55 protein-coding genes, 1 tRNA gene and 1 other RNA gene (1 of these 57 only partly in view) are annotated in these 56,427 nt (G+C 62.1%); 28 read left to right on the top strand and 29 right to left on the bottom strand.

The genetic code is table 11. The features are described 5' to 3' along the window. Nucleotides 1-249: the 5' portion of a ubiquinone anaerobic biosynthesis protein UbiU gene (gene ubiU, locus PG883_RS07270; RefSeq protein ID WP_010675064.1), read on the bottom strand. Its footprint begins 747 nt before the window's first position; only the first 249 of its 996 coding nucleotides appear in the window; the start codon lies at nt 247-249; its stop codon lies off the left edge, out of view. A gap of 188 nt (nt 250-437) precedes the next feature. Here ubiU and ubiT point away from each other — a divergent pair, with 188 nt between their 5' ends. The 22 genes from ubiT to PG883_RS07160 all read left to right on the top strand — a co-directional run bounded on the left by ubiT (nt 438) and on the right by PG883_RS07160 (nt 21,218). After that, on the top strand, nt 438-950 hold the full coding sequence (gene ubiT / locus PG883_RS07265; protein WP_029314693.1) for a ubiquinone anaerobic biosynthesis accessory factor UbiT: 513 nt from the start codon (nt 438-440) through the stop codon (nt 948-950). Between the two features lie 190 nt (nt 951-1,140). Continuing rightward, complete coding sequence (gene trmJ / locus PG883_RS07260) at nt 1,141-1,875, top strand: tRNA (cytosine(32)/uridine(32)-2'-O)-methyltransferase TrmJ (protein WP_103857942.1); 735 nt, start codon at nt 1,141-1,143, stop codon at nt 1,873-1,875. A gap of 94 nt (nt 1,876-1,969) precedes the next feature. Next, entirely contained in the window at nt 1,970-2,473 is a 504-nt protein-coding gene (iscR, locus tag PG883_RS07255; protein WP_025327241.1) for a Fe-S cluster assembly transcriptional regulator IscR, read from the top strand. Between the two features lie 52 nt (nt 2,474-2,525). After that, the gene (locus PG883_RS07250; RefSeq protein ID WP_010675060.1) at nt 2,526-3,740 is read left to right on the top strand and encodes an IscS subfamily cysteine desulfurase; all 1,215 of its coding nucleotides are present in this window, start codon (nt 2,526-2,528) and stop codon (nt 3,738-3,740) included. Nucleotides 3,741-3,794: 54 nt separating this feature from the next. Further along, nucleotides 3,795-4,178, top strand: coding sequence for a Fe-S cluster assembly scaffold IscU (gene iscU, locus PG883_RS07245; RefSeq protein WP_010675059.1), 384 nt, complete (start codon nt 3,795-3,797; stop codon nt 4,176-4,178). 15 nt (nt 4,179-4,193) lie between these two features. Then, nucleotides 4,194-4,517 (top strand): iron-sulfur cluster assembly protein IscA, encoded by a 324-nt coding sequence (gene iscA / locus PG883_RS07240; RefSeq protein WP_010675058.1) that lies wholly within the window; start codon nt 4,194-4,196, stop codon nt 4,515-4,517. 190 nt (nt 4,518-4,707) lie between these two features. Continuing rightward, complete coding sequence (gene hscB / locus PG883_RS07235; protein WP_010675057.1) at nt 4,708-5,226, top strand: co-chaperone HscB; 519 nt, start codon at nt 4,708-4,710, stop codon at nt 5,224-5,226. A gap of 28 nt (nt 5,227-5,254) precedes the next feature. Beyond that, nucleotides 5,255-7,102 carry a Fe-S protein assembly chaperone HscA gene (hscA, locus tag PG883_RS07230; protein WP_010675056.1) on the top strand — a complete coding sequence of 616 codons (1,848 nt, stop codon included), beginning with the start codon at nt 5,255-5,257 and terminating at the stop codon, nt 7,100-7,102. A 1-nt stretch (nt 7,103) separates the two neighbouring features. Next, a complete protein-coding gene (gene fdx, locus PG883_RS07225; protein ID WP_005299781.1) occupies nt 7,104-7,442 on the top strand; it encodes an ISC system 2Fe-2S type ferredoxin in 339 nt (112 codons plus the stop codon). Between the two features lie 157 nt (nt 7,443-7,599). Next, nucleotides 7,600-8,901 (top strand): aminopeptidase PepB, encoded by a 1,302-nt coding sequence (pepB, locus tag PG883_RS07220; RefSeq protein ID WP_010675055.1) that lies wholly within the window; start codon nt 7,600-7,602, stop codon nt 8,899-8,901. After that, nucleotides 8,898-10,181 carry an aminopeptidase PepB gene (gene pepB / locus PG883_RS07215; protein WP_010675054.1) on the top strand — a complete coding sequence of 428 codons (1,284 nt, stop codon included), beginning with the start codon at nt 8,898-8,900 and terminating at the stop codon, nt 10,179-10,181. Before pepB (PG883_RS07220) ends, pepB (PG883_RS07215) begins: the two co-directional genes overlap by 4 nt. 277 nt (nt 10,182-10,458) lie before the next feature. Beyond that, entirely contained in the window at nt 10,459-10,887 is a 429-nt protein-coding gene (gene ndk / locus PG883_RS07210) for a nucleoside-diphosphate kinase (protein WP_010675053.1), read from the top strand. Nucleotides 10,888-11,054: 167 nt separating this feature from the next. Further along, nucleotides 11,055-12,158, top strand: a complete 1,104-nt coding sequence (locus PG883_RS07205) for a bifunctional tRNA (adenosine(37)-C2)-methyltransferase TrmG/ribosomal RNA large subunit methyltransferase RlmN (RefSeq protein ID WP_010675052.1) — start codon at nt 11,055-11,057, stop codon at nt 12,156-12,158. A gap of 11 nt (nt 12,159-12,169) precedes the next feature. After that, nucleotides 12,170-12,961, top strand: coding sequence for a PilW family type IVa pilus biogenesis/stability lipoprotein TapF (gene tapF / locus PG883_RS07200; protein WP_080560523.1), 792 nt, complete (start codon nt 12,170-12,172; stop codon nt 12,959-12,961). After that, nucleotides 12,951-13,871, top strand: coding sequence for a RodZ domain-containing protein (locus PG883_RS07195; protein WP_010675050.1), 921 nt, complete (start codon nt 12,951-12,953; stop codon nt 13,869-13,871). The genes tapF and PG883_RS07195 overlap by 11 nt, the downstream gene beginning before the upstream one ends. A 10-nt stretch (nt 13,872-13,881) precedes the next feature. After that, nucleotides 13,882-15,012: a flavodoxin-dependent (E)-4-hydroxy-3-methylbut-2-enyl-diphosphate synthase gene (ispG, locus tag PG883_RS07190; RefSeq protein ID WP_010675049.1), complete on the top strand. Its 1,131-nt coding sequence runs from the start codon at nt 13,882-13,884 to the stop codon at nt 15,010-15,012. Between the two features lie 138 nt (nt 15,013-15,150). After that, nucleotides 15,151-16,428: a histidine--tRNA ligase gene (gene hisS / locus PG883_RS07185; protein ID WP_010675048.1), complete on the top strand. Its 1,278-nt coding sequence runs from the start codon at nt 15,151-15,153 to the stop codon at nt 16,426-16,428. Nucleotides 16,429-16,431: 3 nt separating this feature from the next. Continuing rightward, complete coding sequence (locus PG883_RS07180; protein WP_010675047.1) at nt 16,432-17,082, top strand: YfgM family protein; 651 nt, start codon at nt 16,432-16,434, stop codon at nt 17,080-17,082. Then, nucleotides 17,075-18,259: an outer membrane protein assembly factor BamB gene (bamB, locus tag PG883_RS07175; RefSeq protein WP_029314685.1), complete on the top strand. Its 1,185-nt coding sequence runs from the start codon at nt 17,075-17,077 to the stop codon at nt 18,257-18,259. Before PG883_RS07180 ends, bamB begins: the two co-directional genes overlap by 8 nt. A gap of 74 nt (nt 18,260-18,333) precedes the next feature. Beyond that, on the top strand, nt 18,334-19,830 hold the full coding sequence (der, locus tag PG883_RS07170) for a ribosome biogenesis GTPase Der (protein WP_010675045.1): 1,497 nt from the start codon (nt 18,334-18,336) through the stop codon (nt 19,828-19,830). A 123-nt stretch (nt 19,831-19,953) separates the two neighbouring features. After that, nucleotides 19,954-20,184, top strand: coding sequence for a zinc ribbon domain-containing protein (locus PG883_RS07165; protein ID WP_010675044.1), 231 nt, complete (start codon nt 19,954-19,956; stop codon nt 20,182-20,184). A 71-nt stretch (nt 20,185-20,255) separates the two neighbouring features. Further along, nucleotides 20,256-21,218 (top strand): IS1595 family transposase, encoded by a 963-nt coding sequence (locus PG883_RS07160; RefSeq protein WP_010675043.1) that lies wholly within the window; start codon nt 20,256-20,258, stop codon nt 21,216-21,218. A gap of 328 nt (nt 21,219-21,546) precedes the next feature. Here the strand turns inward: PG883_RS07160 and mltF are convergent, their stop codons facing one another. Further along, nucleotides 21,547-23,040 carry a membrane-bound lytic murein transglycosylase MltF gene (gene mltF / locus PG883_RS07155; RefSeq protein WP_029314683.1) on the bottom strand — a complete coding sequence of 498 codons (1,494 nt, stop codon included), beginning with the start codon at nt 23,038-23,040 and terminating at the stop codon, nt 21,547-21,549. 149 nt (nt 23,041-23,189) lie between these two features. Here mltF and purL point away from each other — a divergent pair, with 149 nt between their 5' ends. After that, on the top strand, nt 23,190-27,083 hold the full coding sequence (gene purL / locus PG883_RS07150; protein WP_010675040.1) for a phosphoribosylformylglycinamidine synthase: 3,894 nt from the start codon (nt 23,190-23,192) through the stop codon (nt 27,081-27,083). A gap of 269 nt (nt 27,084-27,352) precedes the next feature. Here purL and nuoN read toward each other — a convergent pair whose 3' ends face one another. The 21 genes from nuoN to mepA form a co-directional block, all read right to left on the bottom strand. Further along, nucleotides 27,353-28,816, bottom strand: coding sequence for an NADH-quinone oxidoreductase subunit NuoN (gene nuoN / locus PG883_RS07145; RefSeq protein ID WP_010675039.1), 1,464 nt, complete (start codon nt 28,814-28,816; stop codon nt 27,353-27,355). A gap of 43 nt (nt 28,817-28,859) precedes the next feature. Continuing rightward, nucleotides 28,860-30,377: an NADH-quinone oxidoreductase subunit M gene (gene nuoM, locus PG883_RS07140; protein ID WP_010675038.1), complete on the bottom strand. Its 1,518-nt coding sequence runs from the start codon at nt 30,375-30,377 to the stop codon at nt 28,860-28,862. Between the two features lie 69 nt (nt 30,378-30,446). Next, complete coding sequence (nuoL, locus tag PG883_RS07135; protein ID WP_010675037.1) at nt 30,447-32,294, bottom strand: NADH-quinone oxidoreductase subunit L; 1,848 nt, start codon at nt 32,292-32,294, stop codon at nt 30,447-30,449. Continuing rightward, nucleotides 32,291-32,599, bottom strand: coding sequence for an NADH-quinone oxidoreductase subunit NuoK (gene nuoK / locus PG883_RS07130; protein WP_010675036.1), 309 nt, complete (start codon nt 32,597-32,599; stop codon nt 32,291-32,293). Before nuoK ends, nuoL begins: the two co-directional genes overlap by 4 nt. A 79-nt stretch (nt 32,600-32,678) precedes the next feature. Continuing rightward, complete coding sequence (gene nuoJ, locus PG883_RS07125) at nt 32,679-33,218, bottom strand: NADH-quinone oxidoreductase subunit J (protein ID WP_010675035.1); 540 nt, start codon at nt 33,216-33,218, stop codon at nt 32,679-32,681. Nucleotides 33,219-33,227: 9 nt separating this feature from the next. Further along, on the bottom strand, nt 33,228-33,770 hold the full coding sequence (nuoI, locus tag PG883_RS07120; protein ID WP_010675034.1) for an NADH-quinone oxidoreductase subunit NuoI: 543 nt from the start codon (nt 33,768-33,770) through the stop codon (nt 33,228-33,230). Between the two features lie 90 nt (nt 33,771-33,860). Further along, nucleotides 33,861-34,826 carry an NADH-quinone oxidoreductase subunit NuoH gene (gene nuoH, locus PG883_RS07115; RefSeq protein WP_010675033.1) on the bottom strand — a complete coding sequence of 322 codons (966 nt, stop codon included), beginning with the start codon at nt 34,824-34,826 and terminating at the stop codon, nt 33,861-33,863. Further along, the gene (gene nuoG / locus PG883_RS07110; protein WP_010675032.1) at nt 34,823-37,552 is read right to left on the bottom strand and encodes an NADH-quinone oxidoreductase subunit NuoG; all 2,730 of its coding nucleotides are present in this window, start codon (nt 37,550-37,552) and stop codon (nt 34,823-34,825) included. The genes nuoH and nuoG overlap by 4 nt, the downstream gene beginning before the upstream one ends. Nucleotides 37,553-37,609: 57 nt before the next feature. Then, on the bottom strand, nt 37,610-38,995 hold the full coding sequence (nuoF, locus tag PG883_RS07105; RefSeq protein ID WP_010675031.1) for an NADH-quinone oxidoreductase subunit NuoF: 1,386 nt from the start codon (nt 38,993-38,995) through the stop codon (nt 37,610-37,612). Further along, nucleotides 38,992-39,531 carry an NADH-quinone oxidoreductase subunit NuoE gene (nuoE, locus tag PG883_RS07100; RefSeq protein WP_010675030.1) on the bottom strand — a complete coding sequence of 180 codons (540 nt, stop codon included), beginning with the start codon at nt 39,529-39,531 and terminating at the stop codon, nt 38,992-38,994. The genes nuoF and nuoE overlap by 4 nt, the downstream gene beginning before the upstream one ends. Before the next feature lie 72 nt (nt 39,532-39,603). Beyond that, nucleotides 39,604-41,409, bottom strand: coding sequence for an NADH-quinone oxidoreductase subunit C/D (gene nuoC / locus PG883_RS07095; protein ID WP_041201635.1), 1,806 nt, complete (start codon nt 41,407-41,409; stop codon nt 39,604-39,606). Nucleotides 41,410-41,411: 2 nt separating this feature from the next. Further along, nucleotides 41,412-42,086 (bottom strand): NuoB/complex I 20 kDa subunit family protein, encoded by a 675-nt coding sequence (locus tag PG883_RS07090; protein WP_010675028.1) that lies wholly within the window; start codon nt 42,084-42,086, stop codon nt 41,412-41,414. Nucleotides 42,087-42,115: 29 nt separating this feature from the next. Further along, nucleotides 42,116-42,520: an NADH-quinone oxidoreductase subunit A gene (locus PG883_RS07085; protein ID WP_010675027.1), complete on the bottom strand. Its 405-nt coding sequence runs from the start codon at nt 42,518-42,520 to the stop codon at nt 42,116-42,118. A gap of 256 nt (nt 42,521-42,776) precedes the next feature. Next, nucleotides 42,777-43,652, bottom strand: a complete 876-nt coding sequence (locus tag PG883_RS07080) for a flagellar motor protein MotB (protein ID WP_010675026.1) — start codon at nt 43,650-43,652, stop codon at nt 42,777-42,779. Continuing rightward, a complete protein-coding gene (locus tag PG883_RS07075; RefSeq protein WP_029314677.1) occupies nt 43,630-44,388 on the bottom strand; it encodes a flagellar motor protein in 759 nt (252 codons plus the stop codon). The genes PG883_RS07080 and PG883_RS07075 overlap by 23 nt, the downstream gene beginning before the upstream one ends. A gap of 655 nt (nt 44,389-45,043) precedes the next feature. After that, nucleotides 45,044-45,172: non-coding RNA, RtT sRNA (locus PG883_RS07070), on the bottom strand. A gap of 55 nt (nt 45,173-45,227) precedes the next feature. Then, nucleotides 45,228-45,315: transfer RNA gene (locus tag PG883_RS07065), tRNA-Ser, on the bottom strand. A gap of 266 nt (nt 45,316-45,581) precedes the next feature. Beyond that, nucleotides 45,582-46,199 carry a TPM domain-containing protein gene (locus PG883_RS07060; protein WP_010675024.1) on the bottom strand — a complete coding sequence of 206 codons (618 nt, stop codon included), beginning with the start codon at nt 46,197-46,199 and terminating at the stop codon, nt 45,582-45,584. Nucleotides 46,200-46,221: 22 nt separating this feature from the next. Then, nucleotides 46,222-46,956: a TPM domain-containing protein gene (locus PG883_RS07055; RefSeq protein WP_043154789.1), complete on the bottom strand. Its 735-nt coding sequence runs from the start codon at nt 46,954-46,956 to the stop codon at nt 46,222-46,224. Continuing rightward, nucleotides 46,953-47,558 (bottom strand): LemA family protein, encoded by a 606-nt coding sequence (locus tag PG883_RS07050; protein WP_010675022.1) that lies wholly within the window; start codon nt 47,556-47,558, stop codon nt 46,953-46,955. Before PG883_RS07050 ends, PG883_RS07055 begins: the two co-directional genes overlap by 4 nt. Nucleotides 47,559-47,600: 42 nt before the next feature. Further along, nucleotides 47,601-48,344, bottom strand: a complete 744-nt coding sequence (mepA, locus tag PG883_RS07045) for a penicillin-insensitive murein endopeptidase (RefSeq protein WP_010675021.1) — start codon at nt 48,342-48,344, stop codon at nt 47,601-47,603. A gap of 174 nt (nt 48,345-48,518) precedes the next feature. On the opposite strand from mepA, the gene PG883_RS07040 reads away from it, so the two are divergent. Together PG883_RS07040 and PG883_RS07035 are read left to right on the top strand one after the other, a co-directional pair. After that, nucleotides 48,519-49,061, top strand: coding sequence for a hypothetical protein (locus PG883_RS07040; RefSeq protein WP_010675020.1), 543 nt, complete (start codon nt 48,519-48,521; stop codon nt 49,059-49,061). 212 nt (nt 49,062-49,273) lie between these two features. After that, a complete protein-coding gene (locus PG883_RS07035) occupies nt 49,274-49,552 on the top strand; it encodes an RNA recognition motif domain-containing protein (RefSeq protein ID WP_029314670.1) in 279 nt (92 codons plus the stop codon). Between the two features lie 69 nt (nt 49,553-49,621). Here PG883_RS07035 and PG883_RS07030 read toward each other — a convergent pair whose 3' ends face one another. Further along, entirely contained in the window at nt 49,622-50,521 is a 900-nt protein-coding gene (locus PG883_RS07030) for an aldo/keto reductase (protein ID WP_010675018.1), read from the bottom strand. A 166-nt stretch (nt 50,522-50,687) separates the two neighbouring features. Between PG883_RS07030 and PG883_RS07025 the strand changes: the two genes are divergently transcribed. From PG883_RS07025 to ltaE, 3 genes are all read left to right on the top strand, one after another. Further along, nucleotides 50,688-51,095, top strand: coding sequence for a helix-turn-helix domain-containing protein (locus PG883_RS07025; protein WP_010675017.1), 408 nt, complete (start codon nt 50,688-50,690; stop codon nt 51,093-51,095). Between the two features lie 75 nt (nt 51,096-51,170). Then, on the top strand, nt 51,171-51,878 hold the full coding sequence (locus tag PG883_RS07020) for a short-chain dehydrogenase (protein ID WP_247631728.1): 708 nt from the start codon (nt 51,171-51,173) through the stop codon (nt 51,876-51,878). An 86-nt stretch (nt 51,879-51,964) separates the two neighbouring features. Further along, nucleotides 51,965-52,981 carry a low-specificity L-threonine aldolase gene (gene ltaE / locus PG883_RS07015; RefSeq protein WP_042016636.1) on the top strand — a complete coding sequence of 339 codons (1,017 nt, stop codon included), beginning with the start codon at nt 51,965-51,967 and terminating at the stop codon, nt 52,979-52,981. Between the two features lie 63 nt (nt 52,982-53,044). On the opposite strand, the gene PG883_RS07010 is transcribed toward ltaE, so the two are convergent. The 5 genes from PG883_RS07010 to PG883_RS06990 form a co-directional block, all read right to left on the bottom strand. Beyond that, entirely contained in the window at nt 53,045-53,476 is a 432-nt protein-coding gene (locus PG883_RS07010) for a PAS domain-containing protein (RefSeq protein WP_039038700.1), read from the bottom strand. A gap of 32 nt (nt 53,477-53,508) precedes the next feature. Then, on the bottom strand, nt 53,509-54,531 hold the full coding sequence (locus PG883_RS07005) for a response regulator (protein ID WP_041211557.1): 1,023 nt from the start codon (nt 54,529-54,531) through the stop codon (nt 53,509-53,511). A gap of 46 nt (nt 54,532-54,577) precedes the next feature. Continuing rightward, nucleotides 54,578-55,522, bottom strand: coding sequence for a LysR family transcriptional regulator (locus PG883_RS07000; RefSeq protein ID WP_103243009.1), 945 nt, complete (start codon nt 55,520-55,522; stop codon nt 54,578-54,580). 82 nt (nt 55,523-55,604) lie between these two features. Continuing rightward, the gene (locus PG883_RS06995) at nt 55,605-56,153 is read right to left on the bottom strand and encodes a DUF2982 domain-containing protein (protein WP_247631732.1); all 549 of its coding nucleotides are present in this window, start codon (nt 56,151-56,153) and stop codon (nt 55,605-55,607) included. 176 nt (nt 56,154-56,329) lie between these two features. Beyond that, on the bottom strand, nt 56,330-56,427 hold a 98-nt coding region (locus PG883_RS06990; RefSeq protein ID WP_160171047.1), incomplete at its 5' end, for a transposase.

Below are 56,427 nucleotides of genomic sequence, written 5' to 3'. Positions count from 1 at the left end.
TTTGTCCACGGCCTGCTTCCAACGGGCATCGGAGCCCGGGTGGGCAAAGGTATTGATGGCGATGTGCAGCTTGCGGCCATGCTGGTGGACATAGTCAACCGCTCTTTCCAGCTTGCTGTCGGTGAAGTTGAGCCCGGCGAAATGGCGGGCGTTGGTGTCATCCTTGAAGCCGATGTAGACCGCATCGGCCCCGTTATCCACGGCTGTCTTCAGTGCCGGCAGGCTGCCTGCCGGGCAGAGTAATTCCATCGGGTACGCTCCGAGAGGGCAAAAATGCAAAGTGGCCCGATTGTATTCATGCTTGCCCTCCCGCTTTTTGACCTGAGGCAGCTTTAGGTGGCTTTACCCTTCTTGAGGTAAGTGGACACAAGTTTGATTTTCAACAGGATCTTGCCGAAGGGGCTGTGCTTGAATGCGCAAAAAACTGGGAGTTTATCGTGTTTCAACATCTGCAACGTCGCCTGGTCGAACAGGCACCCCGTCTCTTGCGCCACCCCCTCAAGCTGGTGCCCTTCCCGCTGCAACAAAACCTGATGGAGGCCCTGCTGGGCAGGGTGTTCCGGGAGGCCATCGAAGAGGGGGAATTTGCGTTTCTTGCGGGCAAGTGGCTGAAAGTGGAAGTCAGCGATCTGGGGCTATGCTGGTTTATCAGCGAGCGGGAGGGAAAACTGGTGGTGGCAAGGAAGTGTGAGCACGCCGATGTCTGTTTCAGCGGCAATAGCCAGGATCTTGTTCTGATCGCCGGGCGCCGTGAAGACCCGGATTCCCTCTTCTTCCAGCGCCGGCTGAAGATAGAGGGGGATACCGAGTTGGGCCTGGAGGTGAAAAATCTGATGGACAGCCTGGATCTGGACGGGCTGGGATTGATGAAATACCCCTTGATGGATCTGGCGACCTTTATCGAGCGGGCCCGCGAGACGCACGTGCCCACTGCCGCGACAATGAGCTGAGCCGTTTTCTTGCCCGAGTGCTGCGGAACAGGTGAACTTGAGCCGCAGTACCCCACTGTCAGCGTGACCACGCAGGGTGGGGATGTATCATCTGTCTGTTTGTGCAGAAATGCCTGGTCGGAAGCGGTGCCAAAATAGCGATTGGTTATGTTACAATTGCGCGCCATTTTTGACTGAAGATTGACTGGGCATGTTGGATCAGATTCGTATCGTGTTGGTAAACACCTCTCACACCGGCAACATGGGATCCGCGGCGCGGGCCATGAAGACCATGGGGCTGACTCAACTGGTGCTGGTCGATCCCCAGGCCCAGCCGGATGAGGAGGCCGTCGCCCTGGCAGCGGGGGCCAGCGATATCCTGGCTCGCGCCCGTATTGTGCCGACCCTGGATGAAGCCATTGCCAACTGTGGTCTGGTCATCGGCACCAGTGCCCGTTCCCGCACCTTGAGCTGGCCCATGCTGGATCCCCGTGAAGCGGGCGAGAAGCTGGTTGCCGAGGGCATGGAGCACCCGGTCGCGCTGGTGTTTGGCCGTGAACGTACCGGCCTCACCAATGACGAACTGCAAAAATGCCACTTCCATGTGGCCATTCCCGCCAATCCAGAATACAGCTCCCTCAATCTGGCCATGGCAGTGCAGACCCTTTGTTACGAGGTGCGGATGCGCTGGCTGGAAGTACAGAACCAGGAGCATTCGGCCCCGGAGGATGAGCGGGTCGAGTACCCCAGCGCCCAGCAACTGGAAGGGTTTTATCAGCATCTGGAGCAGACGTTGCAAAAGACGGGGTTCATTGCCGATGACCATCCAGGCCATGTGATGAGCAAACTGCGTCGTCTATTCAATCGGGCCAGACCCGAAGCAGTGGAGTTGAACATCCTGCGGGGCATTCTCACCTCTGTCCAGAAGTCCAGGGCACAGGATTAATCCCGACTGATTTACTCAAGCATATACTTGACTGATTTAGTCGGGTATGTGACCATATGCCACATATTGATTGGTTCGCAAGACGGTAAGGCATATGAGACTGACCTCAAAAGGACGTTACGCGGTGACAGCCATGCTCGACGTGGCGTTGCATGCAGAGCAGGGGCCCGTGCCCCTGGCTGATATTTCAGAGCGCCAGGGCATCTCCTTGTCCTATCTGGAACAACTGTTTGCCCGTCTGCGCAAGCATGGTCTGGTGAGCAGCGTACGTGGTCCCGGTGGCGGCTATCGCCTCGGTCTGGCCCCTGGCGAGATCTCGGTCGGTCAGGTGATCACTGCGGTCGATGAATCGGTCGATGCGACCAAGTGCCTCGGCAAAGGGGGCTGCCACGGTGGTACCCAGTGCCTGACCCACTCCTTGTGGCGGGATCTGAGCGAACGCATCTCCAGTTTCCTGGGGGATATCACCCTGGCCGAGCTGGTTGGTCAGGCCGATGTGCGCCGTATCGCCGGCAAGCAAGATGAACAAATGAAGACCGTGTTGTCCCTGGTTGATCGGGCCGAACGCGGTGATGTGAGCTTGAAAGTCCAACTATAAACGTGCTTTCCACGACGAGTCGCTGTGTGACCCCGTCGTAACGGAGAAAAAGATGAAACTGCCTATTTACCTTGATTATTCGGCAACCTGTCCGGTGGACCCGCGTGTCGCAGAAAAAATGATGCAGTGCCTCACCATGGACGGCCTGTTCGGCAACCCAGCCTCCCGTTCCCACCGTTTCGGCTGGCAGGCCGAAGAGGCGGTGGATCTGGCCCGTAATCAAGTGGCAGAGCTGATCGGCGCGGATCCGCGCGAGATCGTCTTTACCTCCGGTGCGACCGAGTCCAACAACCTGGCCATCAAGGGCATTGCCCATTTCTACGCCGGCAAGGGCAAGCACATCGTCACCTCCAAGACCGAGCACAAAGCTGTGCTGGATACCTGCCGCCAACTGGAGCGTGAAGGCTATGAGGTGACCTACCTTGAGCCCATGCCCAACGGCCTGTTCACCCTTGAGCAGATCGAAGGCGCCCTGCGTGATGACACCATCCTGGTCAGCATCATGCACGCCAACAACGAGATCGGGGTGGTGCAAGACATCGCTGCCATCGGCGAGTTGTGCCGTTCCCGCAAAATCCTGCTGCACGTGGACGCCGTCCAGAGCGTGGGCAAGATCCCGGTCGACGTGGAAGCGCTCAAGGTTGATCTGCTCTCCATGTCCGCCCACAAGGTATACGGCCCGAAAGGCATTGGCGCCCTGTATGTGCGCCGCAAGCCCCGTGTTCGTCTGGAAGCCCAGATGCACGGCGGTGGTCACGAGCGCGGCATGCGCTCCGGTACCCTGGCAACCCACCAGATCGTCGGCATGGGGGAAGCCTTCCGCATCGCCAAGGAAGAGATGGCGAGCGAGAGCCAGCACATCATGGCCCTGCGCCAGCGTCTGTGGGATGGCATCAAGAACATCGAAGAAGTCTATATCAACGGGGATCTGGATCAGCGTGTACCGGGTAACCTGAACGTCAGCTTCGCCTATGTGGAAGGGGAATCCCTCATCATGGCACTGAAGGATCTGGCGGTCTCTTCCGGTTCTGCCTGTACCTCGGCCAGCCTGGAACCTTCCTACGTGCTGCGCGCCCTGGGCCTGAACGACGAGCTGGCACACAGCTCCATCCGTTTCAGCATCGGTCGCTTCACCACCGAAGAAGAGATCGACTACGCAATCAAGCTCATCTGCGACTCCATCGGTCGTCTGCGCGAGATGTCCCCCCTGTGGGAGATGTTCAAGGATGGCGTCGATCTGAACACGGTCGAATGGGCACATCACTGATCTTTGCCAGCATGGCAAGGGTCTGGTGAACAACGGAATTAGCAGGAGTTAGATATGGCTTACAGTGAAAAAGTAATCGACCACTACGAGAATCCCCGCAACGTCGGTGGTTTTGACAAGAACGATCCCAGCGTCGCCACCGGCATGGTCGGTGCACCGGCCTGTGGTGACGTCATGAAGCTGCAACTGAAGATCAGCGACGATGGCATCATCGAAGATGCCAAGTTCAAGACCTACGGCTGTGGTTCCGCTATCGCCTCCAGCTCCCTGGTGACCGAGTGGGTCAAGGGCAAGACCCTGGACGAAGCGGCCGGTATCAAGAACACCGACATCGCCGAAGAGCTGGCGCTGCCGCCGGTGAAGATCCACTGCTCCATTCTGGCGGAGGATGCCATCAAGGCCGCCATCGCCGATTACAAGCAGAAGAAAGGTCTTTAAGGTCCGGAGAGCAGTATGGCCATAACCATGACAGATGCCGCAGCGGCGCGGGTTTCCTCCTTCATGATCAACCGGGGCAAGGGCATCGGCCTGCGCCTCGGCGTCAAGACGACCGGCTGTTCTGGCCTTGCCTATGTGCTCGAGTTCGTGGATGAGCTGGCTGCCGAGGATCAGGTGTTCGAGCAGAAAGGCGTCAAGATCATCGTGGATGCCAAGAGCCTGATCCACCTGGATGGCACCGAGCTGGACTTCGTGAAGGAAGGCCTCAACGAGGGCTTCCAGTTCAACAACCCGAATGCCAAGGGCGAATGTGGTTGTGGCGAAAGCTTCAGCGTGTAAGTGGTTCGATTGACCGATCGCCCATGTTTGCAACGCCTCGCAGCCACAAGGGTGAGCCCTGTTGCGGCGAGTCTCTTGTGATCAACACCTTGCTCATCAACACAGTGGTGTGGACGCCAGTCCATGCCACTGCTTTCAAGTTCAAGACGAGTGTGGTTGCACTCCCAGCGCTATTGTCTGAGGACGAAGGATGAATCATTTCGAGCTGTTCGGGCTGGCTGAGGGCTTCGAGCTCGATACTCGCCAACTGGCTGACACCTATCGTCAGCTGCAGACCCAGTTCCATCCCGATCGTTTTGCGACTGCCCCCGAGCGGGAGCAGCTTGCTGCCGTGCAGCGTGCTGCCCAGATCAACGATGCGTTTACTACCCTCAAGGCCCCCTTGCGCCGAGCCGAGTACCTGCTCTCCTTGCGGGGCACCGATATTCGCGGCGAGCAGCAGACACTGCAAGATCCTGCCTTTCTGATGCAACAGCTGGAGTGGCGAGAGCGGCTGGCTGATCTCAAGGGCGATGCCGACCCTGAGGGGGCCATCAAGGATTTTCGCCAGGAGATCAGGCATGATCACCAGGCGTTGATGCAACGGCTGACCGACTCTCTCACCAGGGGTGAGGATCTGCAGGCGGCGGATTGCGTTCGCAAGCTCAAATTTGTCGACAAGCTCCTCGAGGAGCTGGAACGATTCGAAGACTCGCTGTTCGAGTCTTGACCCTCTAACGCAGGAATTGTGATTACCCATGGCATTACTGCAAATTGCCGAGCCAGGCCAGAGCGCCGCACCTCACCAGCATAAACGTGCCGTCGGCATCGATCTTGGCACCACCAACTCCTTGGTCGCCGCCGTGCGCAGCGGCCAGGCCGACACCCTCTGTGACGAGCAGGGGCGTGATCTGCTGCCTTCCGTGGTCCATTACCAGGCCGATACCATCCGGGTTGGCTTCGATGCCAAGCGTGAGGCGGCCCTCGATCCCCACAACACCATCGTCTCGGTCAAGCGGATGATGGGCAAGGCGCTGGCCGACATCGATACCCGCCAGCAGCCTTACGAGTTCGTGGCTACCGAGACGGGCATGCCCCAGTTGCGGACCCGCCAGGGGCTGGTCAATCCGGTGCAGGTCTCGGCCGAGATCCTGAAAAAACTGGCCGAGCGCGGTGCCGCGTCCCTCGGGGGAGATCTCGACGGCGTGGTCATCACGGTGCCCGCCTATTTTGACGATGCCCAGCGTCAGGGTACCAAGGACGCGGCCAGACTGGCCGGTCTGCACGTACTGCGGTTGCTCAACGAACCCACGGCGGCCGCCATCGCCTATGGCCTCGACTCAGGCCAGGAAGGGGTGATCGCCGTCTATGACCTGGGTGGCGGAACCTTCGATATCTCCATCCTGCGCCTGCATCGCGGGGTGTTTGAGGTGATGGCCACCGGTGGCGACTCGGCACTCGGTGGTGACGATTTCGACCATCTGCTGGCGGACTGGCTCAAAGAGCAAGCCGGGTTGTCCGGTCAGCTCGATGCCCGTACCCAGCGCGAGTTGCTGGATGCGGCGGCCAGCATCAAGCACGGCCTCACCGATGCCGATGCCGTTGTCTGCGCCTTTGCCGGCTGGCAGGGTACCGTCACCCGCAGCCAGTTTGACGAGCTGATCCAGCCCCTGGTCAAACGCACCCTGCAGGCCTGTCGGCGCGCCCTGCGCGATGCGGGTCTCGAGCAGGAAGAGGTACTGGAAGTGGTGATGGTCGGCGGCTCGACCCGGGTGCCGCTGGTGCGCGAGCGGGTGGGCGAGTTCTTCGGCCGCACGCCATTGACCAGCATCGACCCCGACAAGGTGGTGGCCATCGGTGCCGCCATCCAGGCCGACATCCTGGTGGGCAACAAGCCTGATGCCGAGATGCTGCTGCTGGACGTCATCCCGCTTTCCTTAGGGTTAGAGACCATGGGCGGCCTTGCCGAGAAGGTGATCCCGCGCAATACCACCATTCCGGTGGCCCGCGCCCAGGAGTTCACCACCTTCAAGGATGGCCAGACCGCGATGGCGATCCACGTGGTGCAGGGGGAGCGCGAGCTGGTGGCGGATTGCCGCTCCCTGGCCCGCTTCACCCTGACCGGCATTCCGCCCATGGCGGCCGGCGCCGCCCATATTCGCGTCACCTTCCAGGTGGATGCGGACGGTCTGCTGTCGGTCAGCGCCATGGAGAAATCCTCCGGCGTGCAGGCCGAGATCCAGGTCAAGCCCTCCTACGGGCTGGGTGAGGATGACATCCTCAACATGCTGAGCGCCTCCATCGCCAATGCCCAGCAGGACATGGACGCCCGCATGCTGGCGGAGCAGCAGGTCGAGGCCGACCGGGTGGTTGAGAGCCTCAACGCCGCCCTGGCCGCCGATGGCGAGGCGTTGCTGAGCCCCACCGAGCGGGCCGAGCTGGATGCCGCCATCGCCCATCTGCTGACTATGCGCAGCACGGGCACCACCAATCAGATCAAAGAGGCCATCGAGGCGGCGGACGCTGCCAGTGGCGAATTTGCAGCCCGCCGGATGGATGCCTCCATCCGCAAGGTACTGACCGGACAAAACGTCAACAAGGTGTGATATGCCAAAACTGATTATTCTGCCCCATCCCGAGCTCTGTCCGGACGGCGCGGCCCTCGAAGGTGCGACCGGTGAAACCATTCTGGATATCGCGCTGCGCAACGGCATCGAGATCGAGCACGCTTGCGAGAAGTCCTGTGCTTGTACTACCTGCCATTGCGTGGTGCGGGAAGGGTTCGACTCCCTCGAGCCGAGCGACGAGCTGGAAGACGACATGCTGGACAAGGCGTGGGGGCTGGAGCCGGAATCCCGTCTCAGCTGCCAGGCCAGACTGGCGGATGAGGATCTGGTGGTGGAACTGCCCAAGTACACCCTGAATCTGGCGTCCGAGCGCCACTGATGACCCCTTAATTACACATGAGTGAATTGCGCGTGCAGCATCTCATGGTGCAGTAATGATATGGTGAAGGCCGTGACCCTTGAGGGAGCGGCCTTTTTTGTGCCCGTGATTTCCCTATTCGTTGATGAAAGTGCCAATAAAAAGGAAGCAAGAGAACATGGCTGACATGATGAACGTAAGGTTGTCGTCCCAGGCTGCCGCCGCCCACTGGGGCGAGGGTGCCCTGCTCAGTTTCAACGGCGACGAGGCCCATCTCCATCTGGCCGCTGGCCAGGAGAAGGAGGCGCTGCGCGCCATCCAGCGCGGGGCCAGACGCCTCGAGTCGAGCGGCATCAAGCGCGTCAAACTGGTGGGTGAGGGCTGGAATGGGGAGCGTCGCTACGCCTTTGCCCAGGGCTTCTATGCCGCCAAGGGGGATCGCGAGCTCGATTTCGGCGAGCAGAGCGATCAGGAGGCTGCCGAGCTGGCTGCTTTGCTCAAAGCGACCCGCTGGGTGCGCGAGGTGACCAACGGCTGCCCGGAAGCCATCTACCCCATGAGCCTGGCGGAGTCCGCTCTGCTGCTCATTCGCAGCCTCGGCGGTGACAAGGTGACCGCCCGCATCACCGCTGGCGAAGCCTTGCGTGAATCGGGTCATATCGGGGTCTGGTCGGTGGGCCGTGGCAGCGAGCGCGAGCCGGTGCTGCTGGAGCTCGACTACAACCCGACCGGGGATGCCAACGCCCCTGTGGTCGCGGCGCTGGTGGGCAAGGGGATCACCTTCGATTCCGGCGGCTACTCCATGAAGTCCTCCGACAACATGCTGCCGATGAAGTCCGACATGGGCGGCGCCGCCATGGTGACCGGCGCCCTGGCGCTGGCCATCAGCCGTGGCCTGAACAAGCGGGTCAAGCTCATCCTCTGCTGCGCCGAGAACCTGGTCTCCGGCCACGCCTTCAAGCTCGGCGACATCCTCACTTATCGCAACGGCATCTCGGTCGAGATCCAGAATACCGACGCGGAAGGTCGCCTGGTGCTGGCAGACGGCCTGCTGGCCGCCAGCGAAAGCGGGGCTGCCTACATCCTCGACGCTGCTACCCTGACCGGCGCCGCCAAGACCGCGCTGGGCCGCGACTACAATGCCGTGTTTGCCCTCGATGAGGCGGAGCAGGTGCGCGCGCTGGCTGCCGCCAACGCTGAAAACGAGAAGGCCTGGCCGCTGCCGCTCGAACCCTGGCACGCAGGCCAGCTCACCTCGGCCTTTGCCGAGCTGGGTAATGTGGCGTCCGCAGAAGGTACTGCCGGCGCCACCACGGCAGCGGCGTTCCTGTCGCGCTTCGTCCGTGACGAAGGCAAGGGCTGGGTGCACCTGGACCTGGCCGCTTCCTATCAGAAGTCGGGCAATGAGCTCTGGGCGACCGGGGCCAAGGGCCATGGTCTTCGCACGATTGCCCGCTGGCTGCAGGAGGTGTGCGCATGAACGTCTGGTTGAGCCGAGAGTTTGCACCGGCCGAGTGGGGGGAGGGGGCGCTGCTCTCCCACCGTGCCGACGGCATGGTGATCCATCTGGTGAGCGCCACTCCCTTGCTGGATATCCAGCAGGCGGCGCGGCGCCTGTGTAGCCAGGGGATCCAGCAGGTTGTCCTGGCTGGCCACTGGGAGCGCGAGCAGCAGTGGGCCTTTGCCCAGGGGCTGCAGACGCCCAAGGCGGAAGTGGGGTTGCAGTGGGCCACTTCGTCCGAGGAGGACAGGGAGGAGCTGGAGGCTCGCTGGCTGTGCGGGCGCTGGGTGCGGGAGATGACCAACGCCACCCCGGAGCAGCTGGGGCCGCTGGAGCTGGCGGTCGAAGCCGCCGCCTTCCTCACCGAGCTGGCACCGGACCGGATCAGCCATCGCATCCTCAAGGGAGAGGCGCTGCAACAGGCGGGCTGGGTCGGTCTCTATCAAGTGGGTCGTGGCAGTGACCGCGAGCCCGTGATGCTGGAGCTGGATTTCAATCCGGGCAAGGATCCCAAGGCGCCGGTAGCGGCCGCCCTGGTGGGCAAGGGGATCACCTTCGATTCCGGCGGCTACTCCATGAAAACCTCCCAGGGCATGCTGACCATGAAACACGACATGGGCGGTGCCGCCATCGTCACCGGCGCGCTGGCGCTGGCCATTCTGCGTGGCCTCGACAAGCGGGTGAAGCTCATCCTCTGCTGCGCCGAGAACCTGGTATCCGGCCATGCCTACAAGCTGGGTGACATCCTCACCTACAAGAACGGCACCACGGTGGAGGTGGTCAATACCGACGCCGAAGGGCGTCTGATCCTGGCCGACGGCTTGCAACTGGCCGGCGAGTCTGGTGCGCCGCTCATCATCGACGCCGCCACCCTCACCGGGGCGGCCGTGATGGCGCTGGGGGGGCGTTACAACGCCCTGTTTGGACTGGACAAGGGGCTGGTGAGCCGCGCCATGGCCTATTCGGATGCGGAGCAGGAGCCAGCATGGCCGCTGCCGCTGGAGCCCTGGCATCGCCAGCAGTGCCCGTCCCACTATGCCGACACCGCCAACAGCCGCCCCGTGCCGGGCGGCGGACCGGGGGGAGCCTCCAATGCGGCAGGCTTCCTCTCCCGCTTTGTCCCTGATGAGGGAAGAGGCTGGCTGCATGTCGATCTCGCCGCCTGCTTCAGCGAGAACGGCGACAGTCTGTGGGCGCCCGGGGCCAATACCCTGGGGATGCGCACCATCGCCCATACCCTGATGGCGGAGGCGCGCTGAGTCAGTGAACGGCATCACAAGGGCACCTCAGGGGGCCCTTTCCAGTGCTGCTTTGCTGAGCAATTGATACGGTTTTGAGGCATTAGCATGCCGATCGTGCGCAAGCGCACATTTTTTCTCTCTACCCTGGCACAAGATGAGTCACCATGTTGTTTCAAGGATTCTTTTGTTTAACAAAAAGTTGATTTTTTGTGTGTTATTTCGTTTTTTGTTTACGTATAATCGCCGCCGAACATGGATTCCTACAATAAAACTCTGTAGTTAAGGAAAGAACTCAATGGCTATCGAACGTACCTTCTCCATCGTCAAGCCGGATGCGGTCAGCAAGAACCTGATTGGTGCCATTTACAGCCGCTTCGAAAGCGCCGGACTGAAAGTGGTTGCTGCCAAGATGCTGCACCTGACCAGCGAACAGGCCGCCGGTTTCTACGCCGAGCACCAGGGCAAGCCGTTTTATGATGGTCTGGTCGGCTTCATGACCTCTGGCCCCGTCATGGTACAGGTGCTGGAAGGTGAAGACGCCATCCGTCGTCACCGTGAAATCATGGGCGCCACCAACCCGAAAGAGGCCCTGGCCGGCACCCTGCGCGCCTGCTACGCCGAGAGCATCGATCGCAACGCCGTCCACGGCTCCGATGCCCCGGCCTCTGCCGCCCGTGAAATTGCCTACTTCTTCTCCGACGACGAGATCTGCCCGCGCGGCTGATGTTGTCTGCTGGTGACCAAGGGAGCTTCGGCTCCCTTTTGTTTTTTGGTCATCCTGCCAATATCCACTTATTCTCCAGGTGGAAAGCCAGACCCATTATTTGTACAATGCCGCCCCCTGACGTAGGTCAGCCGATAATTTATGAAGTGTGTGAGCTGAGGCCCCTGATGAGCGAAACAAAAACCAACCTGCTGGATCTCGACCGGGATGCCATGCGTGCCTTCTTCGTCGAGTTGGGCGAGAAGCCGTTCCGGGCAGATCAGATAATGAAGTGGATCTATCACTTCGGTTGTGATGATTTCGATCAGATGAGCAACGTCAACAAGGCGCTGCGCGAGCGGCTCAAGGCGATTGCCGAGATCCGTGCCCCCGAGATCAGCCGTGAACAGCGCTCCGCCGATGGCACCATCAAATGGGCGCTGCAGGTGGGCGATCAGGAGGTGGAGACCGTCTACATTCCGGAAGCGGACCGCGCTACCCTGTGCGTCTCCTCCCAGGTGGGCTGCGCCCTGGCGTGCACCTTTTGCTCCACCGCCCAGCAAGGGTTCAACCGCAACCTGAAAGTCTCCGAGATCATCGGCCAGGTGTGGCGTGCCGCCAAAGTGGTGGGTGGCAAGCGCCCCATCACCAACGTGGTGATGATGGGCATGGGTGAGCCGCTGCTCAACCTCGCCAACGTGGTACCGGCCATGAAGCTGATGATGGATGACTTCGGCTTCAGCATCTCCAAGCGCCGCGTCACTCTCTCCACCTCCGGTGTGGTGCCGGCGCTGGACATGCTGGGCGACCAGATCGATGTTGCCCTGGCCATCTCCCTGCATGCGCCGAACGATGCGCTTCGCTCCGAGATCATGCCGATCAACGACAAGTACAACATCGAAGCCTTCCTTGCCGGGGTACGTCGCTATCTGGCCAAGTCCAACGCCAACGGAGGCCGGGTGACCGTGGAGTATGTGCTGCTCGACCACATCAACGACGACATGCAGCATGCCCATGAGCTGGCCAAGGTCCTCAAGGAAACCCCTTGCAAGATCAACCTGATCCCGTTCAACCCCTTCCCGGGCAACCCGTTTGGCAAGCCGAGCAACAGCCGTATCGACCGTTTCTCCAAGGTGCTGATGGAATACGGCCTGACCGTCATCGTGCGCAAAACCCGTGGTGACGACATTGACGCCGCCTGTGGGCAGTTGGTGGGGGAGGTGATCGACCGCACCAAGCGCACCATGAAAAATCGGATGCAACAGGATGGGATTTCCGTCAAAATGGTTTAACTCCTAAGCCATTGTATAGACAGGAAATGGATATCCGTACATTGATCGTAGTGGCAGCGCTCTGTGCGCTGCCAGGCTGTGTCACAGAGACCACTTACGCTGGCCAGAATTCGACCCAGCGTGAAGTGGGTCCCGACCTCAAGGCCGCCGCCCAGACTCGTCTCGATCTGGGTATCCAGTATCTGCGCCAGGGCAATGCCGAGCAGGCCAAATTCAATCTCGACCGCGCCCTTCAGTACGATCCCAACAATCCTCAGGTCTACATCGGTTTTGCCTATTTCTATCAGCAGGTGTCGGATTTCAAGGCCGCCGAGGCGAGCTACAAGAAAGCGCTGGCCATGGATCCGTCCAATGCTGACGCGATGAACAACTATGGCGCCTTCCTCTGCAACCGTGGCCGCTTCGACGAAGCGGAAAAGGCGTTCTTGCAGGCCGTCAGCCAGCCCGATTACGTGAAGATCGCCGATACCTACGAGAATGCGGCGCTCTGCTCGATGCAAAATCACAGAAATGACAAGGCTGGCGAGTATTATCGTCTGGCCTTGGGGTATAATCCCCGCAATCCTAGGTTATTGCTGGACATGGCCGAGCTTTCCATGAAAGATGGCAAGCTTCCTGATGTCCAGTCTTACCTCGTGCGCTTTGCCGACGTGGCAGAGGAGAACGAGGAGAGCCTCTGGCTCCGGCTGCGGCTGGCCCAGGCCATGGACAAACCGGCATTACTTCACCAATTCGGGACTGAGCTGGTAAGGCAATATCCCACTTCGCAACAAGCCAAGCGTTACTTAGCCAATGACTACTGAACAGCCACACGATTTCCAAGACGACTCCCAGGCAGTTGGCCCAGGCCAGCTGCTGCGCAATGCCCGTGAACAGCTCGGCTGGACCCGGGAACAGGTTGCGTCCCGCATTCACCTTCGTCTGACCCTGATCGCCGCCATCGAAGCGGATACCTATGACAAGCACACGTCCCATACCTTCATTCGTGGCTATCTGCGGGCCTATGCCAAGCTCGTGGGCATCCCCGAGGAGACCATCCTCGCCGCCTACGAAAAGCTGGGACTGACTCCCCCCGACAACATCGACATGCAGAGCTTCTCCCGTCGCTCCCGCCAGCAGGCCAATGACAGCCGGCTCAAGGTGGTGACCTGGTTGGTGATTCTGGTGCTGATCGGGCTCTCCGTCGCCTGGTGGTGGCAGAGCACGGCGCGCCGCTCTGCCGGTGACGACGCCTTGGCGGCGACCGAGATGAGCGCGACCGTCAATACGCCGGAAGCGAATGTTGCCCCCGCCGTGGAGGTCGCCGAGCCCGTGCTGCCCGCAGCGTCCGATGCCGTGTCCACCCAGGTTGTGGTGAGCGGTGCCACCGCGACCCTGCCTGTGGTCGCTACGGATGCCAGCGCAGCCGTCCCGACGGACGTTTCCGGCGCGGTCTCGACTGCCGAGAGCACGACCACCGAGCCCGCCAAGGCGCCCCAGCTCAAGATGAGCTTCACCGCCGATTGCTGGCTGGACGTCAAGGATGCCAACGGCAAGACCCTGTTCAGCGGTCTGAAGAAGGCGAACGACGAACTGGTACTGGAAGGACCCGAGCCACTCAGATTCATCATTGGCGCGCCCATGGCGGTCAATCTCGAATATCAGGGCAAGTCCTTCGACATGAGCCGTTACAACAACGGCCGGACTGCCCGCTTCTCACTGCCGCAGGAGTAATCAGTCCGCCATGTCTGTTCACGAAAAGCCCGCACACGAATCACCCATCGTTCGTCGCAAATCCAGACAGATCATGGTCGGCAACGTGCCGGTTGGGGGCGATGCCCCCATCACGGTACAGACCATGACCAACACCAAGACCACGGACGTGGCCGCTACCGTCGAGCAGATCCAGCGGATCGAGCGGGTCGGCGCCGACATCGTCCGGGTCTCCGTCCCCACCATGGAGGCGGCGGAAGCGTTCAAGCTCATCAAGCAGCAGACCCGCATCCCCATCGTGGCCGACATCCACTTCGACTACCGCATCGCCCTCAAAGTGGCCGAATACGGGGCCGATTGCCTGCGCATCAACCCGGGCAACATCGGCAACGAGGAGCGGGTGCGTGCGGTGGTGGATTGCGCCCGTCACTACAACATCCCCATCCGCATCGGCGTCAACGGCGGTTCCCTTGAGCGTGATCTCCAGGAGAAATACGGCGAGCCGACCCCAGAGGCGCTGCTGGAGTCCGCCATGCGCCACGTGGATTACCTGGATCGCCTCGACTTCCAGAACTTCAAGGTGAGCGTCAAGGCGTCCGATGTCTTCCTGGCGGTCGGTGCCTATCGCCTGCTGGCCAAGCAGATCGATCAACCCCTGCATCTGGGCATCACGGAAGCGGGCGGTTTTCGCGCCGGCGCGGTCAAGTCCGCCATTGGCCTTGGCATGTTGCTGAGCGAAGGGATTGGCGACACCCTGCGCATCTCCCTGGCCGCCGATCCGGTGGAAGAGGTGAAGGTGGGCTTCGACATCCTCAAATCCCTGCGCATCCGTTCCCGCGGCATCAACTTCATCGCCTGTCCCTCCTGCTCCCGTCAGGAGTTCGACGTCATCGGCACGGTCAATGCCCTGGAAGAGCGGCTCGAAGACATCATCACCCCGATGGATGTCTCCATCATCGGCTGTGTGGTGAACGGTCCGGGGGAGGCGCTGGTCTCAGATCTCGGCCTTGCGGGCGCCGCCAACAAGAGTGCCTTCTACGAGGGGGGCCAGCGGGTCGACCGGCTCGACAACAAGGATTTGATCCCGACTCTGGAGCGTCGCATCCGTGCCCGGGCTGCCATGCTGGATCCGGCCAACCAGATCCAGGTGGACAAAGGTTGAACGATGACGGGGCCACCTGGGGTGGCCCCGGCTTTAGGTTGTTGATTTTACATCCCGCATCCGGGCTCCCGATTTTACCTCGGGGTCGAAAATCCCTATAATGCGGCCAAATTTTACCTCTTTTTCTCGAGTATCAACGTGGCAAAACAGATCCAAGCTATTCGCGGTATGAATGATTGCCTGCCGGAGCAGAGCCCGGTATGGCAGAAAGTAGAACAGATCCTGCGCCAGGTCGTGGCCAGCTATGGCTACAGCGAAGTGCGCATGCCCATCGTCGAGCAGACCCATCTGTTCAAGCGTGCCATCGGTGAAGTGACCGACGTGGTCGAAAAAGAGATGTACACCTTTGAAGACCGCAACGGCGACAGCCTGAGCCTGCGTCCGGAAGGGACCGCCAGTTGCGTGCGTGCCGGCATCGAGCACGGTCTGCTTTACAACCAGGAACGCCGGATGTGGTACATGGGCCCCATGTTCCGCCACGAGCGTCCCCAGAAAGGTCGCTATCGCCAGTTCCATCAGTTCGGGGTCGAGCTGTTCGGCATCAACGGGCCGGACATCGATGCCGAGCTCATCATGCTGACCCACCGCCTGTGGCGCCTGTTCGGCATCAGCGATCACGTGACCCTGCAGCTCAACACCCTCGGCCAGAGCAACGAACGTGCCGCCTATCGCGATGCCCTGGTCGCCTATCTGGAACAGTACAAGAGCGAGCTGGACGAAGAGAGCCAGCGCCGCATGTACAGCAACCCTTTGCGGGTGCTCGACTCCAAGGACGAGAAAGTGCAGGCCATCCTGGCGGGTGCCCCCCGTCTGTTCGATCACCTGGGCGAAGAGAGCCTGGCTCACTTCGAAGGGCTCAAGCGCCTGCTCACGGCGGCCGGCATCCAGTTCGAGGTGAACGAGCGTCTGGTGCGCGGCCTCGACTACTACAACCTGACCGTGTTTGAGTGGGTGACCAACAGCCTGGGGGCCCAGGGCACCGTCTGTGCCGGTGGTCGCTACGACGGCCTGGTGGAGCAGCTCGGTGGCCAGCCGACCCCGGCAGTGGGCTTTGCCATGGGCATGGAGCGTCTGGTGCTGATGCTTGAAACCCTCGAACTCAATGCTGACATCCGCCCGGCGGTGGATGTCTATCTCTGCATGGTGGGTGAGGGGACCGAGCAGGCTGGCTTCGCCCTGGCAGAGCGCCTGCGCGATGCCCTGCCGGACTTGCGCCTCATGAGCCACTGCGGCGGCGGCAACTTCAAGAAACAACTCAAGCGTGCCGACAAGAGCGGCGCGGCCATTGCCCTGATCCTTGGGGAGACCGAGGTGCAAAGCGGGGAGATCACCATCAAATATCTGCGTGGCCAGGCCGAGCAACAGACCGTCTCGGTCGATGCCGCCATCGCCCTGCTGGCAGCGAAAGGAGAGTAAGCTGTGGAAGTGTATACCACTGAAGAACAACAGGTTGAGGTCATCAAGAACTGGTGGAAAGAGAACGGTACCTCGGTGATCGCCGGGACCGTGATCGGTCTGGTCGGCCTCTTTGGCTGGCGCTACTACAACGAGATGCAGCAGAACAACCAGGAAGCCGCCTCCCAGGCTTACAACGAGATGACCGCCCAGCTCGCCAAGGGGGACGACGCCGCCCTGGAGCAGGCAAAGAGCTTCATTACCGCTCACAAGGGTGACGCCTATGCCGAGCTGGCCGCTCTGCAACTGGCCGCGGCTGCCGTCAAGGCGGGCAAGCTGGATCTGGCTGCCGAGCAGCTGACCCAGGTGGCCGCCAGTGGCGACGACAGCATCAAGCCCATCGCCGCCCTGCGTCTGGCACGGGTCCTGAGCGATCAGGGCAAGGCTGACGAGGCCCTGGCCCAGCTTGGCAAGATCAACAACGACGCCTTCAAGGCCCAGGTGGCGGAAGTGCGCGGCGACATCCTGCAAAAGCAGGGCAAGGCCGAAGAAGCGCGCGATGCCTATCAGGCGGCGGCGGATGCCGGCGGCCTGCAGAGCAGCGCCGAACTCAAGCTGAAGATGGATGATCTGGCGCTGCCAGCCGTCACTGCGGGCGAGGCTCCGGATGCGTAATCTGTACAAGCGAATGGCGCTGGGGGTGGCTGTCTCCTTCGCCTTGCAGGGCTGCTCCCTGTTCAGTTCGGAAGAAGATCTCAACCCCATGGCACCCCTGCCCAAGGTCGAGTCCGCGTTCACTGCCGATACCGCATGGTCCTCCTCGGTCGGGGATGGCATCGGCGACTTCTACTCCCAGCTCAAGCCGGTGGTGGAAGAGGACCGCATCTATGCAGCGGCCCGCGATGGCGATGTGACCGCCTTCGAGCGCGAGAGCGGCAAGGAGCTGTGGAGCGTGGATCTGGCAGATCTGCCCATCAACGCCGACAAGCGCAGTGCCCGTCTCTCCGGTGGTCTGGTCTCTCGCTACGGCAAGTTGTTCCTCGGGTCCGAAAACGGGGTGGTCTACGCCCTGAACGAGGCCAACGGCGAAGTGCTGTGGCAGACCACGGTTCCTGGGGAAGTGGTGGCGAGCCCCGCCGTCGAGGATGGCCGCGTGGTGGTGCTGACCACCTCCGGTCGCCTGGTGGCGCTCGATACCGACGAAGGCAAGCTGCAGTGGACCCTGTCCGAAGAGCAGCCGCCCCTGACCCTGCGCAGTGCCGGCGCCCCCATCATCACCAACGGTGCCGTCATCTATGGCCGCGCCGATGGCAAGGTGGGCATCGCCCTGCTGAGCAACGGCCAGCCTGTGCGTCAATCCAAGGTGGCTGACCCGCGCGGCGCCACCGAACTGGATCGGATGGTAGACGTCGATGCCAGCCCGCTGATTGCCGGTGATGAGCTCTACGCCATCGCCTACAACGGCCAGTTGATGGCGCGCAAGCTGATGAGCGGCGACGAAGTGTGGAAGCGCAAGTATTCCGGTTATCGCGACATGGCGGTGACCGGCAATGCCATCGTGCTGACCGACAGCCGCAGCCATCTGTTTGCGGTCGATCGTCGCAACGGTCTCGAGCTGTGGTCCAACACCCAGCTGGAAAACCGCACCGTGACCGCCCCCGTCATCCTGGGTGACTATGTGGTGGTCGGCGATGTGGAAGGTTACCTGTATTGGCTGGACCGTACCGACGGGACCATCAAGGCCATGCAGCAGCTCGACAGCAGTGGTCTCTATGCCGCTCCGCTGGTGGAGGGTGACACCCTGTATGTGCAGAGCCGTGACGGCAAGTTGTACGCCCTCAAGCGTCCTTGATCGTCCGATAATGTGAATATCCGGCTCCTGGTCTTCGGACCCGGAGCCTTTGTCGTCTTGAGAATGAGGCTTTTATGACTCCTGTAGTTGCCCTGGTGGGCCGCCCCAACGTGGGGAAATCCACCCTGTTTAACCGCCTGACCCGTACCCGGGATGCCCTGGTTGCCGACTTCCCCGGCCTGACCCGGGACCGCAAATATGGCCAGGCGAAGCTGGGCGAGCTGGAATTTATCGTGGTCGATACCGGCGGTATCGATGGCACCGAGGAGGGGATCGAGCTGAAGATGGCCGAGCAGTCCCTGCTGGCCATCGAAGAGGCCGATGTGGTGCTCTTCATGGTGGATGCCCGTGCCGGTCTCACCGCGGCGGATCAGGCCATCGCCGAGCACCTGCGCAAGACCCACAAGAAGGTGTTTCTGGTGGCCAACAAGACCGACGGCATCGACGGTGACTCCGCGGTGTCCGAGTTCTACGGTCTGGCCCTGGGCGAGGTCTACCAGATGGCGGCCGCCCACGGCCGTGGCGTACTGAGCCTGCTGGAGCTGGCCCTGGCCCCCCACCTCGAGACCCTGGTCGGCTCTGCCACCGAGGCACAAGAGGAAGAGGAGCTGGAGGAGTTCGACGAAGAGGCCCTGCTGCGCATGGTGGCTGCCGGTGAGCTCGACACCCGGGAAGACACCAAGGAGACGCCGTTCGCCGACCTGCCCATCAAATTTGCTATCGTCGGTCGTCCCAACGTCGGCAAGTCGACCCTGACCAACCGCATGCTGGGTGAAGATCGGGTCATCGTCTACGACATGCCGGGTACCACCCGCGACTCCGTCTACATCCCCATGGAGCGCGACGATCAGAAATACGTGGTCATCGACACCGCCGGCGTGCGTCGCCGTGGCAAGGTGCACGAGACGGTGGAGAAGTTCTCCGTCATCAAGACGCTCAAGGCGATTGAAGATGCCAACGTCTGCCTGCTGGTCATTGACGCTCGGGAGACCATCACGGATCAGGACTTGAGCATCCTCGGCTTCGTGCTCAACAGCGGCCGCTCCGTGGTACTGGTGGTCAACAAGTGGGACGGCCTGGATCAGAAGGTGAAAGAGGACGTCAAGAACGAGCTGGACAGACGTCTGGGCTTCATCGACTTCGCCCGGGTGCACTTCATCTCCGCCCTGCACGGCAGTGGCGTCGGTCACCTGTTCGAATCCATCAACGAGGCTTACGAGTCCGCGACTCGCCGCACCAGCACCGCCATGCTGACCCGCATCATGCAGATGGCCCAGGAAGATCACCAGCCGCCCATGGTGAACGGTCGCCGGGTCAAGCTGAAGTATGCCCACGCCGGTGGCTACAACCCGCCGCGCATCGTGATCCACGGCAACCAGTTGAATGACCTGCCGGACTCCTACAAGCGCTACCTCATCAACTACTTCCGCAAGTCGTTGAAGATCATGGGAACGCCGATCCGGGTGGAGTTCCAGGAGTCGGTCAACCCGTTCGAGGGCAAGAAGAACACCCTGACCCTGAGCCAGGAACGCCAGCGCAAGCGCCTGCTCAAGGCCAAAGCGAAGAAATAAAGCCCTGCGGCTGCCCTTACCGGCAGCCGTTTTTCTTGGTGGCCCTCCTCAGGGCAGACAAACCGGGGGAGGAGCTGCGAGTGATGCCGGTGCACAGTGACGTAAAGAGGAGTCGAGAAGAGAATGAACACGCTGACCTGCCCTGCCTGTCAGGGCGAACTGGACAGCCGCAGCCAGGAGACGACGTGTGGCCAGTGTCAGGCCCGTTATCGCATCCGGACCCTGTGTCCTGCCTGCGGGCAGGAGCTGGAGCGGCTTCGGGCTTGCGGCGCGGTGGATTATTTTTGCAACCACTGCAACACCCTGGTCTCCAAGCGCACCGTTCTGTTTGAAGCGCAGCCTGACAAGGCATAAAAAAGGCGCTGTCCCAATTATGTGTTGGAAGGCTAATCTGGAAGTAGGTCATCACCGCGAGGACCTTCATCATGGATACGCCAGCCTTCCAACACCTGTTGTCCCTCTTTCCATTACTTACTCTGCGTCAGCGCCGTGTCGCTCAGCATGAGCTCGCCGCTCCACACCCGATTACGTCCCTCCATGCCCAGTTACCCACATGCTGCGGCTGTCCCCACTGCCAGGCGGATGACACCCAGCTGGCCCCCTGGGGCTGGAGCCGTGGGCTGCGTCGTTACCGTTGTAAGCAGTGTCGGCGAACCAGCTCCCTCCTCACCAAGACGCCTTTGGCCAGATTACGTAAGGCTGAGCATTGGGAGGACTACGCCCAGGCTCTCATCGACGGGCTCACTGTCCGCCAGGCCGCCGTCCGCTGCGGTGTTTGCAAGAACACCGCCTTCTTGTGGCGTCACCGCTTCCTGAAGGCGATGGCAAACCACCAGGCAACATGGGAAGAAGGCATTGTGGAAGTGGATGAAACCTTCTTCCTCGAATCGTTCAAGGGGCAGCGAGGGTTGCCTCGTCCGGCAAGACATCGTGGCGGGAAAGGGCGTACCCGGGGGACCGGGCGGGATTACATCCCGGTGATGGTGGTGCAGGACAGGGCGGGCCATCAAGCCGACTTTCAGCTGGAAAGGCTGGATGCGCAGACGGTAAAAGCGGTGTTGCAGCCACTCATCGCGCCCGATGCAGTGCTCTGCAGTGATGGTGCAGGGGTGTATGCCAGTTTCAGCCAAGCGCGGGGCATAACACATCAGGTGGTGCACAACCGTCTAGGTGAGCGAGTCATTGGGGCATACCACATCCAGCATGTGAACGGATATCACCGGCGGTTGAAGGAGTGGATGGAACGATTCCATGGAGTCGCAACCCACTACCTGAGGAATTATCTGGGCTGGCGCAGGATGCTGGAACGTTACGGCAGGGAGGTAAATACCAAGATGTGTTTGCATGAGGCGCTAGGGCACCCGATGCAACACGTAATTGGGACATAGCCATAAAAAAACCCGGCTGATGCCGGGTTTATACTGTGTGCTCCGCTATCAGCAGCGTGAAGGAGCGGTTTCTGTGCCAGATCTTGCGTTTCATGTCGGCCAGCTTGAGCTTGCGTCTCGGGCTCCAGGCACATTTGGTTTTTCGGGCCAATATGGCTCTTCTGCGTGCTCGCATCCTGTTCTCCTCCCTGGTCTTGCGTGGGGCCGAAAGGGCCCTTGGCAGGAACTGCAACGCAATGAATACATTGCAATAAGTTCGCTCCAGCGCCCCTCGTATACCCAAGGATGGTAACAGAGAACAGGGCAGGAAAACACACCCCCGGCGAGGCTAGGGGGTGATGATCTGTTTGACCACTTCGGCGATGATGGCCGGACGCTGTGCTGGCACGTCCGGCTCGCTGCTGTCGTCCTCGTCCAGCTCCTCGCGACGATGGGCCTTCTGCTGTTCGTTGTCGAGCCAGAGCAGGCTCTGGTAGTACTGGCGCACGTTGTTGACATAGTTGCGCGCCTCGCCGCCACGGGCATAGCCATAGCGCACCTTGCGATGCCAGCGTGACTGCTGCAACAGGGGCAGCACCTCTTTCACGTCGCTCCAGGCGTCCGGGTTCTTGCCCAGCTCCTTGGTCAGGCGGCGGGCATCCATCATGTGGCCGTAGCCGATGTTGTAGGCGGTGAGGGCAAACCACACTTTCTCGTCCGCCGGGACCGAGTCGGGCACCTTCGCCATCATCTCCTGCAGGTAGCGGGCGCCCCCCTTGATGCTCTCTTCCGGGTGGGTGCGATCGTTTACCCCCATCGCCTTGGCGGTCGGGCCGGTGAGCATCATCATGCCACGCACCCCGGTGTAGGAGCGTGCCTGGGGATCCCAGTGGGATTCCTGATAGCTGATGGCGGCCAGCAGCCGCCAGTCGATATCCTTGGCGTGGGTCTGGAACAGCGCTTGGTACTTGGGCAGCAGGCTCTTGGCCCGTTGCAGGAAGGTACGGGTGTCGACGAAATCGAAGTTCTGCACGTGGCCGAAGTACTTCTCGTCGAGCTTGGCGATGGCGCCATCCATGAAGCGCTGACCGAAGAAGTCGATGATGCTGGCGTAGAGGCTGTCGTCGGGCAGCTTGGTCATGGCCCAGGCCACGGTCTGCTTGCTGGCGAGGGTCAAGCCTTCGGTGAGTTCGGGGTAGTAGCGCTGGGTACGGGCCAGTATGGTGTCCTGCACCACCGTGTAGTCCACCTTGCCGTCGGCCACCTGCTTGAGCAGCTCTTCCACGTCCGCATCCCGATTGGTGCTCCACTTCAGGTTGGGGTACTGCTTGGCCAGCTCCTTCATCAGGTCCTCGCCGGTGGAGCCCGCCGGCACCACTATGCTGCCCTTGATGTCACCGAGGTTCTTGGGCCTGGGGGAGCCGTTGCGATAGACCAGCTTGGGGGAGACCTGGTAGAAGCCTGGGCCGAAGCGGAACAGCTTGCGCCGCTCCGGGGTCACGACGATGGCGGCGGCGGCGAGATCCAGCTTGCCCTTTTGCAGTTGCTCGACCAGCTCGGCGGTGCTGTAGGCCGGTACTATGGTCAGCTTGACTCCCAGCCAGTCGGCGTAAAGCTGCGCCAGCTCGTAGTCGAACCCCAGTGCGGTGTCGTCACGCTGGTAATAGGAAGTGGGGCCATAGAGGGTGCCAACCCGGATCTCGCCTCGCTGGCGGATCTGCTCCAGTTGGCTGGAGGGGTGGTAGAAGTCGCAACCGGCCAGGGCCAGCGTCAACATCATCCCGATGAACAGTCGAAAAATGCAGCGCAAGTAGGTGAGTACCCTTGTTGAAAAAATCGGCATTTGTCAAAAAAGAGGCACCTTTATACCAGAGAGTATGAAGGGAGTCACACCGCGCGAGATGAGAAAAACGTTTGTTCAGGATGGGCCTGATCCCTATAATACGCGCGTCTCAAATCCCCCCACACTCTAAAACTTGGTGAGAAAGGTATATGGAAATCTTGCGTGGTGCCCCAGCACTGTCTGAGTTTCGTGTCCACAAGCTGCTGCAGAGCTGCGCACAGAGAGGAGTAGAGATAGCAAGCGTCTATGCGGAATACGTGCATTTTGCCGAGCTGACGAGCCCGCTGTCGCCCCCCGAGCGAGCGACCTTGGGCCAGCTTCTGCGCTACGGCCCGACCATCCCGGAACACACCCCCAGCGGTCAGCTGTTCCTCGTTACCCCCCGCCCCGGCACTATCTCCCCCTGGTCTTCCAAAGCAACCGACATCGCCCACAACTGCGGCCTGAAACAGGTCAAGCGGCTGGAGCGCGGCATTGCCTATTACGTGCAGGCCAAGGGTGAGCTGAGCGTGGCCCAGCGCAGCGAGATCGCGGCCCTGCTGCACGATCGCATGATGGAAGTGGTCTTTGCCGAGATGAACGAGGCCGCCGCCCTGTTTGCTCACCACGAGCCGCGCCCCTTTACCCAGGTAGATGTGCTGGGTGGTGGTCGCGCCGCCCTGGCAGAGGCCAACGTGACCCTGGGTCTGGCCCTGGCCGATGACGAAATAGATTACCTGGTGACCAACTTCACCCGGCTGGGTCGCAATCCCAACGACATCGAGCTCTACATGTTTGCCCAGGCGAACTCCGAGCATTGCCGTCACAAGATCTTCAACGCTGACTGGACCATCGACGGCGAGCAGCAGCCCAAGTCGCTGTTCAAGATGATCAAGAACACCTTCGAGCAGACGCCGGATCATGTCCTGTCTGCCTACAAAGACAACGCCGCGGTGATGGAAGGCAGCCAGGGTGGCCGCTTCTTCCCGAGCCCCGCCAACGGTGAGTACCAGTATCACCAGGAGCGCGTCGACATCCTGATGAAGGTGGAGACCCACAACCACCCGACCGCCATCTCTCCCTTCCCGGGTGCCGCCACCGGCTCCGGCGGCGAAATCCGCGACGAGGGTGCGACAGGCCGTGGCGCCAAACCCAAGGCGGGCCTGGTGGGCTTCTCCGTCTCCAACCTGCGCATCCCCGGTTTCGAGCAGCCCTGGGAGCAGGACTTCGGCAAGCCGAGCCGCATCGTCAGCGCCTTTGACATCATGCAGGAAGGGCCCCTTGGCGGCGCCGCCTTCAACAACGAATTCGGTCGCCCTGCCATCCTGGGTTACTTCCGTACCTTCGAAGAGCAGGTGCCGAGCCACAACGGCGTCGAGGTGCGCGGCTACCACAAGCCCATCATGCTGGCGGGTGGCATCGGCAACATCCGCAGCGAGCACGTCCAGAAAGGGGAGATCCCGGTGGGGGCGGCCCTCATCGTGCTGGGTGGTCCGGCCATGAACATCGGCCTGGGTGGCGGCGCAGCCTCCTCCATGGCGTCCGGTCAGTCTGCCGAAGATCTCGACTTCGCCTCCGTGCAGCGTGACAACCCCGAGATGGAGCGTCGCTGCCAGGAAGTGATCGACCGCTGCTGGCAACTGGGGGACGACAACCCCATCGTCTTCATCCACGACGTGGGCGCCGGTGGTCTCTCCAACGCCATGCCGGAGCTGGTGAGCGACGGGGATCGCGGTGGTCGCTTCGACTTGCGTGCCATTCCGAACGACGAACCGGGCATGAGCCCGCTGGAAGTCTGGTGCAACGAATCCCAGGAGCGCTATGTGCTGGCCGTGGCCCAGGACAAGCTGCCTCTGTTCAAGGCTTTGTGCGAGCGCGAACGCGCCCCCTATGCCGTCATCGGCACCGCCACCGAAGAGAAGCATCTCACTCTCTCTGATGATCACTTTGACAACCAGCCCATCGATCTGCCGCTGGACGTGCTGCTTGGCAAGGCGCCCAAGATGCACCGCGACGTGCAGAGCCTGCCCGCCCAGGGCAAGGCGCTGCAACTGGACGGCATCACCCTCAGCGACGCCGCCGAGCGCGTGCTGCGCCTGCCGACCGTGGCGGAGAAGTCCTTCCTCATCACCATCGGCGATCGCACCGTAACGGGCCTCGTCAACCGCGACCAGATGGTCGGCCCCTGGCAGATCCCGGTGGCTGACTGCGCCGTTACCGCCGCGACCTACGACAGCTACCACGGTGAAGCCATGTCCATGGGCGAGCGCACCCCGGTGGCGCTGCTCTCTCATGCCGCCTCCGCCCGCATGGCGGTGGCCGAGGCCTTGACCAACCTGGCACCGGCCAATATCGGCTCCCTCAAGCGGGTCAAGCTCTCCGCCAACTGGATGTCCGCAGCCGGCCACCCGGGTGAAGATGCGGGTCTCTACGAAGCCGTGAAAGCGGTGGGCGAAGAGCTCTGCCCGGCCCTTGGCATCACCATCCCGGTGGGCAAGGACTCCATGTCCATGAAGACCCGCTGGCAGCAGGACGGGGAAGAGCGCAGCGTCACCTCGCCGCTCTCCCTGCTCATCTCCGCCTTTGCCCGGGTCGAGGACGTGCGCAATACCGTGACCCCGCAACTGCGCACCGATCTCGGTGAGACCGACCTTATCCTCATCGACCTTGGCAACGGCAAGCAGCGCCTCGGCGCCTCGGCCCTGGCCCAGGTTTACCGCCAGCTTGGGCAAAGTGCCCCGGATCTGGACAACCCGGTCCAGCTCAAGGGCTTCTTCAACGCCATCCAGGCGCTGGTGGCGGATCGCAAGCTGATTGCCTACCACGACCGCTCCGACGGCGGCCTTTTCGTCACCCTGACCGAGATGGCGTTTGCCGGTCACTGCGGCCTCGATATCCAGCTCGATCGCGTGGGTGGCGACCTGCTGCCGGCCCTGTTCAACGAGGAGCTGGGGGCCGTCATCCAGGTTCGTCGCGAAGACAAGGAAGCGGTGCTGACCCTGCTGGCCGGTCACGGTCTGGCAGCCTGCTCCCATGTGCTGGGCACGGTGCGCGAAGACGACCTCATCCTGTTCCAGCGTGCCGGCAGCGAGGTGTATCGCGCCAGCCGCACCGCCCTTCGCACCATCTGGGGCGAGACCAGCTGGCAGATGCAGCGCCTGCGTGACAACCCGGAGTGCGCGGATCAGGAGCATGCCGCCCGCCAGGACGCCACCGATCCGGGTTTGCAGGCCAGGCTCACCTACAACCCGTCCGACGACGTGGCCGCGCCCTATATCGCTCGCGGGGTTTCTCCCCGTCTGGCGGTGCTGCGCGAGCAGGGGGTCAACTCCCACGTGGAGATGGCGGCCGCCTTTGACCGCGCCGGCTTTACCGCTGTCGACGTGCACATGAGCGACATCCTCGAGGGGCGCATCAAGCTGGAAGATTTCCAGACCCTGGTGGCCTGTGGCGGCTTCTCCTACGGCGACGTGCTGGGGGCGGGGGAAGGCTGGGCCAAGTCCATCCTGTTCAACGACAACGCCCGTGAGCAGTTCCAGCGCTTCTTCGAGCGCGGCGATACCCTCTCTTTGGGGGTGTGCAACGGTTGCCAGATGATGTCCAACCTGCGCGACCTCATCCCGGGGGCCGATCTCTGGCCGCGCTTCGTGCGCAACCGCTCCGAGCGCTTCGAGGCGCGCTTCAGCCTGGTGGAAGTGCAGGACTCCCCGTCTGCCTTCTTCGCCGGGATGGCTGGCTCTGTGATGCCGATTGCCGTCTCCCACGGGGAAGGGCGCGTGGAAGTGCGCGATGCCGCTCACCTGGCTGCGCTGCAACAGAGCGGTCTGGTGGGGCTGCGTTTCGTGGACAACCGCGGCAACGTCACCGTGCAATACCCGGCCAACCCCAACGGCTCCCCTGACGGTATCACCGCGGTGACCAGTGCGGACGGCCGCGCCACCATCATGATGCCGCACCCGGAGCGGGTGTTCCGCACCGTGGCCAACTCCTGGCACCCGGACAACTGGGGAGAGGATGGCGCCTGGATGCGCATGTTCCGCAATGCTCGGGTTCGCCTGGGTTAAGCGCCAGCAAGAAACCAAAAACCGGCCCCAGTGGCCGGTTTTTTTATGGGCATGGGTCTGAGAATGGGGAGGGCAGGAGGAGGCGAGCACGATGGGGGCAAGGCCATCTTCAGCTCGCTGCTCGGCGAGCTGCTTGCTGGAGGATATGGCATGGATTGAGAGGACCGATCTGGTATCGCCTGCCAGACGGGCAAGCCGGACCGGGCCTTGGCGGACATAAAAAACCGGCCACGGAGGCCGGTTTCGCTGTGTGAACTGTGAACCTGAGGCTAGCGCAGCACCACGTGCTGGAAGCCCTGTACCAGACTGATGACGGGCTGGGGGTAGATGCCGAGCAATACCACCAGAATGGCTGAGAGCAGCACCACCAGGCCCCCGGAGGAGAAGGCCCAGTCGGCCCTGGCATCGCGCAGTTGCATGCCGGGTTCACGCAGGTAGAGGGTGACCATGACCCGCAGGTAGTAGTAGAGCCCCAGGGCACTGCCGAGCACGATGGCGCCACTGAGCCACCACAGCTTGGCATCGACGGTGACGCCGATGAGGTAGAACTTGCCGATGAAGCCCAGCGTCATGGGGATACCCGCGAGGGAGAGCATCATCACCGTCATCACCGCCGTCAGATAGGGGCGCTTCCAGAACAGACCGCGATAGCTGTGCAGGGAGTCCGCATCCTTGCCGCGATAGGGGCTGGACATCATGCTGATGACGCCGAAGGCCCCCAGGCTGGTGAACAGGTACATCAGCAGGTAGACACCCGCCGCTTCCACCGGCATCTCGCCGAGGCGGCTTGCCACCACCACCGCCAGCAGATAGCCGAAGTGGGAGATGGAGGAGTAACCCATCATCCGCTTGATGTTGGTCTGGATCAGCGCCAGGAGGTTGCCGACCACGATGGAGACGACCGCCATGGCCGCCAGCAGCCAGTGGATCATGGGATCCGAGGTGGCGGGTACTGCCAGGTAGAAGCGCAGCAGCACGCAGAACACGGCTATCTTGCTGACGGTGGCGAGGAAGGTGGCCACCGGTGCCGGCGCCCCTTCATAGACGTCCGGGGTCCAGAGGTGGAAGGGGGCGAGGGACAGCTTGAACGCAAAGCCGACCAGCATCAGGCCAAAGCCCCCCATCAGCAGCGGATGGTGAGCCGGGCTCTGGGCCAGGGTCACACCGAGATCGCTGAAGCTCAGGCTTCCGGCCTGGGCGTAGAGCAGTGCCATGCCGAACAGCAGGAAGGCGGTGGCACTGGCGGAGAGCACCATGTACTTGATGCTGGCTTCCAGCGAGCGCCGCTCGCGATAGGCATACCCCACCAGACCGAACATGGGCAGGGTCAGCATCTCGATCCCGATGAAGAGAGAGGCGAGGTGACGGGAGGCCGCCAGCACCAGACCACCGGCGGTGGCGATGAGCAGCAGCAGGTAGAACTCTTCCCGGTTGTCCGGATAGCCCTTGAGCCAGGTGCGACCGAAGGTGCAGGTGGCCAGGGCCCCGATGAGCACCAGCCCCATGTAGAAGACCGCGTAAGCGTCCACTTGCAGCAGGGGAGTGACCCCCTGATCCCCTTGGGCCATCACGATGGGCAGGGAGAAGAGCGCGAGGTTGAGGCCGATGATGGTGACCACGAAGGCGGTGTCGTCACAGCGCTTCCAGGCGATGGCCAGCATCAGGGCCACCATGGCCCCCGTGGTCAGCAACAGGGGCAGCAGGGCCAGCAGTTGAGAAACAGTAAACGTCATGACAGTGCTCCCGACATGGACAAGGAAGGCGAAAGAGAAAGCATCATTGCAGCGCCCCCGTGCCCGGCAGCGCGTACCAGTGCAGCACGCTCAGGAGGCTGCTGCTGGCGGTGTCGAGCACCGGCTGGGGATAAAGACCGAGCAGCACCAAGAGGCCGGCGATGGTCAGCATCATGGTCAGTTCCCGGGTATCCAGCCCCTTGAGCATGCTCTCCTCCCGGGGCGTCCCGAAGCAGGCCCGCTGCAGCATGATGAGGGAGTAGACCGAGGCCAGCACCAGCCCGAAGGTGGCGATGACGGTGATAACGGGGGCCACCTGGAAGCTGCCGATGAGGATCAGGAACTCGCCGACGAAGTTGCCGGTCCCCGGCATCCCGAGGGATGCGACGGAGAAGAACAGCATCACGCCGGGCAGGTAGCGCAACCGTCCCCAGAGACCGCCCATCTGGCGCAGATCCCGGGTGTGCAGGCGCTCGTAGAGCTGGCCGCACAGGATGAAGAGGCCGGCGGCCGAGAGCCCGTGGGCAATCATCTGTACCACTGCCCCTTGCAGGGCGAGCTCGCTGCCGGAGTAAATGGCGATCATCACGAAGCCCATGTGGGAGATGCTGGTGTAGGCAACCAGCCGCTTGATATCGGTCTGGGCAAAGGCCAGCAGGGCGCCATAGACGATGCCGATGAGGCCGAGCACCATGGCGTAGGGGGCAAACTCGGCGGACGCCTCGGGGAAAAGCGGCAGAGTGAAGCGCAGCAGGCCGTAGGCCGCGGTTTTCAGCAAGATGCCCGCCAAGTCCACGGAGCCTGCGGTGGGCGCCTGGCTGTGGGCATCAGGGAGCCAGCCATGGAGCGGCACCAGGGGCATCTTGACCGCGAAGGCGATGAAGAAGCCCAGCATCAGCAGCCACTGTACCGTGCTGCTCATGGGGGTGTTGAGCAGCTCCTGATAGTTGAAGGTGAAGACACCGGTGGCGGCGTGGTGGGTCAGTACCAGGCCCAGGATGGCCACCAGCATGATGAGGCCGCTCGCCTGGGTGTAGATGAAGAACTTGGTGGCGGCGTTGATGCGCGACTTGCCATCGGTGACCGAGTGGCCCCAGAGCGCAATCAGGAAGTACATCGGCACCAGCATCATCTCCCAGAAGAAGAAGAAGAGGAACAGATCCACCGCCATGAAGACGCCGAGCACGCCCCCCAGGATCCACAGCAGGTTGAGGTGGAAGAAGCCGATGCGCTGGACGATCTCCTTCCAGGAACAGAGGATGGCCAGCACGCCGATGAAGCTGGTGAGGATCACCATCAGGAGCGACAGCCCGTCCACGGCGAGGTGCAGGGAGATGCCGAAGCGGGGGATCCAGGGTTGTTGCCACTCGGCTGCCCAGACGGGGAGGCCGGGGTTGGCGAGGGTGAAGTCACCACCGAGCCAGATGGCGCTGGAGAGCACCAGACAGGCGCTCATGGAGGCGAGGGCCACCCAGCGGACAAACTGTCCGCCGAGCCGCTCCATCTGCCAGCAGAGCAAGCCGCCGATGAAGGGAATTAGCAAGATCCAGAGTAAGGTCACGATATCAGCTCTCATCTAGGTTCTAGTCGGGCAGGCGCTGAGCCTGCCACACAATATTGGGCTCATGGATCAGCCGAGCAGCAGCAGGGCCAGGATCAGGGCGGCGCCCATCCCCATGGAGGCTGCGTACCAGCGCAACTTGCCGGAGACGGTCCAGGCCAGCAGCTGATGCCCCCCCTGGGCCAGCACGGCGGGCAGGTTCATCATCCTGTCCAGCGGATCCTTGCCGAGCAGGCGAGTCGCCAGCAGGTAGGGCTTGACCCAAATCAGGTCATAAAGCCAGTCAAAGCCCCAGGCATTGAACCAGAGGGTGGACAGAGCCCGCCCCAGTGCACTCTCGGCGATCCCCTTCGCCAGGCGACGTTCGCCGAGGAAGAGGAAGGCGGCCAGCGCAATGCCTGCCACGGCGATGACGCCGGAGAGGATCTCGAGGCCATGGCGTCCCTCTTCGATGTGATCTCCCGGGCCGGCCGGCAGCACTCCTGCCAGCGGTGGCACGATGAGGGCGCCGACTCCGGTGGAGAGCACCAGCAGCACCAGCAGTGGCAAATGGTGGGCAAGGCCCTGTCCGGCGTGAGCCTGGGTCTGCTCCTTGCCGTGGAAGGCGATGAAGATGAGGCGGAAGGTGTAGAGGGTGGTGAGGAAGGCACCACCCAGACCGGCCCACAGCAGGGCGCTCTGGCCACTGGCCTGCACCTGCCAGAGGATGGCGTCTTTACTGTAGAAACCGGCGGTCACCAGTGGCAGCGCGGCCAGGGCCGAGCCCCCCACCAGGAAGCAGGCGTAGACCAGCGGCAGCGATTTGCGCAGGTCTCCCATCTTGAAGATGTTCTGCTCGTGGTGGGTCGCGATTATGACGGCCCCGGCGGAGAGGAACAAGAGCGCCTTGAAGAAGGCGTGGGTCATCAGGTGGAAGATGGCCCCTTCCCAGGCACCGACCCCCAGGGCCAGGAACATGTAGCCTATCTGGCTCATGGTGGAGTAAGCCAGGATCCGCTTGATGTCGGTCTGCACCAGGGCGGCAAAACCGGCCAGCACCAGGGTGATGGCACCGACCAGCGCCACCAGATGGAGGATCTCCGGGGCCAGCAGGAAGAGGCCGTGGGTGCGGGCGATGAGGTAGACACCGGCGGTCACCATGGTGGCGGCGTGGATCAGTGCCGAGACCGGGGTCGGGCCCGCCATGGCGTCCGCCAGCCAGGTCTGCAGGGGCAGCTGGGCGGATTTGCCGACCGCGCCGCCGAGCAGCATCAGGCAGGCGAACGACAGGGCAGGGGAGCCGTCGGCAAACATCGCAGGGGATCGCACCAGCAGCTCGTGAATGTTGAGGGTGCCGAGCTCGCGGTAGAGCACGAAGAGCCCGATGGCGAGGAAGACGTCGCCGACCCGGGTCACCACGAACGCCTTGAGGGCGGCGGCGCCGTTGTTGCGATCCTTGTAGTAGAAGCCGATCAGCAGGTAGCTGCACAGCCCCACCCCTTCCCAGCCCAGGTAGACGAACAGCAGGTCATCGGCCAGCACCAGGAACAGCATGCTGGCGATGAAGAGGTTGGTGTAGGTGAAGAAGCGCGAATACCCCTCTTCCCCGCGCATGTACCAGGAGGCGAACAGGTGGATGAAGAAGCCCACCCCGGTCACGACCCCCAGCATGGTCAGCGACAGCCCGTCCAGGGAGAGACGGAAGGCGGGCTGGAACTCGCCCACCGTCATCCACTGCCACAGGGTCTGGGTATAGACGCCGCCTTCCGGCATGGTATTGAGAAAATCGATGCCGACCCACAGGGTAGTGAGGGCCGAGAGACCGATGCTGCCGACACCGATGAGCGCCGAGGTGCGCTCGCCGAGGCGGCCGAGGGAGAAGGCCAGCAGCAGCCATCCCAGCAGCGGGAACAGGAAAGTCAGATATAGGAGGCTCATCCGCGCATCTCGCTCACAGTGTCCACGTTCAGGGTGTGGTAACGACGATAGAGCAGCAGTAACAGGGCGAGGCCGATACTGGCCTCCGCTGCCGCCAGAGAAATCACCAGTATGTACATGATCTGGCCGTCGGCCTGGGCCCAGCGGCTACCCGCCACCACGAACGCCAGGGCGGACGCGTTCATCATGATTTCGATACTCATGAGGATAAACAACAGGTTGCGGCGTATCAGCAGGCCGCACAGGCCGATGGCAAACAAAATGGCCGCCAGCAGGAGGCCGTGCTCCATGGGAATTCCACTCATCGCCATGCTCCTTGTGCTTGCTGGATGGAAAGGGGGCGGGCTGCCGGCAGCGAGCCATGCCTCACCACGGGGATGTCGCTCATTGCTGACCTCCTTCCTGTGTGGTACGAGGTACGGAGAGCACTTCCCCGCTCTTGTCCTCGCGGCCCAGGTGATAGGCGGTGACCAGACCCGCCAGCAGCAGGATGGAGGCGAGCTCCACCGCCAGCACATAGGGGCCGAACAGGGCGATACCGACTTCCTTGGCGCTGACCTCGGTCAGACCCAGTTCACCGCCGGTCACGCCGAGAATGCCGTGGGCCAGAAAGCCCAGCAAAATGAGGGAGAGCAGGGCCGGGCCACCCCAGGTCATGGGGGTGAGCCACTTCTTCTCCTGATCCTGGGCGCTCCCCAGGTTCAGCATCATCACCACGAACACGAACAGCACCATGATGGCGCCGGCGTAGACGATCACCTGCAGGGCCCCCGCAAAGGCGGCGCCCAGGCAGAAGAAGATCATGGCCACGGCGATGAGGGAGATGATGAGATTGAGCAGCGCATGCATGGGGTTGCTGGTGCTGATCACCCGCAGCGTGCTGTAAACGGCGACCAGGGCCGCGGCATAGAATGCCAGTTCCATGATTGACTCCTAGGGCAGCAGGCTCTTGACATCGATGGGCTTGGCTTCGTTCTCGGCATCCCCTTTGGGTTTGCCGTCGATGGCCATCCCGCTCATGCGGTAGAAGTTGTAGTCCGGGTATTTGCCGGGGCCGCTTATCAGCAGATCTTCCTTCTCGTACACCAGATCCTGGCGACGATACTCCCCCATCTCGAAATCCGGCGTCAGCTGGATGGCGGTGGTGGGGCAGGCCTCCTCGCACAGGCCGCAGAAGATGCAGCGGGAGAAGTTGATGCGAAAGAACTCCGGGTACCAGCGGCCATCTTCCCGCTCCGACTTCTGCAAGGAGATGCAACCGACCGGGCAGGCGACCGCACACAGGTTGCACGCCACACAGCGCTCGTCGCCATCGGGATCCCGGGTCAGTACGATGCGACCGCGAAAACGGGGGGCGGCGTAGACCGGCTGCTCCGGGTAGCTCAGGGTTTCACGGGGGCGCCAGGCATGGGAGAAGACCATCCCAAGGCTGCGCAACTGGGTGCCAACACCCTTGATAATGCTCGTAATTTTCATAGGTGCCTCACTGCACATTTATCAGCACTGGCGCCTGGGCGTTTCCTTGCCGCAGACGGCCGAATCATCGTCATGTCCATCTCGTTTTGCTCACGCATTCATCAGCACCACGGCAGCGGTGACCAGCATGTTGAGCAGGGTCAGGGGCAGGCACACTTTCCAGCCAAAGGACATCACCTGGTCGAAGCGCGGGCGGGGCAGGGAGGCCCGCAGCAGGATGAAGAACACCATGAAACAGGCGGTCTTCAGGGCGAACCAGATGAAGGGCGGCAGCCAGGGGCCGTGCCAGCCACCGAAGAAGAGGGTCACGATGAGGGAAGAGATCAGCACGATGCCGATGTACTCCCCCACGAAGAAGAGACCCCACTTCATACCCGCGTACTCGATGTGATAGCCGTCGGCGAGCTCCTGCTCGGCCTCCGGCTGGTCAAACGGGTGGCGGTGGGTGACGGCGACCCCGGCAAACAGGAAGGTGACGAAGCCCAGGATCTGGGGGATCACGTTCCACATGCCGGCCTGGGCCTCGACGATGTCACGCAGGTTGAAGCTGCCAGTCTGGATGACGATGCCCATGAGCGAGAGGCCAAGGAACACCTCGTAGGAGAGGGTCTGGGCCGAGGCGCGCAGGCTGCCGAGCAGGGAGTACTTGTTGTTGCTCGACCAGCCTGCGAAGAGCACGGCATAGACCGCCAGCCCGGCGATGGCCAGGATATAGAGCAGCCCCACGTTGAGATCCGCCACGCCCCAGGTGGGGGTGATGGGCACCACCGCAAACGCCAGGATGAAGGCGGTGAAGGCGATGATGGGGGCCAGCACGAAGATCCGGCGATCCGCAAAGGGCGGGATCCAGTCCTCCTTGAAGAACATCTTGACCATGTCGGCCGCCAGTTGCAGCAGGCCGAAGGGGCCAACCCGGTTGGGGCCGTAACGGTCCTGCCACAGTGCCAGCAGGCGGCGCTCGATGAAGCTCATGAAGGCGCCAGCCCCCACGATCCCCACGAGTACGACCAGGGCCTTGCCGACCTCGATCAGCAGATCCATCAGAGAGTCGCTCATGCGATGACCTCCTGCAGGTTATCGATCAGGGCGTGGTGCAGGGCGGTTGGCAGGCCGTTCACCCCGAGTGGCAACCCTGCTAGGCCCGGAGCCAGCGCATCGCTCAGGCGCAGACGCAGGCGCCAGTGGTTGCCACCCCAGGAGAAGGCCACCAGTGCGTCAGGGGACAGTGCCAGGCGCGCGGCATCCGCCGGGTTCAGTACCAGGGTGGGTTCCCCCATGCGAGCCTGGATGACCGGGCTTCTGGCGGAGAGCTCCTCGCCACCGAACAGCTGGTCATAGCTCACCACCTGCAGGGATGCGGCGGGCAGGAAGGGGGCCGGGATGGCGCCAAACCAGCCCAGGTTGCCTTCGCCCGGCTCCAGCAGGCGGCGACCGGGATCCCCGGCACGCAGGTTGCCGCCCACCTCGTCCTGGAACTTGTTCCAGGCGGAGGGGGAGTTCCAGCCCGGTGCCCAGGCAAACGGTACCTGGGAGAGGGGCTGGCGGGCACCGGCGTAGCCTTCCATGGAGAAGGCGAACGGCGAATCGGGATCCTGGGCGACTCTGGGCTCGCTCACGTTCTGGTTCGCCAGCATGGAGGTGCGACCACTGTAGCGGTGCGGCTCCCGGGCGAGCTTCATGCCGCGAATGCGCAGGCCGGCGTTGGGTGCAGCTTCACCCATGGTGGTGAGCAGCGGGGCGCTGGCGGCGCAATCGCGACTCACATCGTCGAAGGTGTTCCAGCGAACCGAACGCGGTTGCTGGCTCCCTTGCAAGGCATCCAGCCAGCGCCAGCTCTCGCGCACCTGGATATCGGCGTTGTAGAAGGCGGGAGCATAGACCTGGAAGAAGCGCTGGGCACGGCCTTCCATGTTGACCAGGGTGCCATCGCCTTCTGCAAAACTGGCGGCAGGCAGCACCAGATCCGCCTTCTTCGCGGTGGCCGTCTCCTGATGGTCGATGACCAGCAGGTGTTGCAGGCGATCCAGGGCGGCGTCCACCCGGCTGCGGGGGGCTCGGCGGTAGAGGTCGTTCTCAAGAACGACCAGGGCAAGCCTCTCTTCCCCTTCCATGCGTTCGAGGGCTGCCTCCAGCGGGGCGGCATGCCGGGCCAGCATGGCCAGCCCCAGGCTGTTGGCTTCCTGAGCCACGAGGGCAAGCTCCGCGGCCTGGCCACGGCCCTTGAGGGCGCGGGCGATGTTGCTGGCCGCATCGATCAGAGCCTCGTTGCGGGCACCATTGCCTGCGATGATGAGGGGCTTTTTGGCGTTGCCAAGCAGGTCGGCCCATTGGGCGGCGAGGGCCTGCTGTTCGGGGGAGAGATCCGTTGGCGCCGGTGCACTGGCGTCCAGCAGGTGGGCGATGGCAAACCCGAGGCGCGCCTGATCCGCGTGGGGGGCATGCAGGGTATCGGCGGCCACGTCGTCGAGACGGGTCTGATCCAGGCTGGTGATGAGCAGCGGGTAGCGTTCATTCTGAGCGAGCGTCTGCACCGCGGCGACCTGCCACAAGTCCACCTTCAGCTTGCGGGCAATTTCGCGCCCCTTGCCTTTCACTGCCTGGCGCAGGGCCAGGGCGATGCGGGCGGCGGTCTGGGTGACATCTTCCCCGAGCACCAGCACGGCGTCGGCTTCTTCCATGTCGCGCAGGCTGGGAGTGCGCACGCCGCCGTGCTCCAGAATGTCCAGCATCTTCTGCAGGCATTTCCATTCGCTCTGCTCGACCCCGGAGTAGAAGTTGGCGGCCCCCACCAGTTCGCGCAGGGCGAAGTTGCTCTCCAAGGAGGCGCGGGGTGAGCCGATGCCGATGACGCCGCTGGCGGTGCGCAGCGCATCCGCGGCCCGGTTCAGGGCGCCATCCACCGTGATGGCCAGCTTGTCACTGCCATCCTGCAGCAGGGGCTGGCGCGGGCGGTCGGTCAGATTGACGTGGCCGTAGCCGAAGCGGCCGCGATCGCAGAGGAAATAGTGGTTCAGGGCACCGTGGAAACGGTTCTCGATGCGGCGCAGCTCGCCGTAGCGCTCACCCGGGCTGATGTTGCAGCCGACCGAGCACCCCTGGCAGATGCTGGGGGCGAACTGCATGTCCCACTTGCGGTTGTAACGCTCGGAGTGGGTCTTGTCGGTGAAGACGCCGGTGGGACAGACCTCCACCAGGTTGCCGGAGAATTCGCTCTCCAGAGTGCCATCTTCGACCCGGCCGAAGTAGACGTTGTCATGGGCGCCATAGACCCCGAGATCCTCGCCACCTGCGTAATCCTTGTAATAACGCACGCAGCGGTAGCAGGCGATGCAGCGGTTCATCTCGTGGTTGATGAAGGGGCCCAGATCCTGATTCTGGTGGGTGCGCTTGGTGAAACGGTAGCGGCGGCTGTTGTGGCCCGTCATCACCGTCATGTCCTGCAGGTGGCAGGCGCCACCCTCTTCGCACACCGGGCAGTCGTGGGGGTGGTTGGTCATCTGCCACTCCACCACTGTCTTGCGAAACTCCTTCGCCTCTTGATCCTCGATGGAGATATAGGTGCCATCGGTGGAAGGGGTCATGCAGGACATGACCAGGCGGCCGCGCTTGTCGTCGGCATTCTGATACTGTTTGACCGCGCACTGGCGGCAGGCACCGACGCTACCGAGCGCCGGGTGCCAGCAAAAATAGGGGACGTCCAGACCCAGCGACAGACAGGCTTGCAGCAGGTTGTCTGCCCCGTCTACCTCGTACTCTTTACCGTCTACATGAATGGTTGCCATACAACTTCCCTGAAACCTGTTTTATGAAATCGGCTATTGCCCGATGCGTCCTGGCGCTTACCAGCGCTCGCCCAGCAGGTTGGGCTGGATACCCTTGAACAGCTTGTGATTGTCATGGGGGGCCTTGACCCCGGCCTCGAACTCGGACCGGAAATACTTCATCGCACTGCCAAGGGGCTCGACGGCGCCGGGGGCATGGGCACAGAAGGTCTTGCCCGGGCCCAGGAAACTGACGAGCTGTTCCAGGGTCGCGAGATCCTCGGGTTGGCCCTCGCCCCGCTCCAGCGCCCGCAGGATCTTGACGCTCCAGGGCAGGCCGTCGCGGCAGGGGGTGCACCAGCCGCAGGATTCGCGGGCAAAGAACTCCTCCATGTTGCGCAGCAGGGAAACCATGTTGATGCTGTCATCCACCGCCATGGCAAGGCCCGTACCCATGCGGGTGCCCACCTTGCCGATGCCGCCAGCGTACATCTGGGCATCCAGGTGCTCGGGCAGCAGGAAGCCGGTGCCGGCACCGCCTGGTTGCCAGGTTTTCAGGCGATAGCCGGGCTTCATGCCGCCTGCGCACTCCTCGAACAGCTCGCGGGCGGTGATGCCAAAGGGCAGCTCCCACAGGCCGGGATTGTTGACCTTGCCGGAAAAGCCCATCAGCTTGGTGCCGTGATCTTCCGAACCCGGCAGTGCCAGCCCCTGATACCAGGCCACACCGTTGCCGATGATGGCGGGGACGTTGCACAGGGTTTCGACGTTGTTGACGCAGGTCGGCTTGCCCCAGACGCCGGAGACGGCGGGGAAGGGGGGTTTGGCCCGCGGGTTGGCGCGCCGTCCTTCCAGGGAGTTGATGAGGGCCGTCTCTTCGCCGCAGATGTAGCGACCTGCGCCGGTGTGGACGAACAGCTCGAAGTCAAAGCCCGAGCCCAGGATGTTCTTGCCAAGGAACCCCGCGGCCTTGGCCTCTTCCACGGCGCGGCGCAGGTGGATGGCGGCATCCACGTACTCGCCGCGCAGGAAGATGTAGCCGCGATAGGCCTTGAGAGCCCGGGCACTGATGATCATCCCCTCGATCAGCAGGTGGGGCAGCTGCTCCATCAGCATGCGGTCTTTGTAGGTATTGGGTTCCATCTCGTCGGCGTTGCAGAGCAGGTAACGGATGTTCATGCTCTCGTCTTTGGGCATCAGGCCCCACTTCACGCCGGTGGAGAAACCGGCGCCGCCGCGTCCCTTGAGGCCGGCATCCTTGACGGTGCTGACGATGTCATCCGGGCTCATCTGGCCAAGGGCCTTGCGGGCGGCCTCATAGCCCTGTTTTGCCTGATACTCCTCGAGCCAGACCGGCTGGCCGTCGTCCCGCAGGCGCCAGGTGAGAGGGTGGGTCTCGGCGGTGCGGGGGATGCGGTTGGCGGTGCCGAGGGAGGCAAGCGTCTTGCCTGGCTGAATGCTCATGGGTAAGCCTCCAGGGTTTTCAGCAGGCTGACGGCATCGAGTCCGCCATAGGTATCGTCATCGATCATGATGGCCGGCCCCTTGTCGCAGTTGCCGAGGCAGCAGACGGGCAACAGGGTGAAGCGGCCATCCGGGGAGGTCTGACCGGGGGCCAGATTGACGACCTCTTTCAGACCGGCAAGCAACTGCTCGTGGCCGTTGATGTAGCAGACCATGCTGTCGCAGACGCGGATGATGTGACGACCCACCGGCTGGCGGAAGATCTGGCTGTAGAAGGTGGCGACCCCTTCCACGTCGCTGGCGGGGATGCCGAGCTCGGCGCCGATGGCGTGAATGGCGCCGTCAGGTACCCAGCCACGGGCCTGTTGCACTATCTTGAGCGCTTCGATGCTGGCGGCACGGGGATCTTCGTAGTGGTGTTTCTCGTGTTCGATGGCATCGCGCTCAGCCTGGCTCAGGACGAAATCTCCCTGCTGGCTGCTGCATGCCCCTTGCCCTTGTGGGGTCTGGTTATTGTGACACTGACATTGGCTCATGACTTGACCTTTTGTGGCTTGTCCCTTTACTGCGCGTCTTGCCCTTCGCCCCGGCTGCCGGGGCGAGAGGACTCAACGATCCACATCTGACATAACGAAATCGATACTGCCCAGGTAGACGATAAGATCCGACACCATCTGGCCGCGGATCACCGAGGGGATCTGCTGCAGGTGAGCAAAGCTCGGGGTGCGGATCCGGGTCCGGTAGCTCATGGTGGATCCGTCGCTGGTCAGGTAATAGCTATTGACCCCCTTGGTCGCCTCTATCATCTGGAAGGACTCGGCGGCCGGCATGACAGGCCCCCAGGAGACTTGCAGGAAGTGGGTGATCAGGGTTTCGATGTCCTGCAGGGTGCGCTCTTTGGGCGGTGGCGTGGTGAGCGGGTGATCCGCCTTGAAGGGGCCCTCAGGCATGTTTTTCATGCACTGCTCGATAATGGACAGGCTCTGGCGGATCTCCTCGATGCGCACGGTGGCGCGGTCGTAGGCGTCCCCGTTGCTGCCCACCGGCACCTCGAACTCGAACTGATCGTAACCGGAATAGGGGCGCCATTTGCGCACGTCAAAGTTGAGCCCCGTGGCCCGCAGACCGCCCCCCGTGGTGCCCCAGGCCAGGGCCTGGGCCGTGTTGTAGGCGGCGACACCGATGGTGCGGCCCCGCAGTATGCTGTTGCGCATGGCCGCCTTTTCATACTCCATCAACCGCTTGGGCAGCCAGCTCAACAGGTTGTCCTGGATGAGGCGGGCCCAGCCGGCAGGCAGATCGTGGGCCACGCCGCCGATACGGAACCAGGCCGGGTGCATGCGGGCTCCGGTGATGGCCTCGATGATGGTGTAGATCTTCTGGCGGTCCGTGAAGGTGAAGAAGACCGGGGTCATGGCCCCCACGTCCTGAATGTAGGTGCCAAGGAACAGCAGGTGGCTCTGGATGCGGAACAGCTCCGCCATCATCACCCGGATCATGTCGACCCGCGCCGGCACTTTGATGCCGGCCAGCTTCTCGACCGCCAGCACATAGGGCAGGTTGTTCATCACGCCGCCCAGGTATTCGACCCGGTCGGTGTAGGGGATGTAGCTGTGCCAGGACTGGCGCTCGCCCATCTTCTCGGCGCCGCGGTGGTGATAGCCGATGTCGGGCACGCAGTCGCGGATCTCTTCCCCGTCGAGTTGCAGCACCAGGCGGAAGGCGCCGTGGGCGGAGGGGTGGTTCGGCCCGAGGTTCAGGAACATGTAGTCCTCGTTCTCGTTGCCGCGGGCCATGCCCCACTCTTCCGGCTTGAACAGCAGGTTGTCCTGCTCCTGATCCTGCTTGACCGCATCGAGCATGAAGGGATCAAACTCGGTGGCGCGCGCCGGGTAGTCCTTGCGCAGGGGGTGCCCTTGCCAGCTCTTGGGCATCATGATGCGGGTCAGATGGGGGTGGCCATCGAAGGTGATCCCCATCAGATCCCACACTTCCCGCTCGTACCAGTTGGCGTTGGGGAAGTGGCGGCTGACGGTGGGCAGATGGAGATCGCTCTCCTTGAGCGCCACTTTCAGCATCACGTCGGCGTTACGGTCGATGGAGATGAGGTGATAGAAGACGGTAAAGTCGCTCTCCGGCAGGCCGTGGCGATGGCTGCGCATCCGTTCGTCGGTGGCGCTGAGATCGAACAGCATCACGAAGGGGGAGGGCAGCTTTTGCAAGAAGCCCATCACGTCCAGCAGCAGATCCCGGGAGAGCCAGATGACCGGCACGCCGGTACGGGTGCTCTGCACGGTGAAGCGCTCGGCACCGAAGTGGGCGAACAGCTCGCCGACCACCTGGGCATCGGAGTGATCGGCGGTTTGCCACTGGGCCATGGTGTAATTGCTTGGGAATTCTCGAGTCAGTTTCATGATCAGATCTCATCCGGCGTGCGCAGGTTGGTCACGTTGATCCGCTCGCCGCGCTTGCGTTCCTTCTCGGATTGCATCTGGGGACGGTAGATCCCCTGATCCCCCACCACCCAGGAGAGGGGGCGGCGTTCCTTGCCGATGGACTCCTGCAGCAGCATCAGGGCTTGCAGGAAGGCCTCGGGGCGGGGCGGGCAGCCCGGAATGTAGACATCGACCGGCAGGAACTTGTCCACCCCCTGTACCACGGAGTAGATGTCATACATGCCGCCGGAGTTGGCACAGGCCCCCATGGAGATGACCCACTTGGGCTCGAGCAACTGCTCATAGAGCCGCTGGATGACAGGGGCCATCTTGATGAAGGGGGTGCCAGCAATCACCATGAAGTCGGCCTGACGGGGGGAGGCTCGTATGACCTCAGCGCCGAAGCGAGCCACGTCGTGGGGAGAGGTGAAGGCGGTACACATCTCCACGTAGCAGCAGGAGATGCCGAAGTTGTAGGGCCAGAGGGAGTTCTTGCGGCCCCAGTTGACGGTGTCTTGCAGCACCTCTTCGAGGCGCCCGATCATGATGCCGCGGGTCGCTTGCTGCGCCAGTGGATCATCGACGGTCTGGCGCTGTTCCTGGGGGTAGCGCTCAACGGGCGCATCCGGGTCAATCCGGGTCAGGGTGTACTTCATGGTGCAACCTCAAAGAGATAATCGGTAGTTCAGTCTGGTTTCTTGTCAGTCAGGACACGCTTTTTCGGGGCCCAGTCGAGGGCACCAATGCGCCACAGGTAGAGGAGGCCTACCAGCAGCAGGGTGATGAAGATGGTGGCTTCGATGAAGCCGACCCAGCCGCTCTCCCGAACGGAGACGGACCAGGCAAAGAGATAGAGGGCTTCGACATCGAAGATGACGAAGAACATGGCGACCAGGTAGAACTTGGCGGAGAAGCGCAGGCGGGCGTTGCCGACGGAATCCACCCCGGATTCGAAGGGTTTGTTCTTGGCACGGCCATAGGCGCGTCCCCCCAGCAAGGCCGCCAGGCCTATCATGGTCAAGCAGATACAGATGGCGCCAATGACATAGGCAGCAAAAGCCCAGTGCTGGACGGCAATATCAGCAAACATATAGGTTTTTCCCTAACCAAATTAATCATGTGACTTAACAATGATGTTACGTAGTATGCCACTTTCGTACTGATTTACATGTCATTTCAAAGGATTAATTATTAATCAACGGGATGAAAATTGTGTTTTGCTAGCGGGGTCAACTTTCTCGTTTGAGAATTGTTTTCAATCGTTTTTATGTAGCAGAAAAAAACCGGATAGTTTGAAAATCCGGGGGATGGCAGGAAACAAAAGACCCCGCATGGCGGGGTCTGTTTCAGGGTTGGAGAACGGGGAGGCTCTGCTCTGCCGCCTTGCCCTGGGAGAGCACGATCTCCACCCGGCGGTTGGCCTGGCGGTGAGCCGGGGTATCGTTTGGATAACGGGGTTGGGTATCCGCCACCCCCTGGGCGATCAGCCGTCGTGAATCCAGCTTGGGGTTGGTCAGCAGGGTGTGGGTGATGGTGGCCGCCCGCAGCACCGACAGCTCCCAGTTGTTGCGATAGAGCTCCACCGGCGCCTGGGAGTTGTCGGTGTGACCGGTGACCACCACCATGCCGGGGATGTCCGCCAGCACGTCCGAGACCTTGTTGACCAGCGGAATGAACTGGGGCTGCAAGAAGGCGGAGTCGGCCGGAAACAAGGTCTTTTCGCCGATGCGGATGACCAGTTGGCTGCCAAGCTGCTCCACCTCGATCTCTTTGGACTCGATTTGGCTCTTGAGCTGCTGATCCAGCTTCTGCTTGGTGACTGTGACCCAATCCTGCTCCTTGGTCTTGTGGGGCCAGGACTCCGTGGCCGTAGGTTTCTCCGAGGAGCCGATGGTCTCGTTGAAAGGGTCGGCCGCCGCTGCGGGCGTCTGGGTATCCAGCACCTGCTCTTTCTGGGAGGTATTGGGGGTGGTCTTGGACTCGGGTTCCAGTATGCCTGTGCCCCCCTGCATCACGGGGGAGCCGGCGGGAAGGGAGACCAGCCCTATCTTGCCAAGAGATTCGATAAAGCCCTGAATGAGCACGCGAGTCTCCGACTGCTTGGCCATGGCGAAGGAGTAGAGCACCACGAACAGGGCGAACAGCAGTGTCATGAAGTCGGCGTAGGAGACCAGCCAGCGTTCGTGGTTCTCCGGCGCCTCAGCCTTTTTCTTTTTCGCCACCGTGGCCTCCGAGGTAAGGCTCAAGGGTCACTTGCAGCCGTTGCTGTGACTCGCCGTCCACGATACAGAGGATGCCGGTGAGGGTCATCTCTTTGTAGTGGCGGATCTGGTGGGCAAACGACTTGTAGCGGTTGCCGAAGGGAAGGAAGATGAGGTTGGCGGCCGACACCCCGTAGATGGTGGCGATAAATGCCACCGCGATGGCGCCCCCCAGCTTGTCGGGGGCATCCAGCAGGCCCATGGCGTGAATGAGGCCAAATACGGCCCCGACGATCCCCATGGTCGGGCAGTAGCCCCCCATGGCCTCGTAGAATTTGACGGTCTGTTCGATATCTTCCTGCTCGAACTCGATCTCGTTTTCCAGTACCTCGTGGATTTTGGTCTTCTCGTAGCCATCGACCATCATCTGTACCCCTTTTTGCAGGAAGGGATCCTTGATGTCGTCGATCATGCCCTCCAGTGCCAGCATGCCGCTGCGCCGTGCATTGCCCGCCAGGGTTTCAAGCAGTTGGGCCTGCTCCAGCATGTCGAGGCGCAGGGGAGTAATGAGCCACTTGAAGCGTTTGAGGGTTTTACCAACCACGGAGAAGGGAAACTGGGTCAGTGCGGCACCGACGGTACCGCCGATCACGATGAGAAAGGCGGGCAGATCGAGCAGGGCGCTGGGGTGCCCCCCTTCTATCATGTTGCCACCCAGAATGGCTGCCAGGGCCAGCAGCAAGCCAATAAGACTCATTTGTCCATATCCCTATGCGATGTGTGAGGCTAGTGTAGCCATTTAACTATCAGTTTTTCAAAACGATATCCAATCGGTGAGCAATATCCGAGAGGTTGCGCAGACCCGGTAGTGTCCGGTGGCATCGGCCTGTGCCGCTTGGTCAGCAGAGCAGGTTGACGGTGCCGACCTGGCAGGACGAGGCGGTTATCCAGGTGATATCACAATATACTGTGCTATCTGTGAGAGTATGTTGGTTATTTATATCGCCACTTTCTCTTATATTGGCGTAATGCGCTGCCAACGAGAGAGGGCTGGCTGCCCTCGGGGCATATCCCCTGTCGGCAGAGAGCAGAGAGGCGGAAGGGATGGGATTGGCTGGGCGGCACTCGGCCAGGTATCGCGGCAAGCCGTTTTTTCTGGCCCCGCCAATGACGGGTTTCTCCTGCCAGGGGGTTGGCAGACACCTTGAAGAAAAAACCGACCCTGAGGTCGGTTCTTCAATCTGTACGCTGGGTCGGGATTGACTCGCGCCATCCCTGGCGCTCGACCTGCGGGCGGCCTCTGGCCGTCCAGTCGGGCTATCCTGCCCGCCTGTCGACAGGGTTCGAACCGAGCCGCCCATCATCGGATAAAGTAAAAGGCCCCGTCTTGCGACGGGGCCTTTTACTTTATTTGGCGGTGAGGGAGGAATGATTCACCACTGCGTGGCACACCCCTTCGGGGCGGCCTGCGGTCGTTCATCGCAGCAAGCTGCTCTGCTCGAACCCGACGAGGCTTCTCACCTTCTCTCCATCGGCATCGGATGTTGCCATGTCACCAGATGCAAAAAACCGACCCTTAGGTCGGTTTTTACAATTTGGCGGTGAGGGAGGGATTCGAACCCTCGATACGTTGCCGTATACACACTTTCCAGGCGTGCTCCTTCAGCCACTCGGACACCTCACCAAATTTTTACTGCTTGAAGTGGCTTTCGGAGCACGCTGCGCGTGCATCTTGCCGACTTCGTCGGTGGGCAGCCTCTCGGATACCGCACCAAATTTTTGTCTGTGGTTTAACGTGTTCAGCCAACACGGTGTCCGCTGCGCCGTTGCGCTGGAACGGGGCGTAATTTAGGGGAAAGGGCTGCCTGGGTCAACCACTTTTCCCCTTATTTTTCATAATCTTTATCGAGTGCCTATCCCTTGAACAGAATGCCGATTTTTTAATCCCGTTCAAGGCTTGTCGAGAATGATCAGGCTGTCAGGCAGCTCGTTCTGATCCCGGGTTGCGGGGAAGGCGTCGGTCAGAATGGCGCTGGTGCGCTCCACGCACTCCAGAAACCCCTGCTCGACCTCCTTGTTGCGTACCCGAACCACGAAGTCGTCGATGATCTGCTGCCACTGGGTGTTGTCGATGTGCTGGGCGATCCCGTCGTCTACCAGGATCTCCACATAGTGCTCCGCCACCGAGACGAAGATGAGCACACCGAGCCGGTCCCGGGTGCGGTGAAGTCCCTGCTCGACAAACTGCAGGCGGGCCATCAGGGCGGCCCGGTGACGGCGTACCTTGTTGGGAATGAGCCGCATCTTGATGGGCGTCCAGTGGAACAGCAGGCTCAGTAGCAACCAGACCGACCACTGCACCAGCAGGATCTCGTACCAGCCAAGCCAGAAGCCGAGCTGGAAGACCAGCAGGGGGGTGAGCATGGCCAGCAGGGCGGCCCACAGGGTCGGGATATAGCGATAGCCATCGCTGGCCGGGGCCAGCACGGTGACCAGTTCGGCATCCGTGGCCTGCTCGGCCTGTCGAACCCTGGCCTGCAAGGTGTGGAAAAACTGTTTAGAAATCATCTTGTTGTCTCTTTTTCCCTGATTACCAACCGCCAGATGCACCGCCGCCGCCAAAGCTGCCGCCGCCACCACTGAAACCGCCACCACCACCGCCAGTGCGGCCGCCAAAGGAGCCGGCACCGAATCCACCGGCCATGTAGGCGGCCCGGCGACGTCCTCCCGGCCCACCGCCGCCGCTGCGCAGGTTGTGCAGCACGATCATCGCAATCACCACCAGGATGAAGAGCCAGGGACCTCCCTGCTTGTCGGCCTTGCTGGCGTGGTCCACGGGCTGATACTCCCCGGCCAGGGCCTGCATGATGCCCTGGCTGCCGGCGAGGATGCCGGCCACCATGTCACCGCGCTTGAAGGCGGGCAGGATCCGGGTCTGGATGATATTGGCGGCGATGGCGTCGGGCAGGGCACCTTCCAGGCCATAACCCACCTCGATGCGCACCTTGCGCTCGTCCTGGGCGATGATCAGCAGAACGCCGTTGTTCTTGCCTTTTTGGCCGATGCCCCAGTGGCGACCGAGCTGGTAGCCGTACTCTTCGATGGTATCCCCCGCCAGTGTGTCGATGGAGACCACCACCAGCTGGACGCCGCTGCGCTTCTCGAAGACGGCCAGTTGCTGTGCGAGTTGGTGGGCCTGCTTGCGGGACATCAGATTGGCCTCGTCCACCACCCGCCCGGTCAGGGCCGGGAAATCGGGGGCGGCATGCAGTGCCGTGGCACAGAGCAGCAGACAGAGCGCCAGCCAGCGTCTCATCACGTTCATTGGAAGCTGACCTTGGGCGCCTCATCGGCACCGGGCTTGGCGCTGAAGGTGGGTTTGGCTTCCAGATCGGAGTAAAGCAGCTTGGACCAGATGACCCCGGGGAAGGTACGGATCTCGGTATTGAACTGGCGTACTGCTTCGATGTAATCCCGTCTGGCCACCGCGATGCGATTCTCGGTGCCTTCCAGCTGGGCCTGCAGGGTCAGGAACTGCTGGTCGGCCTTCAGATCCGGGTAGCGCTCGACCACTACCATCAGCCGGGAGAGGGCGCTGGAGAGCTGCTCCTGAGCCGCCTCGAACGCCTTGAGCTGGGAGGGGTCACTCACCTGCACGCTGCCGACTCGGGCACGGGCATCGGTGACAGCCTTGAGGGTCTCCTGCTCGTGGCTGGCGTACCCCTTGACGGTGGCCACCAGGTTGGGAATGAGATCGGCCCTGCGCTGGTATTGGTTCTCGACCTGTCCCCAGCTCGCCTTGACCTGCTCATCCAGGGTCGGAATGGTGTTCATGCCGCAGCCGGTCAAACCCAGCAGCAGGGTCAGGGTCAGCAGGGCACGGGTACCACGCTGCCAGAGTGAAGTGGCCATCTTGTTGTTCTCCATTGATATTTCTCTCGGAAATAGGTTCACCATAACAGCTTGTGGTCAGCCCTCACAACGCCTGGGTAAGAGGGGGGCGCGGTAGCTCATCGACACCTTGGGCAACTGGGGTTTGTCCTTGAGCCAGGAGGCCAGCTCCTCCCCACAGCCATTGCCGGGGGGAATGGGAGCCTGGGACTGGCAGTCCGGACTGTTTGCCGGGCAGCGCAGGCGCACGTGAAAGTGGCTGAAGTGGCCGACCCAGGGGCGCAGCTTGCCGACCCAGGCTTCACCGGGTGCCTGTTTGCACACCTCGGCCTTGATGACGGGGTTGACGAAGATACGCGCCACCTCGGGGCGATCAGCCGCAAGGCGCAGCAGATTGAGCTGCCTGGGACCGAATCGGCCGGGTAGCATCCGGTAGCTGGGTTCGTCGATCAGCGCCCACTCCCTGGGGGCATCCTGCTCCCAGCGGCTGATGGGTCTGTCAGCCATCCTGAACCAGATGTCGGCATCCAGGCCGGTCTGGTGGCTGCGATGACCTGAGGTAAAGGGCCCCCCGTGCATCATGGCGAGGTCGGCGATATAGAGATCCGGCATGCCGGCCAGTCTGGTCTGGTTGGCCAGATGCTGCAGGTAATGGATGAGGTCGGGGTGACCGTAATAGCGAAGCCGTTTGGTGCGGATCACCTGATAACCTGGGCCTTCGAGGGGCAGGGCCACGGCATTTTTCAGGCAGCCGGCGGAGTAGCCGCCGATGGCCTCGGCATAGAGTGTGCTCGCGGACAAGAGCAGGGCGATGGCGAACATGGGACTCCCGGGATGGCGCCCAGTGCGGGCTCAGACAGCCCCAAGCATACCAAGAGTGGCGGCTGGCCGTCATCCGTGTCGCGGTGGCGGTTGCATCGCGGCGCGTCGCTCGCGCACAATGCGCGGCAACGCAGCGACGGCAAGGCCGTTCGCATCACAGAAGGAGAAGAGAAGATGAGAGTCAGTGAGCTGGCAGCGCAAGAGAACGTGAGCTGGCTGATGCCCCCGGCCCGGCGGTTTTACGGGGTGATGATCTGCCTGTTGCTGGCGAGTCTCGCCACTGTGGTGGCCGCCCTCTGGCTGGGATATCCCGACATGGGCCTGCTGCCCTGGGTCGGGGTGGTCTTTGGCGGTATCGTGCTGGTGATGATGGTGTTGCCGCGCAACTGGCAGCGCTGGCGTCTGGCGGAGCTTGCCTGGGATGAACGCCATCTCTATCTGCTCAATGGCGGCGAAGACCGGGCCTTGGCGCTGCCCAGGGCCGTGCTGGTGGGCATGGAGCGGGATCGCAAGGTGGGACACGATGGCCAGTGGCTCGATTTCAGCCTGGATCTCGGGCTGGATGAGGTGACCCTGGCGACGGCCACCAGCCTGCTCGGGTTGTCCCGGGAAGGGACTCACGAAGTGGCCCCCGGGGTCTATCGATTCGGGTTCAAACGTGCCTGGCATGGGCGTCGTGCCCTCGGCACATTGCTGGCCGAGCTGCACCCGATCTGACTATTTTCTCGACAATTCATCCCAATGCTCAGATACTGCCTCTGATTCGATTTGATCTTTCCTGCTCTGATAACCCAAGAGATCAAGGACTTGGGATACGAAGCTGGAAGTGCCATGGCATGATGCCGTGGCTGGTCCGGCAGGGGGGTTGTGCCCTTACTCCCAGGTCGGTGGATGCATAGATAAGGCACCTTGAATCGAGAGTGGATGGCATGAAGATTTACGTAGGTAATCTGTCGTACCGGATGACGGCCGACGAACTGACAACCGTGTTCAGCCAATTTGGGCAGGTAGACAAGGTCGATATCATCATCGACCGCGATACCGGTCAGTCCAAGGGGTTTGGTTTCATTGAAATGCCGGTCAATGGTGAGGCCGAGAAGGCCATCGCCGAGTTGCACGGCACCGAGGTCGGCGGCCGCACCATCACGGTCAATCAGGCCAAACCGAAGACGGATGCACCCCGTGGTCGCCCCCAGCGCCATCGTTGAATCGTCTCGATAACGGAAAACGGCATGGAATCCTCCATGCCGTTTTTGTTTTCAGGGTCTGGTGCAGACTCAGGGAACGTCATAACCCAGAGCGGCCTTGCGGATGCGGAACCACTGCTGGCGAGTGAGCTCAATGGACTCGGCTGCCACGGCGGCGGCGATCCGCTCCCGTTTGCCGGAGCCGATGAGGGGCAGCGGCTGACTCGGTAGCATCATCACCCAGGCGTAGACCACCTGCTCCAGACAGTCGGCGCCCACCTCCTGGCGGATCTGCTCGAGTTCCGCCCGCAGCGGGGCATATTCGGGGGCATGGAACAGCCGCCCGCCGCCAAGGCAGGACCAGGCCATGGGCTTGATGCGCTGTTGCTGGCATTGATCCAGGGCACCATCCAGCGTCCCCTCCTGATGGAGCGGGGAGATCTCCAGCTGGTTGGTGACCAGGGGGAAGGGCAGGCGGGATTGCAGCAGGGCGAACTGGTGGGGCGTGAAGTTGGAGACCCCGGCGTGCTTGATCTTGCCTGCCTGCTTGAGGGTGATGAAGGCGTCGGCCACCTCGTCGGCGTTCATCAGGGGGTCGGGGCGATGGATCAGCAACAGATCCAGATGATCGGTGCCGAGCTTTTGCAAGGAGGCTTCGGCACTGGCGACGATGTGTCCCTTGCCGGTGTTGTAGTGATTCAGGGCGTGGGCCGGATTGGCGGTGAGGGCGATGCCGCACTTGCTGACGATCTCCATGCGATCGCGCAGGGAGGGCTCCAGGCGCAGGGCATGGCCGAAGGCCTCCTCGCATTGGTAGCCACCGTAGATGTCGGCGTGATCGATGGTGGTGACCCCGAGATCAAGGTGATATTTCATCAGGTCCAGCAGGGCGGCGGGGGAGAGCTGCCACTCCATCAGGCGCCAGTAGCCCATGATGAGGCGGGAGAAGGTGGGGCCTTGCTCATGCAGGGCCAGACGGGATACGGACATGGTGACTCCTCTGGAGATAAAAATGCGAAAAGAAAGGGGCAAAATCATGTGCCAGCATCTTGGTCTCATCCGGCGGACAAGGCAATAATGCCCCCTTCGCGAATTCGAACTATGGTTCTGACTCCGACGGGTCAAGATCCCGGTGTCAGTGAGAGGAGAAGGGGTGATGGAAGGATTTGCCGCCAGGCTGCAAAGCCTTATTGGGGAGGGGAGCGTGAGCGCCTTTGCCCGCAAGGTGGGGTTGAGTGAAGCCCTGATCCGCAAGTATCTGAAAGGGGCCGAGCCCGGCCTTGGCAAGGCGAACCAGATTGCCATGGCGGCCAACTGCTCGCTGGAGTGGCTCGCCACCGGTTGCGGGTATCTCTATCGTCAGGCCGAGGTGGTGGACAGGGACGCGCTGGCGGCGGCGGGGTCGCTGGTGCAGGAGACCCGTCCGGGAAAACCCATGCCGGATGAGGAGCAACTGGTGACCCTGCTCGCCTATTACCAGTTCCTGCGCAGCCACAAGCAGGCGGACGGTTTTCTGGACCTGGCCCGGGCGCGGGAGTTTGGGCGCCATCTGGCCGAGGCCTGAGCCTGACGGGGGCTCCCGGCAGTCCGCCATTCTTCTGATACCCTCTAAGCAGTGATCAAATCCAAGGACACGCAGATGAGCTATCTGATCCTGGGCAGTGGCGGGTTGGGCAGTGCGCTGGCACGGGCGCTGGCCAGACGGGGAGAAGAGTGGTTGCTGGCGGGCAGGCAACTGCCCAGGGGACTGGATCCCGCCTGCTACTTTCCGCTGCAGGAGGTGGACTCGCTCTCCTTTGAAGCCCTCTTCACCCTCTATGACAGCACCACCCTGCCGACAGTGGTGATCAACACCATAGGCCTGCTCCATGATCTTGCCCACATGCCGGAGCGGCGGGTGGAGGAGGTGACCCCCCAATGGCTCGAAGAGAGTCTGCTGGCCAATGCCTGGCCCCACCTGGCCCTTGGTGCCAACCTCAGCCGGCGCATGATGCCCCAGAGCACGCTCTGGCTCTGCACCCTCTCGGATCGGGCGGGAAGCCTGGAGGAGGGGGGCCAGGAGGCCATGTGCCATTACAGCTACCGCATGAGCAAGGCCGCCCTCAACATGGGCTCCCGGATCCTGGCGGGTGAGTGGGCTGGACGTTTTCCCGGCGCCGGTGTCATCACCGTGCATCCCGGCCTCATGAATACCCCCATGCAGCAACCTTTTCTTCAGGAGATGGATCCCACCTTGCTGCAGGACCCCGCCGAGGTCGCCGTCCGCCTGCTGGATCTGATGGCCACACTGACGCCCGCGCACTCGGGCCGTTTCGTGGATCTGCAGGGTCAGTCGCTGCCCTGGTGAGCCGCCGGGCTCACATTCCCGCTTGCCGTTTCTTGCCAGCCGGGTGTCGGCTGGTTAATGTCATCGTCCTGCATCAGGAGGATGACATGCGCTATATCGATTTACGAAGTGATACCGTGACCCAACCCACGGAAGCCATGCGCCAGAGCATGCTGCATGCCGAGGTGGGAGACGATGTCTATGGGGAAGATCCCAGCATCAATGCGCTGGAGCGCCGCGGCGCCGAACTGCTGGGCAAGGAGGCGGCTCTGTTCGTGCCCTCCGGCACCATGTCCAACCTGCTGGCCATGATGAGTCACTGCCAGCGTGGGGAAGGGGCCGTGCTGGGGGCGGCCTCCCACATCTATCGCTACGAGGCCCAGGGCTCTGCCGTGCTGGGCTCGGTGGCCCTGCAATCCGTCCCCATGCAAGCGGACGGCACCCTGGCCATCGAGGATGTGCGGGGGGCCATCGCTCCCGATGATCCCCATTTCGTCCAGACGCGCCTCGTCTGCCTGGAAAATACCCATAACGGCAAGGTGCTGCCATTGACCTACCTGCGCGCCATGCGCGAATTCGTCGACGAGAAGGGGCTGAAGCTGCATCTGGACGGGGCTCGCCTCTTCAATGCGGTGGTGGCGAGCGGGGAGCCGGTAGCCGCCATCGCGGCGCCTTTTGACAGCATCTCTGTCTGCCTCTCCAAGGGACTGGGGGCGCCGGTGGGTTCCCTGCTGGTGGGATCGGCTGCGTTCATCGCCCGCGCCAGACGGCTGCGCAAGATGCTGGGGGGCGGCATGCGCCAGGGAGGGATCCTGGCCCAGGCCGCCCTGTTCGCGCTGGATCAGCACGTTGCCCGGCTGGCGGATGATCATCGCCGCGCCAGGCGTCTGGCAGAGGGGCTGGCCGCCTTGCCAGGCATCGCACTCAACTTGGGGGAGGTGCAGACCAACATGGTATTCCTGCGCCTGACCCAGGGAGATCCCGCCACCTTGCTGGGTTTCATGAAGGAGCGCGGTATTCTCTTCTCCGGCTACGGGGAACTCAGGCTGGTGACCCACCTGCAGATCACCGACGATGACATCGACGAGGTGATCGACGCCTTCACCGAGTACCTGAGTGGCTGACGCCATTCCCCATCGCAACAACAAGGGCGCCATCGGGCGCCCTTGTTGTCATGGCAGGGTCGGTCATCCCTGGCGCTGGCCGGTGATCAGCATGGCCTCGTCGGTGGCGTCATAGATCATGATGGCCAGGTGGGTGACCTCTCCGGCGAAGTCGGCCAGCGGCACCAGGGTCAGGTTCTGGTACATGTAGGGGGCCGATCCCGTGATGGGGCGGTAGTTGGAGAAGCGCAACAGGTAGGGGCGCTGCTCCCAGGTGCTGAAGGCACGGTTGTTGAGCTTGAACACCATGTTGGCCTTGCGCTCGAACCACGCCTTGTCCACATCGGGGAAGAGCGAGAACAGCCCTTGATCGCGCACTTCGCCTGCCAGCCGGCCGCTGTGACTCTCCATGAAGCCGTTCCACACCTGGATCCGGTACTCCCTGTCGAGCACGACCAGCCCCACGTCCAGATTCTGGACGATGTTCATCAGCCAATGAAATTCCCGAATGTCCATGGTCACTCCTGGTGGTTGCTGCCGCGGGGCGGTCAGAGCATGTGCATGATCTTGTTGTTCATGGTGGCGATGGAATCTTCGGTAAACAGCAGCAAGAGATCGCACTGCACCGCATAGCCCTGCACCCGATAGTTGATCTCGATGGCCAGAGTGCGGCGCCAGCGGCTCTGGTTGGTCCGAATGAGATCCTGAATGGGCCTGTGCTGGCCCAGCACCACGGGGTGACCCTGGCTAAAAGGGGTGTCGAGCTGGTTGGCGTAGCCGCGCAGGAAGGCACCGATCAGCACGTTGGCGGTGTCCATCAGCAGTTCCAGTTCGGCGCCGTGATCCAGCTCCCCCTGATGGTTCATCAGGCGGGCCAGGTCCTGGAAGCTGGCATCGTGGAACAGCAGCAGGGCCTCCCCGGCGATCCCGGCCCCGATGAAGCCCTGACAGACCGCAGAGAGCGTCTCCGACTCGGCGGCGGCCGAGAGCGCCATGTGCAGCTCGGAGACCTCCAGCACGTTGACGTTGGGGATGGGGAGCAGCACGAAGGCGCCGAGCAGGCGGGCCAGCAGATCCGCCCCCTGGCCCATGGCGACGTTGGCCAGCTCCTGATAGACATCCCGCAGCTCGGGGGTGAACTGGATGCTGCTCTGGGCAGCCTGGTGGCTGGCGACGGGCTGGGGCTGGATGGCCGTCACCTGGGTGGCCGATTGCCACAGTCCGTGGCGCTTGAGCAAGGCAAGGAGGGTGTCCGGGGAGGCCGGCTTCTTGATGAAATCGAGGGCGCCAAGGGCCATGACACGCTCATGGGCTTCCGGCTGGATGTCGCCGGAGACCACGATCACCTTGCTGCGCACCCCTTCTCGCTTGAGGGTCTCGAGCACGCCATATCCGTCCATCTCCGGCATGGTGAGATCGAGAAAGATCAGGTCCCCGTGCCCCATCAGGATCTGCTCGACCCCTTCCAGTCCGTCCGCGGCCTGGTGCAAGGTGACACCCCAATCGGCGGGCAGGGCGCGCACCAGCTGTTTGCGCGCGAACCCGGAGTCATCACATATCAATACATTCATAGTGTTAGCCGACCTGTGCAACGAGGATTGCGCTAAGTGTGGGTCATCAGCCGTCAGATGCAACGGGCAGCGGCTGCGCCGGTGAAAATTGATCGTTCTGCTGACGGGTGCGATAGCGCTCGGAATGTTTCTCGACGAAATCGGCGAACATCTTAACACGCAACGGGGTGAACCGGGGCTGGCAATGGAGCATGTAGAAGGGACGTTTTCCCGACTGCCAGTCCGGCAGGACGGGGACGAGCTGACCATCTTGCAGGAAGGGGTGCACATAGTGCTGCGGGGCGTTGACGATGCCGAGGTGGCGTTGGGCTGCCCGCACGGCGGCCTGGGTCTGGTCGATGCAAAGGCGGGGTGTGCGCTTGATGCAGACCGTCTGTTCGTCCCGCCCGCTCAGTTGCCAGTGCTGGTGGGGCCAGCAGTAGATGAGATCGTGCTCTTCCAGCTGGGTCGGGTGGGAGGGCACACCCATCTTCTCCAGATAGAGGGGGGAGGCGAACAGACCGTACTGGATGTGACCCAGACAGAGGGCGTTGGGCAGGGTCTGGGGAAGCTCGCCGTTGAAAAAGACCAGGTCCCTGTCCTGATCCGCCTGGAGGGCATGGTCGTTGGACTGGCGGATGTCGAATTGTACCCCGGGATAGCGCAGGCCGAAGTCCACCAGCATGTCGACCAGGATGGTGTTGGAGAGGGCGATGGGGGCCGCGAGGCGGATGAGGCCGCTGATGTCCGTCTCCTCACCCCGAATTTCGCCGGTGGCCTGCTCTATCTCTGCCAGGGGGGTACAGAGGCGCTCGTAATAGCGCAGCCCTTCGTCCGTGAGACGCAGCTTGCGGGTGGATCTGTGCAGCAGGCTGCATCCGAGCTGCTCTTCCAGTTGGGAGATACGTCGACTGATGGTGCCGGTCGGCATGCCCAGCGCAGCGGCGGCGTGGGAGAAACCGCCCTCTTGCACCACCTTGACGAACAGATAGAACTCTTCGATGTACTTCATAGCGGTTTTAGGGGGTGTTCTGGCTGTAACAAGCCAGTGACCTTATGAAGAGTCACCGGGCTTGGCAAGCGCAATCCGGCGTTTAATTGATCTGGATTAGATTCGACTCGCGCTGGTATTGCTGGAGCAGATGGACGAAATCTTCCGGGGATCTGTCCAGGCTGTTGTCGGGCACCAGCAGATCGTACCCCAGCAGGTCACGCAGCCGTGCCATCCGGTTGCCGAGCATGGCGATCACCCCCTCATAGCGCTGGCCGGCGGGTGAGCAGAAGCGGCTCTCCTCCAGCAGTCCCTCTCCCTGGAGCCCACTGCCGCACCCTCCGGTCGGGCAGTCGGAGCGCTCGCTTCGCATGGCCTGCATCAGCACGGCGCGCTGCTCGGTCAGCAGACGGACGGCGAGCCGGGGTGTGATCAGCGTCAAAAATGCGTCGTAATCCTTTATTTTCAAACCGATGTAGGGCAGCTCCACCAGATCCCACCCCAAATGGATACGTGGTTGGTCAATTCGCTGAATATTTCTCCATTTCAGGATCCAGCCGCCGTACTTGTGATGGTATTGCAGGCAGTCCTGACACAAAGAGAGACTAAAATGAGGCTCACCCAGTTTCCAAACCCCGACAAGAATTGTCATCAGGCCCGCGAGGAGGAGGGAAATGGCGGGGATTAGTAGTTGTTCACGAAGAAAAAAAAGTATAAAAATCATAGCAATGGTTATCACCATGCCCAACAATACCAGTGTGAGTCCATTTCTTCGTACCATGGGGATCACATGTAGCGTTTTCATATGATTTCGGCCTTTTTTCAGGTTCATCGCGGCTTTCCGGGGAAGGCCGCCTTGATTTTCAGAAAAAAGTATTCTGAGTCCCTAAATCCATATGCCATGCGCTTTATCACTTTGATCTTGT

This window comes from Aeromonas sp. QDB25, from assembly GCF_027707725.1.
Classification (GTDB): domain Bacteria; phylum Pseudomonadota; class Gammaproteobacteria; order Enterobacterales; family Aeromonadaceae; genus Aeromonas; species Aeromonas caviae.
The sequence above is the reverse complement of the archived record's forward strand: the minus strand, read 5'-3'. Positions and strand labels throughout refer to the sequence as shown.

What these genes read in the sequence shown, in the direction of transcription:
- hscA (WP_010675056.1), top strand. Translation starts at nt 5,255, where the DNA reads ATGGCATTACTGCAAATTGCCGAGCCAGGCCAGAGCGCCGCACCTCAC.
- nuoN (WP_010675039.1), bottom strand. Translation starts at nt 28,816, where the DNA reads ATGACGTTTACTGTTTCTCAACTGCTGGCCCTGCTGCCCCTGTTGCTG.
- nuoL (WP_010675037.1), bottom strand. Translation starts at nt 32,294, where the DNA reads ATGAGCCTCCTATATCTGACTTTCCTGTTCCCGCTGCTGGGATGGCTG.
- PG883_RS07090 (WP_010675028.1), bottom strand. Translation starts at nt 42,086, where the DNA reads ATGAAGTACACCCTGACCCGGATTGACCCGGATGCGCCCGTTGAGCGC.
- iscA (WP_010675058.1), top strand. Translation starts at nt 4,194, where the DNA reads ATGGCCATAACCATGACAGATGCCGCAGCGGCGCGGGTTTCCTCCTTC.
- PG883_RS07010 (WP_039038700.1), bottom strand. Translation starts at nt 53,476, where the DNA reads ATGGACATTCGGGAATTTCATTGGCTGATGAACATCGTCCAGAATCTG.
- fdx (WP_005299781.1), top strand. Translation starts at nt 7,104, where the DNA reads ATGCCAAAACTGATTATTCTGCCCCATCCCGAGCTCTGTCCGGACGGC.
- PG883_RS07040 (WP_010675020.1), top strand. Translation starts at nt 48,519, where the DNA reads ATGAGAGTCAGTGAGCTGGCAGCGCAAGAGAACGTGAGCTGGCTGATG.
- PG883_RS07035 (WP_029314670.1), top strand. Translation starts at nt 49,274, where the DNA reads ATGAAGATTTACGTAGGTAATCTGTCGTACCGGATGACGGCCGACGAA.
- PG883_RS07025 (WP_010675017.1), top strand. Translation starts at nt 50,688, where the DNA reads ATGGAAGGATTTGCCGCCAGGCTGCAAAGCCTTATTGGGGAGGGGAGC.
- PG883_RS07195 (WP_010675050.1), top strand. Translation starts at nt 12,951, where the DNA reads ATGACTACTGAACAGCCACACGATTTCCAAGACGACTCCCAGGCAGTT.
- PG883_RS07160 (WP_010675043.1), top strand. Translation starts at nt 20,256, where the DNA reads ATGGATACGCCAGCCTTCCAACACCTGTTGTCCCTCTTTCCATTACTT.
- iscU (WP_010675059.1), top strand. Translation starts at nt 3,795, where the DNA reads ATGGCTTACAGTGAAAAAGTAATCGACCACTACGAGAATCCCCGCAAC.
- purL (WP_010675040.1), top strand. Translation starts at nt 23,190, where the DNA reads ATGGAAATCTTGCGTGGTGCCCCAGCACTGTCTGAGTTTCGTGTCCAC.
- PG883_RS07000 (WP_103243009.1), bottom strand. Translation starts at nt 55,522, where the DNA reads ATGAAGTACATCGAAGAGTTCTATCTGTTCGTCAAGGTGGTGCAAGAG.
- nuoK (WP_010675036.1), bottom strand. Translation starts at nt 32,599, where the DNA reads ATGAGTGGAATTCCCATGGAGCACGGCCTCCTGCTGGCGGCCATTTTG.
- ltaE (WP_042016636.1), top strand. Translation starts at nt 51,965, where the DNA reads ATGCGCTATATCGATTTACGAAGTGATACCGTGACCCAACCCACGGAA.
- PG883_RS07165 (WP_010675044.1), top strand. Translation starts at nt 19,954, where the DNA reads ATGAACACGCTGACCTGCCCTGCCTGTCAGGGCGAACTGGACAGCCGC.
- pepB (WP_010675055.1), top strand. Translation starts at nt 7,600, where the DNA reads ATGGCTGACATGATGAACGTAAGGTTGTCGTCCCAGGCTGCCGCCGCC.
- nuoG (WP_010675032.1), bottom strand. Translation starts at nt 37,552, where the DNA reads ATGGCAACCATTCATGTAGACGGTAAAGAGTACGAGGTAGACGGGGCA.
- PG883_RS07085 (WP_010675027.1), bottom strand. Translation starts at nt 42,520, where the DNA reads ATGTTTGCTGATATTGCCGTCCAGCACTGGGCTTTTGCTGCCTATGTC.
- ispG (WP_010675049.1), top strand. Translation starts at nt 13,882, where the DNA reads ATGTCTGTTCACGAAAAGCCCGCACACGAATCACCCATCGTTCGTCGC.
- PG883_RS07020 (WP_247631728.1), top strand. Translation starts at nt 51,171, where the DNA reads ATGAGCTATCTGATCCTGGGCAGTGGCGGGTTGGGCAGTGCGCTGGCA.
- nuoE (WP_010675030.1), bottom strand. Translation starts at nt 39,531, where the DNA reads ATGAGCCAATGTCAGTGTCACAATAACCAGACCCCACAAGGGCAAGGG.
- der (WP_010675045.1), top strand. Translation starts at nt 18,334, where the DNA reads ATGACTCCTGTAGTTGCCCTGGTGGGCCGCCCCAACGTGGGGAAATCC.
- nuoC (WP_041201635.1), bottom strand. Translation starts at nt 41,409, where the DNA reads ATGAAACTGACTCGAGAATTCCCAAGCAATTACACCATGGCCCAGTGG.
- iscR (WP_025327241.1), top strand. Translation starts at nt 1,970, where the DNA reads ATGAGACTGACCTCAAAAGGACGTTACGCGGTGACAGCCATGCTCGAC.
- nuoF (WP_010675031.1), bottom strand. Translation starts at nt 38,995, where the DNA reads ATGAGCATTCAGCCAGGCAAGACGCTTGCCTCCCTCGGCACCGCCAAC.
- PG883_RS07075 (WP_029314677.1), bottom strand. Translation starts at nt 44,388, where the DNA reads ATGAGTCTTATTGGCTTGCTGCTGGCCCTGGCAGCCATTCTGGGTGGC.
- hscB (WP_010675057.1), top strand. Translation starts at nt 4,708, where the DNA reads ATGAATCATTTCGAGCTGTTCGGGCTGGCTGAGGGCTTCGAGCTCGAT.
- nuoH (WP_010675033.1), bottom strand. Translation starts at nt 34,826, where the DNA reads ATGAGCGACTCTCTGATGGATCTGCTGATCGAGGTCGGCAAGGCCCTG.
- mltF (WP_029314683.1), bottom strand. Translation starts at nt 23,040, where the DNA reads ATGCCGATTTTTTCAACAAGGGTACTCACCTACTTGCGCTGCATTTTT.
- pepB (WP_010675054.1), top strand. Translation starts at nt 8,898, where the DNA reads ATGAACGTCTGGTTGAGCCGAGAGTTTGCACCGGCCGAGTGGGGGGAG.
- trmJ (WP_103857942.1), top strand. Translation starts at nt 1,141, where the DNA reads ATGTTGGATCAGATTCGTATCGTGTTGGTAAACACCTCTCACACCGGC.
- nuoI (WP_010675034.1), bottom strand. Translation starts at nt 33,770, where the DNA reads ATGAAAATTACGAGCATTATCAAGGGTGTTGGCACCCAGTTGCGCAGC.
- PG883_RS07055 (WP_043154789.1), bottom strand. Translation starts at nt 46,956, where the DNA reads ATGAACGTGATGAGACGCTGGCTGGCGCTCTGTCTGCTGCTCTGTGCC.
- PG883_RS07005 (WP_041211557.1), bottom strand. Translation starts at nt 54,531, where the DNA reads ATGAATGTATTGATATGTGATGACTCCGGGTTCGCGCGCAAACAGCTG.
- ndk (WP_010675053.1), top strand. Translation starts at nt 10,459, where the DNA reads ATGGCTATCGAACGTACCTTCTCCATCGTCAAGCCGGATGCGGTCAGC.
- PG883_RS07030 (WP_010675018.1), bottom strand. Translation starts at nt 50,521, where the DNA reads ATGTCCGTATCCCGTCTGGCCCTGCATGAGCAAGGCCCCACCTTCTCC.
- PG883_RS07250 (WP_010675060.1), top strand. Translation starts at nt 2,526, where the DNA reads ATGAAACTGCCTATTTACCTTGATTATTCGGCAACCTGTCCGGTGGAC.
- mepA (WP_010675021.1), bottom strand. Translation starts at nt 48,344, where the DNA reads ATGTTCGCCATCGCCCTGCTCTTGTCCGCGAGCACACTCTATGCCGAG.
- PG883_RS07205 (WP_010675052.1), top strand. Translation starts at nt 11,055, where the DNA reads ATGAGCGAAACAAAAACCAACCTGCTGGATCTCGACCGGGATGCCATG.
- nuoJ (WP_010675035.1), bottom strand. Translation starts at nt 33,218, where the DNA reads ATGGAACTGGCATTCTATGCCGCGGCCCTGGTCGCCGTTTACAGCACG.
- PG883_RS07050 (WP_010675022.1), bottom strand. Translation starts at nt 47,558, where the DNA reads ATGGAGAACAACAAGATGGCCACTTCACTCTGGCAGCGTGGTACCCGT.
- PG883_RS06995 (WP_247631732.1), bottom strand. Translation starts at nt 56,153, where the DNA reads ATGACAATTCTTGTCGGGGTTTGGAAACTGGGTGAGCCTCATTTTAGT.
- bamB (WP_029314685.1), top strand. Translation starts at nt 17,075, where the DNA reads ATGCGTAATCTGTACAAGCGAATGGCGCTGGGGGTGGCTGTCTCCTTC.
- PG883_RS07060 (WP_010675024.1), bottom strand. Translation starts at nt 46,199, where the DNA reads ATGATTTCTAAACAGTTTTTCCACACCTTGCAGGCCAGGGTTCGACAG.